45 protein-coding genes and 1 pseudogene (2 of these 46 running past the window's edge) are annotated in these 57,671 nt (G+C 71.1%); 19 read left to right on the top strand and 27 right to left on the bottom strand.

The genetic code is table 11. The annotated features are described in order from the left end of the window. On the top strand, positions 1–104 hold the end of the coding sequence (locus B085_RS49400; protein ID WP_018560380.1) for a hypothetical protein. The gene continues 1,033 nt to the left of window position 1, outside the view; the window shows 104 of its 1,137 coding nt (coding positions 1,034–1,137); its start codon lies off the left edge, out of view; its stop codon occupies positions 102–104. Between the two features lie 81 nt (positions 105–185). Here B085_RS49400 and chvE read toward each other — a convergent pair whose 3' ends face one another. Further along, complete coding sequence (chvE, locus tag B085_RS0120125) at positions 186–1,292, bottom strand: multiple monosaccharide ABC transporter substrate-binding protein (protein ID WP_051102117.1); 1,107 nt, start codon at positions 1,290–1,292, stop codon at positions 186–188. A gap of 272 nt (positions 1,293–1,564) precedes the next feature. Continuing rightward, positions 1,565–1,987, bottom strand: a complete 423-nt coding sequence (gene panD, locus B085_RS0120130) for an aspartate 1-decarboxylase (RefSeq protein ID WP_026251250.1) — start codon at positions 1,985–1,987, stop codon at positions 1,565–1,567. A 913-nt stretch (positions 1,988–2,900) separates the two neighbouring features. On the opposite strand from panD, the gene B085_RS43050 reads away from it, so the two are divergent. After that, positions 2,901–3,407, top strand: coding sequence for a MarR family winged helix-turn-helix transcriptional regulator (locus tag B085_RS43050; RefSeq protein WP_018560384.1), 507 nt, complete (start codon positions 2,901–2,903; stop codon positions 3,405–3,407). Positions 3,408–3,806: 399 nt separating this feature from the next. Here the strand turns inward: B085_RS43050 and B085_RS0120145 are convergent, their stop codons facing one another. Continuing rightward, on the bottom strand, positions 3,807–5,288 hold the full coding sequence (locus B085_RS0120145) for a DHA2 family efflux MFS transporter permease subunit (protein ID WP_018560385.1): 1,482 nt from the start codon (positions 5,286–5,288) through the stop codon (positions 3,807–3,809). A 577-nt stretch (positions 5,289–5,865) separates the two neighbouring features. Next, a complete protein-coding gene (locus tag B085_RS0120150) occupies positions 5,866–6,447 on the bottom strand; it encodes a TetR/AcrR family transcriptional regulator (protein ID WP_018560386.1) in 582 nt (193 codons plus the stop codon). 417 nt (positions 6,448–6,864) lie between these two features. On the opposite strand from B085_RS0120150, the gene B085_RS43055 reads away from it, so the two are divergent. Continuing rightward, positions 6,865–9,096 carry an ATP-binding SpoIIE family protein phosphatase gene (locus B085_RS43055; protein ID WP_018560387.1) on the top strand — a complete coding sequence of 744 codons (2,232 nt, stop codon included), beginning with the start codon at positions 6,865–6,867 and terminating at the stop codon, positions 9,094–9,096. A gap of 114 nt (positions 9,097–9,210) precedes the next feature. Here the strand turns inward: B085_RS43055 and B085_RS0120160 are convergent, their stop codons facing one another. Together B085_RS0120160 and B085_RS0120165 are read right to left on the bottom strand one after the other, a co-directional pair. Continuing rightward, positions 9,211–10,215 (bottom strand): zinc-binding dehydrogenase, encoded by a 1,005-nt coding sequence (locus tag B085_RS0120160; protein WP_018560388.1) that lies wholly within the window; start codon positions 10,213–10,215, stop codon positions 9,211–9,213. A 117-nt stretch (positions 10,216–10,332) separates the two neighbouring features. Continuing rightward, positions 10,333–10,917 carry a TetR/AcrR family transcriptional regulator gene (locus tag B085_RS0120165; RefSeq protein ID WP_037732082.1) on the bottom strand — a complete coding sequence of 195 codons (585 nt, stop codon included), beginning with the start codon at positions 10,915–10,917 and terminating at the stop codon, positions 10,333–10,335. Positions 10,918–11,524: 607 nt separating this feature from the next. Here B085_RS0120165 and B085_RS0120170 point away from each other — a divergent pair. The 7 genes from B085_RS0120170 to B085_RS0120200 all read left to right on the top strand — a co-directional run bounded on the left by B085_RS0120170 (position 11,525) and on the right by B085_RS0120200 (position 18,540). Then, the gene (locus B085_RS0120170) at positions 11,525–12,127 is read left to right on the top strand and encodes a VOC family protein (protein WP_026251251.1); all 603 of its coding nucleotides are present in this window, start codon (positions 11,525–11,527) and stop codon (positions 12,125–12,127) included. Between the two features lie 290 nt (positions 12,128–12,417). After that, positions 12,418–13,548, top strand: coding sequence for an NAD(P)/FAD-dependent oxidoreductase (locus B085_RS43060; protein ID WP_037732070.1), 1,131 nt, complete (start codon positions 12,418–12,420; stop codon positions 13,546–13,548). Between the two features lie 162 nt (positions 13,549–13,710). Further along, positions 13,711–14,175, top strand: a complete 465-nt coding sequence (locus tag B085_RS0120180) for a nuclear transport factor 2 family protein (RefSeq protein WP_018560392.1) — start codon at positions 13,711–13,713, stop codon at positions 14,173–14,175. A gap of 2 nt (positions 14,176–14,177) precedes the next feature. Beyond that, positions 14,178–15,032, top strand: a complete 855-nt coding sequence (locus B085_RS0120185; protein ID WP_026251252.1) for a fumarylacetoacetate hydrolase family protein — start codon at positions 14,178–14,180, stop codon at positions 15,030–15,032. A gap of 104 nt (positions 15,033–15,136) precedes the next feature. After that, positions 15,137–15,895: a CoA transferase subunit A gene (locus B085_RS0120190; RefSeq protein WP_018560394.1), complete on the top strand. Its 759-nt coding sequence runs from the start codon at positions 15,137–15,139 to the stop codon at positions 15,893–15,895. 50 nt (positions 15,896–15,945) lie between these two features. Then, positions 15,946–16,611 (top strand): 3-oxoacid CoA-transferase subunit B, encoded by a 666-nt coding sequence (locus B085_RS0120195; protein ID WP_018560395.1) that lies wholly within the window; start codon positions 15,946–15,948, stop codon positions 16,609–16,611. A 969-nt stretch (positions 16,612–17,580) separates the two neighbouring features. Continuing rightward, positions 17,581–18,540, top strand: a complete 960-nt coding sequence (locus tag B085_RS0120200) for an NADP-dependent oxidoreductase (RefSeq protein ID WP_026251253.1) — start codon at positions 17,581–17,583, stop codon at positions 18,538–18,540. A 149-nt stretch (positions 18,541–18,689) separates the two neighbouring features. Here the strand turns inward: B085_RS0120200 and B085_RS0120205 are convergent, their stop codons facing one another. From B085_RS0120205 to B085_RS0120225, 5 genes are read right to left on the bottom strand one after another with little or no spacing between them, the layout of a single operon-like run. After that, positions 18,690–19,553, bottom strand: a complete 864-nt coding sequence (locus B085_RS0120205; protein ID WP_018560397.1) for an MBL fold metallo-hydrolase — start codon at positions 19,551–19,553, stop codon at positions 18,690–18,692. After that, on the bottom strand, positions 19,550–20,995 hold the full coding sequence (locus B085_RS0120210) for an MFS transporter (protein WP_078619983.1): 1,446 nt from the start codon (positions 20,993–20,995) through the stop codon (positions 19,550–19,552). The genes B085_RS0120205 and B085_RS0120210 overlap by 4 nt, the downstream gene beginning before the upstream one ends. A gap of 7 nt (positions 20,996–21,002) precedes the next feature. Next, positions 21,003–22,130 (bottom strand): zinc-binding dehydrogenase, encoded by a 1,128-nt coding sequence (locus B085_RS0120215; RefSeq protein ID WP_018560399.1) that lies wholly within the window; start codon positions 22,128–22,130, stop codon positions 21,003–21,005. Beyond that, positions 22,127–23,002, bottom strand: a complete 876-nt coding sequence (locus B085_RS0120220; RefSeq protein WP_018560400.1) for an NAD(P)-dependent oxidoreductase — start codon at positions 23,000–23,002, stop codon at positions 22,127–22,129. The genes B085_RS0120215 and B085_RS0120220 overlap by 4 nt, the downstream gene beginning before the upstream one ends. A gap of 52 nt (positions 23,003–23,054) precedes the next feature. Beyond that, a complete protein-coding gene (locus tag B085_RS0120225) occupies positions 23,055–23,978 on the bottom strand; it encodes an SDR family NAD(P)-dependent oxidoreductase (protein WP_018560401.1) in 924 nt (307 codons plus the stop codon). A gap of 132 nt (positions 23,979–24,110) precedes the next feature. On the opposite strand from B085_RS0120225, the gene B085_RS0120230 reads away from it, so the two are divergent. The 6 genes from B085_RS0120230 to B085_RS0120255 all read left to right on the top strand — a co-directional run bounded on the left by B085_RS0120230 (position 24,111) and on the right by B085_RS0120255 (position 32,231). Then, entirely contained in the window at positions 24,111–24,995 is an 885-nt protein-coding gene (locus tag B085_RS0120230; protein WP_018560402.1) for a helix-turn-helix transcriptional regulator, read from the top strand. 260 nt (positions 24,996–25,255) lie between these two features. After that, positions 25,256–27,580, top strand: a complete 2,325-nt coding sequence (locus B085_RS0120235) for an LLM class flavin-dependent oxidoreductase (RefSeq protein WP_018560403.1) — start codon at positions 25,256–25,258, stop codon at positions 27,578–27,580. Between the two features lie 259 nt (positions 27,581–27,839). Continuing rightward, positions 27,840–28,226 (top strand): winged helix-turn-helix transcriptional regulator, encoded by a 387-nt coding sequence (locus B085_RS43065; RefSeq protein ID WP_051102119.1) that lies wholly within the window; start codon positions 27,840–27,842, stop codon positions 28,224–28,226. A 583-nt stretch (positions 28,227–28,809) separates the two neighbouring features. Continuing rightward, a complete protein-coding gene (locus B085_RS43070) occupies positions 28,810–29,421 on the top strand; it encodes a nuclear transport factor 2 family protein (RefSeq protein WP_078619984.1) in 612 nt (203 codons plus the stop codon). 57 nt (positions 29,422–29,478) lie between these two features. Then, entirely contained in the window at positions 29,479–30,579 is a 1,101-nt protein-coding gene (locus tag B085_RS0120250; protein WP_018560406.1) for a Gfo/Idh/MocA family protein, read from the top strand. Between the two features lie 437 nt (positions 30,580–31,016). Further along, positions 31,017–32,231, top strand: a complete 1,215-nt coding sequence (locus B085_RS0120255) for an acyl-CoA dehydrogenase family protein (RefSeq protein WP_018560407.1) — start codon at positions 31,017–31,019, stop codon at positions 32,229–32,231. A gap of 592 nt (positions 32,232–32,823) precedes the next feature. On the opposite strand, the pseudogene B085_RS50875 reads toward B085_RS0120255, so the two are convergent. Both B085_RS50875 and B085_RS43075 read right to left on the bottom strand, forming a co-directional pair. Further along, positions 32,824–32,961, bottom strand: a pseudogene (locus tag B085_RS50875) (ABC transporter ATP-binding protein); the annotation flags it as partial. A gap of 275 nt (positions 32,962–33,236) precedes the next feature. After that, a complete protein-coding gene (locus tag B085_RS43075) occupies positions 33,237–34,178 on the bottom strand; it encodes a ferritin family protein (protein ID WP_234018620.1) in 942 nt (313 codons plus the stop codon). Positions 34,179–34,606: 428 nt separating this feature from the next. On the opposite strand from B085_RS43075, the gene B085_RS0120270 reads away from it, so the two are divergent. Together B085_RS0120270 and B085_RS0120275 are read left to right on the top strand one after the other, a co-directional pair. Then, positions 34,607–36,928 carry a heavy metal translocating P-type ATPase gene (locus tag B085_RS0120270; protein ID WP_018560409.1) on the top strand — a complete coding sequence of 774 codons (2,322 nt, stop codon included), beginning with the start codon at positions 34,607–34,609 and terminating at the stop codon, positions 36,926–36,928. A gap of 215 nt (positions 36,929–37,143) precedes the next feature. Then, entirely contained in the window at positions 37,144–38,949 is a 1,806-nt protein-coding gene (locus B085_RS0120275) for an AMP-dependent synthetase/ligase (protein WP_018560410.1), read from the top strand. Here B085_RS0120275 and B085_RS0120280 read toward each other — a convergent pair. The 13 genes from B085_RS0120280 to betA all read right to left on the bottom strand — a co-directional run bounded on the left by B085_RS0120280 (position 38,928) and on the right by betA (position 56,546). Then, positions 38,928–39,467, bottom strand: a complete 540-nt coding sequence (locus B085_RS0120280; protein ID WP_018560411.1) for an NUDIX domain-containing protein — start codon at positions 39,465–39,467, stop codon at positions 38,928–38,930. The genes B085_RS0120275 and B085_RS0120280 overlap by 22 nt on opposite strands. 17 nt (positions 39,468–39,484) lie before the next feature. Further along, positions 39,485–40,687: a globin domain-containing protein gene (locus tag B085_RS0120285; protein WP_018560412.1), complete on the bottom strand. Its 1,203-nt coding sequence runs from the start codon at positions 40,685–40,687 to the stop codon at positions 39,485–39,487. An 89-nt stretch (positions 40,688–40,776) separates the two neighbouring features. After that, entirely contained in the window at positions 40,777–41,226 is a 450-nt protein-coding gene (locus tag B085_RS0120290; RefSeq protein WP_018560413.1) for an RrF2 family transcriptional regulator, read from the bottom strand. A 62-nt stretch (positions 41,227–41,288) separates the two neighbouring features. After that, entirely contained in the window at positions 41,289–41,882 is a 594-nt protein-coding gene (locus B085_RS0120295) for a sarcosine oxidase subunit gamma (protein ID WP_018560414.1), read from the bottom strand. After that, entirely contained in the window at positions 41,875–45,012 is a 3,138-nt protein-coding gene (locus B085_RS0120300; RefSeq protein ID WP_018560415.1) for a sarcosine oxidase subunit delta, read from the bottom strand. The genes B085_RS0120295 and B085_RS0120300 overlap by 8 nt, the downstream gene beginning before the upstream one ends. Positions 45,013–45,024: 12 nt before the next feature. Beyond that, positions 45,025–46,257, bottom strand: coding sequence for a sarcosine oxidase subunit beta family protein (locus B085_RS0120305; protein ID WP_018560416.1), 1,233 nt, complete (start codon positions 46,255–46,257; stop codon positions 45,025–45,027). Then, positions 46,254–46,388: a hypothetical protein gene (locus B085_RS51475; RefSeq protein ID WP_018560417.1), complete on the bottom strand. Its 135-nt coding sequence runs from the start codon at positions 46,386–46,388 to the stop codon at positions 46,254–46,256. The genes B085_RS0120305 and B085_RS51475 overlap by 4 nt, the downstream gene beginning before the upstream one ends. A 55-nt stretch (positions 46,389–46,443) precedes the next feature. Continuing rightward, the gene (locus tag B085_RS0120315; protein WP_018560418.1) at positions 46,444–48,882 is read right to left on the bottom strand and encodes a GcvT family protein; all 2,439 of its coding nucleotides are present in this window, start codon (positions 48,880–48,882) and stop codon (positions 46,444–46,446) included. Between the two features lie 265 nt (positions 48,883–49,147). Beyond that, complete coding sequence (locus tag B085_RS0120320) at positions 49,148–50,146, bottom strand: ABC transporter substrate-binding protein (protein WP_018560419.1); 999 nt, start codon at positions 50,144–50,146, stop codon at positions 49,148–49,150. A gap of 19 nt (positions 50,147–50,165) precedes the next feature. Further along, positions 50,166–52,151, bottom strand: coding sequence for an ABC transporter permease subunit (locus tag B085_RS0120325; RefSeq protein ID WP_018560420.1), 1,986 nt, complete (start codon positions 52,149–52,151; stop codon positions 50,166–50,168). Beyond that, a complete protein-coding gene (locus B085_RS0120330; protein WP_026251258.1) occupies positions 52,151–53,251 on the bottom strand; it encodes a quaternary amine ABC transporter ATP-binding protein in 1,101 nt (366 codons plus the stop codon). Before B085_RS0120330 ends, B085_RS0120325 begins: the two co-directional genes overlap by 1 nt. Before the next feature lie 20 nt (positions 53,252–53,271). Then, positions 53,272–54,741: an aldehyde dehydrogenase family protein gene (locus tag B085_RS0120335; RefSeq protein ID WP_018560422.1), complete on the bottom strand. Its 1,470-nt coding sequence runs from the start codon at positions 54,739–54,741 to the stop codon at positions 53,272–53,274. Between the two features lie 140 nt (positions 54,742–54,881). Then, the gene (betA, locus tag B085_RS0120340) at positions 54,882–56,546 is read right to left on the bottom strand and encodes a choline dehydrogenase (protein ID WP_018560423.1); all 1,665 of its coding nucleotides are present in this window, start codon (positions 56,544–56,546) and stop codon (positions 54,882–54,884) included. A gap of 209 nt (positions 56,547–56,755) precedes the next feature. Between betA and B085_RS0120345 the strand changes: the two genes are divergently transcribed. Beyond that, positions 56,756–57,553: an IclR family transcriptional regulator gene (locus B085_RS0120345; protein ID WP_026251259.1), complete on the top strand. Its 798-nt coding sequence runs from the start codon at positions 56,756–56,758 to the stop codon at positions 57,551–57,553. Here B085_RS0120345 and B085_RS0120350 read toward each other — a convergent pair. Beyond that, on the bottom strand, positions 57,541–57,671 hold the end of the coding sequence (locus tag B085_RS0120350) for an aromatic ring-hydroxylating oxygenase subunit alpha (RefSeq protein WP_018560425.1). 1,003 nt of this gene lie beyond the right edge of the window; 131 of the gene's 1,134 nt are visible here — the last part of the coding sequence; its start codon lies off the right edge, out of view; its stop codon occupies positions 57,541–57,543. The genes B085_RS0120345 and B085_RS0120350 overlap by 13 nt on opposite strands.

A 57,671-nucleotide genomic window follows, 5' to 3' on the forward strand; every position in this document is an offset into this window, starting at 1 on the left:
GCCACGGCGGCTACGGAAAGGGCTCCGGCTTCACCTACAGCGACAAGTTCGACCGCGGTTACGGAGGTCTGTACGACTACGGTCTGATGAACGTGCTCATCTGACGCGGGGCTGCCGCCGGGTACGACGAGGGCCGGGAGGAACGATGTGTTCCTCCCGGCCCCGCGTACGTGCGGACTCCTGCCTCAGTTGAGGTCGGAGGCCTTGATGTAGCCGCTGTCGACGAGCAGCTTCTTGTAGTTGGACTTGTCGACGCTGACCGGGGCGAGCAGGTAGGCCGGCACGACCTTGTTGCCGTTGTCGTTGCCGGTCTTGTCGTTGATCTCGGGCTGCTTGCCGCTGAGGATGTCCTGAGCCATCTTGACGGCGACCTCGGCGAGCTTGCGGGTGTCCTTGTAGACCGTCATCGACTGTTCGCCGGCGATGATCTCGTTCACCGACTCGGTCTCGGCGTCCTGACCCGTGATGATCGGCATCGGCTTGGCGGTGGTGCCGTAGTCGTCCTTCTTCAGCGCCTTGATGAGACCGCGCGCGATCCCGTCGTTGGGAGCCAGGATGGCGTCAACGGTGGAGCTGCCCTTGTAGAAGTCGTTGAGCCGGGTCGTCATCGTCTCCTGGGCGATGTCCGCCTGCCACTTGAAGGTGGTGACCTGGCTCAGACGGGTCTGCTTGCTCGGGACTTTCAGCTGGCCGTCCTCGATGAACGGGTTCAGCGTGTCCATGGCACCCGAGAAGAAGCCCCGGACGTTGTTGTCGTTGGCGTCGCCGGCGAACAGCTCGATGTTGTAAGGGCCGGCGTTGCCGCCCTTCTTCAGCCCGAGCTTGTCGATGATGTACCGGGCCTGGAGCTCGCCGACCTTGTAGTTGTTGAAGCTCGCGTAGTAGTCGACGTTGCTGGAGCCCAGCAGAAGGCGGTCGTAGGCGATGACCTTGACGCCGGCCCGGGAGGCCTTCTGGAGCGCGTCACCGAGCTCGAAGCCGTCGACCGCGCCGATGATGAGGAGCTTGTCGCCCCGGTCGATCATCGCCTCGACCTGCTCGACCTGCTTCTCGACGCTGTCCTCGGCGTACTGCTTGTCGGTCTTGTACCCCTGCTCCTTGAACAGCTTTTCCATGTTGTTGCCGTCGGCGATCCACCGGGTCTGCTTCGTGGTGGGGAGGGCGATGCCCACTGTGACCTCGCCGCTCTGCCCGCCCGAATCGTTGCCGCAGCCGGTGGCCGCGGCCGTCAGGGAGAGCGTGAGGACCGCCAGGGTCACGGTGCGCAGTCTGGCAGCTCCGCCAGCGTGCATGGGACTCAGTTCCTTTCGGGCCGAACAAAGGTGTGCTCTCATCGCCCACCCCCGAGAGCGACAGTGTCCGGGCCCGTCACGGAGGTCCGTGGCAGCTCAGCGATCCGCCGGAGCCCGGTGAACTGCTGATGCGTCAGGCCCGAGGAGTACTGTGGGGGACCGACGGCAGCACGCCGCGCCCCCGGTCCCGACGAGGTCCGTGATCACCGGACCCCACCTGGACGGATACCTCGAATGGATCCGGACAATAGCACAGCCGCTCGTACGGACGTTCAGCCGACCGGCACTGCGTTCGGGCTCGCCTGGGTGCCGCTTCCCGGGACCGGCTCGGAGGCGTCGTCACCCAGCGCGACGATCCGGTTGCCGGCGTCGACGTGCACCACGCGCGGCCGCAGCGCGCGGGCCTCCGCGTCGTCGACCTGCGCATAGCTGATCAGGATGACCAGGTCGCCGGGGTGCACCAGATGGGCGGCGGCGCCGTTGATGCCGATCACCCCGGAACCGCGGCGGCCCTCGATGACATAGGTCTCCAGGCGGGCGCCGTTGGTGATGTCGACGATGTGGACCAGCTCGCCGGGAAGCAGGTCGGCGGCGTCCATCAGATCGGCGTCCACGGTGACGGAACCGACGTAGTGCAGGTCGGCCTCGGTCACGGTGGCACGGTGGATCTTGGACTTGAACATGGTACGCAACATGGGGACACTCCTACAAATAGGCTCCCTGCCTGCGTTTTTGCAGGTCAAGGGCTGTTTCGACACCCTACAACGAGTCGCATGCCCGGGCAGCTTTCCCCAGGGTTTTCAGAACTCATGCTGACCACTTGCCGACTTGTCCGATGCGTCGTCAGGCAGCAGGGGCATGACTTCGCCCCGCCCCGGAGCCCACCACGACGACAGCACGAGCCTACGCAGCACTGTCCGAACAGCGTCCGTGATCACTGTCACTCGGGCGGCTGGACGGCAATCCGGGAGCTAAGGCGACCGGCCGGGAGTGGGGCCACGCGCCGCCACAGGTCCCTCTACGTGACCTCACGGGGCGAAACACCTATGGATCACGAAGGAATCCGAGCGGCTGACATCGCGGCCGATAGCTGTGAATCGCTGCTCAGCCAAGCCGCGGCGATTCTCACGATCATGACCGTAGCTCGTCCGGTGACTCTTGGCGGTGGCACAGGGCGGGTGCCAACGATGCCTGGAATCCGGCCAGAGCAGGGCGCGAGCGATGCCGCGTTCCGGCTCCGGACAGCCTCAAGGAGCCGCCTTGCCCGCAGAACCGCGTTCGCCCCCACCCAGACTCCGGGACCGCGGCGTCGAACATGTCCCTGTTAATACTTCTGAGGTGGCTGCGATGCGTCAGCTTGGCGATGGAGCCACATGCCACCGGGTTCCGCATGGCCTTCGTCCGGCAGCGCCCGCCCATGTCGCAGGTCGCGTCCGCAACGGACATCCGGGCGTGACCGTCCGGCCGACCGCCGCACCGGAGCGCCAGCCAATATGGAACATATACCTTCTATACTGCAGACGGTAGCATTCGTCTCCGTGAACTAAGGTGGTCGCTGTGACTTCACAGCGCCGCACCAGTGCAGAGGGCCCTGAAAGCGGGCTTGACATGGAGGACAACTTCGGCTTTGCCCTCGGCGTGGTCTTTCGCGCTTACGCCAAGGTCGTCGAGGCGGCCGTCGCCGAGATCCCCGGCGGCCCCCGCGGCTACTTCACGCTCATGGCTGCCATCCAGGGCCACGCCAACAGCCAGCGGGCCCTGGCCAAGCGCCTGGGAATCGACCGCACGATCATGACGTATCTCCTGGACGACCTGGAACGCGCCGACCTGGTGGAACGCAAGCCGGACCCCGCCGACCGCAGGAGTCGGCACATCGTCGCCACCGAGCACGGAAGACAGCGCTGGGAGGAACTCAGCGGCCCGGTCGGCCTGGCCGAGCAGCAACTCCTGGACGTTCTGCCCGAGAAGTCGCGGGCCACCTTCCGCGCCTTGCTGCGCACCCTCGCCCACCACGTAAGCCCGGACGACCCCATGGTGCAGCCCTCTCGGGCGATCGCCTCCCAGAAGCCCGACCGGCCACCCGCTGGTCGCACGGGCCGGCGATCCACCACCTGAGCTCGCAAGGCGATGACTCGCACTGGCGACCGCACGAGTTCGCCAGTTTGGAAGGCGACATCTGCGTGAGTCATCTCCTGGAGCACTCCCTGGAGTGGCGATACCGGGACACGGTCGCCGCCACCTACGGCCCCATACTCCTCACCGAGGGGCCGGCCGTCACGATGGGACGTATGGCGGCTGAGTCACAGGCACCGGTGTGCGGGGCCGCAAACGGAGTCCGGCGCCGACGACATGCCGGAACTGCGCATGCGGCTCGTGGTGGCCGTTCTCGTCCTCTGCTCGCCACGGCCGCCCGGAGCGGCGCCGGGAGGTCGACAGACCGCGCCGGCATTCTCGGCACCGCCGGCCGCAGTACGGCAGGGCCGGGGGCGCGGCACGCCCCCGGCCCTGTTCTCGTCACTGCGCGTGCTGGAGCTCGGTCTCCGCGCTCCTGGCCGCGACCTTCGACTGGCGCTTCGGATTGCCGGCGTTGACGGCGAAGAACGCGACCAGTGCCGCGGCAGCGAGGAACCCGGTGCCCCACCAGTAGGCCGTGGAGTAGCCGTGCACCAGCGACAGGTTGGTGAGGGATGCGGAGCCGTGGTGGGAGGCGACGTATCCGGTGGTGGCGCTCGCGGCGATGGTGTTCAGCAGCGCGGTGCCGATGGAACCGCCCATCTGCTGCGCGGTGCTGGTCATCGCGGAGGCGACTCCGACGTCGCGAGGCTCAACGCCGTGGGCTCCCAGGCTGAACGCGGGCATGAACGCCGTGCCGATTCCGACACCCACCACGATCTCGGCAACCGCGATGAAGCCGAACGAGGAATCGACGTCAAGCAGGGCGAGCAGCAGCACACCGGCGCCGGACACCGCGTAACCGACACCCATCAGCAGCCCGGGCCGAACCCGGTGCGAGAGGCGGGCGCCGATCTGCGTGGAGCCGATGGCCTGCGCCGCGGCCATCGGGATAAAGGCCGCACCGCTCTGCACCGGCGAGTATCCCTTCACCAGCTGGAAGTAGTAGCTGAGGAAGAGGAACATCCCGAACATGGACATGACGGACAAGGCCAGGGAAAGATAGGAGCCCGCGCGGTTGCGTTCCGTGAGGACGCGCAGCGGCAGCAGCGGTGACTTCACCTTGGCCTCCAGCACGACGAAGGCCGCAAGCAGGAGGACGGACAGGGCGAACATGCCGATGGTCACACCGGCGCCCCAGCCGTCGCTCTCCGCTTTGGCGAAGCCGAACACCAGGGCGACGGCACCGCCGCTGGCGAGGATGGCCCCCGGGGCGTCCAGCCGTCCGCGGCCCGCGTGCGCGCCGGCGTCACGGACGACGGCCAGGACGCCGATGATGCCGATGGCAGCGATGGGGAGGTTGATGTAGAACCCCCAGCGCCAGTCGGTGTACTCGGTGAACACTCCGCCGAGCAGCAGGCCGAGGGCGCCGCCCGCGGTGGCGATGGCCCCATAGATGCCGAAAGCCTTGGCGCGCTCCTTGGCGTCGGTGAACGCCAGCGAGATCAGCGCCAGGGCGGCGGGGGCGAGGAGCGCGCCGAAGACGCCCTGGAGGGCGCGGGCAGTCAGGAGCGTGGGCAGGTTCTGCGCCGCGCCGCCTACGCCCGAGGCCAGGGCGAAGCCGACCAGGCCGATCACGAACACCCTCTTGCGGCCCCAGAGGTCGCCCAGGCGCCCGCCCAGAATGAGCAGGCCTCCGAAGGCCAGGCCGTAGGCGGTGATGACCCATTGCCTGCCGCCGTCGGTGAAGTGGAGGTCATGCTGAGCAGACGGCAGAGCGATGTTCATGATCGCCCCGTCGAGAAAGACCATCAGCTGGGCTACGGCGATGAACAGCAGGGCCAACCAGCGCCGGGGGTCGGGATGGTGGACGTCTTGGGACATGACTTGCATTCCTTGAAGGTGTCGGTTGTCGGCCGGGCTTTTTCAGCCGGTCCGCGGTGAATGGCGGTCTGCGACGTGTCGGTGGTGCGGGCGCGCTCGATGGCGTCGATCAGGCGCTGGACATGGCATGACGGCGGGCGCCATGCGGGTTCCGGCGGCCCGGGTCCGGGGCGAGCCGGGAGGACAAGCGGGCGTCGTTGCCGCACAAGGGGTGACGGAGTTCGCCGGGCGCGTCGCGGCCCACGCACGACTCGGATAGCCGGAGGAAGCGGACAACGGTGTCCGCGCCCCACCCTCCGACCGGGAGGCAATTGGCGGCTTGCGTCAAAGGCTCTTCACGGTCCTTGCACGCGGCTGCGGCGGCCCGCGCCGCACCTTGTCGCGACGTGCTGACGCGATCGACGCCCGGCGACGCCGCGATGGCGGGACGCGCGAGACGGGGCTCAGTCCTGATCCCGCCGCCGAACCGGTCATCCCGCCCTCCATTCTAACACGAACGATCGTTAAATTAAGCGGACATGCGAATACCCGGCTGCCGTAGCGGCGACAGGACCGGTCGGAACCCGGCGTCGCGGAGTCAGCGAAGGCAGTTCAGGGCGACCTCCGCGGCCCGCGTCAGCGCGGCCCGGTCCGGATTTATGGCCCCCATGACCCGCAAGCCCTGGAAGGCCATGGCGAGGAAACCTGCGAGGTCTGCGGCGCTCTGACCGGCCGGGATCTCGCCCCGCCCTTGCGCCTCGGCAATGACCTCGAAGAGCGTGAGTTCCAGCAGCTGCGTCGTTGCTCGAAGCCGCTCGGCCACCTGCGCATCGCTGTGCGCACGCTCCATCGCCGCCCCCACAATCAGGCATGACGCCTGGCCGGGACCGCAGGTCACTTCGTCGATCACTGCCACGAAAGCCGCACGGATCGTCTCCCTCGCGTCACCGCCGGCACGCAGCATCTCGATGAACGGCAGCGCGTAGCGCCGCCGGTACAAGTCCAGTGCGGCCAGGTAGAGACCTTCCTTGCTGCCGAAGGCCGCGTAGATCGAACCGCTGCCGATCTCCATGGCGTTCGCCAGGTCACGCACGGAAGTGCCACCGTATCCGGTCCGCCGGAACGCCTGCATCGCCGCGGTGACGGCGGCTTCGGTGTCGAACTCGCGAGTACGTGCCATACACGTGACCGTACCTATTGATGGAACGATCGGCAAATAAATATGGAGGTCTTGCGGCTGGTCGTCGCTGACTGCTCCTGGACGGGTTCGCGGGCACGGGTGGGACGGACATCTGGCCCTGAAGGCACGTCGTGCGACGTCATCCGGCGGTCGCCACCAGCGTGGGGCCGGCGGCTCCTGGGCAGCAGGTCCTCACGGCATGCGCGAAGGCCGGGGGTGATCTCTCGGGCCGCAGATCCCATAGCGCTGTGCGGGTAAGGCCAGCGGCCGGCGCAGGCGGGGAAGGCGCCGATGACCGCTCCGGCTTCAGGGCCGGCAAGTGAGGCACCGCAGACGCGGGTGCTCCTGGCGTCCGCCACCCCACCCGGCCCTTGTCTCGCCTCGCCTCGCCACGCGCTCCATCATGGAAGTCGTACGGTGCTCGATCAACCGACCACGAGGTTGGCGGACCATGCCGTGATTGCAGACATACGCCAGGACCAGCTGTTCGCGGGCGCTCTCGAACGCTCCGTGCGGGAGTTCGGTGCCTTTGTGGCCATCGTTTACGTGGCCCAAAGAGGCGAGCGGGACCTGATCGCTGCGGCCGTGGGCGGGGCGCCTCCCGCGGTATTCACCATGCCGGACCGTATCCACCACGAGAGCACCCACGCCTCGGCCACTGCCTGGCGTACCGGGCGCCCCGTGACTTCGAGCCTGCCCGTAGCGACTCCGGAAGCGGATCCCTCCTCGCAGCTCATCTCCTATCCGTACTCCGTCGTCTCGGTTCCTCTCACGTCCGGGGACGGGGTCTTCGGCGCGTTGACCGCACTGTGGGTCCCGCCCCGGCCTGCCGCGACACCACGCCTACTGGACGGACTTGCCGAAGTGGGTGCGCGACTGGAGGCCGACCTGCGCAGCCTGCCGCCCCGAGAAGAGGCGGCCGCCATCAGACCCTCACCCATGATCGTCCCGGTGCTCGGGAGGACGAGCCCGGCGGCGGGTCGGCACCGATGGGGCTTGCCCGAGCTTGCCGGTTCTTCAGCGCTCTCGCAGATGTACCACTTCCACAAATTGTCGGCTCGGCTCAATCGCGCTTCCGGCACCGAGGGCGTCGTGTGCGCGGCCAGTGAGTTGATCATGCGCCCCTTCGGTGCGCATGCCCTCGTCCTGGTGGTCGGCCAGGCGGGCAGGTTGCGGGTCGTCGGCCACGACGGCAACGCCCGACTGGCACGGAGCATCCACGGCTGCCCGCTCGACCGCAGAGCCCCCACCGCAGATGTACTGCGCGCCAACAAGCCACTCTTCCTCCCGGACCGCGACGCGGTCCTGCGTCTCTACCCCGATACCGAGGTCACCGGCCAGGAGGCCCTGGCGGTCGTGCCCGTCGCCGGCAGCGGCCAGGTCCTCGGCTGCCTCGTACTCGGCTTCGACACGTCCAGGGACTTCCCAGCCGATGAACAGACGCTCCTGCTGATGATGTCCGCCCACCTTGCCGTCGCCATGGAGCGAGAGTCCCTCACCGAAGCCGAGCACACGCTGATTGACGCCTTGCAGCGCAAGCTGCTGCCCCGCACGCTCCCCGAATGGTCGGAGCTCGTCGCGACCGCCCGCTACCAATCGCCCCCAAGCGCATCCGAGATGGGCGGTGACTGGTACGACGTCATCGCGCTTCCGGGCCGGCAAGTCGGCCTCGTCGTAGGAGACGTGGAGGGCCACAGTGCCGACAGTGCCGTCATCATGGGGCAGCTCCGGAGCAGTCTGCACGCGTACGCCGCCGAGGGGCACGACCCGGCCGACGTCCTGGCCAGGTCCAGCACGCTGCTGGCCGAACTGGACACCGAACTCTACGCCACCTGCTGCTTCGTTCGCGTGGACCTGGAGTTCGGCGTCGCCGAAGTCGCCCTGGCCGGACACCCGGCGCCCCTGCTGCGCAGACCGAACGGGACGATCGTCACTGTGGACGCGCCTGCCAATGTCCCGCTGGCGGTCATGCCCGGGGAGCACGCTTATGCCACCGCGGAGACCGCCATCGCACCGGATACGCTGCTGATGCTGTACACCGACGGGCTGGCCCGCGAGCGGCGCGGCGATCCCTCCGTCGATGCCCGTCGACTACTGGAGTCGGTCGAGGGCGTGGAGCGCAGGTCCCTGGACGGGCTCGCGGACATGATCATGCAAGGAGTGGTCGATACGGAGTGCTCCGCACGCCCCTTCGACGACGTCGTCTTGCTGTTGGCCCTTTTCGAGGGCAATCCTTCCACCCCTTTGCCGAGAGTCGACCGCATGTCGATCACCCGGCACGACATCCAGGGCGTCAAAGCCGCGCGGCGCTTCGTCCGGGGCTTCCTGCGTCGCCGCGGGCTCTCCTGCCTCGTCGACGACCTGGAGGTCATCTCCTCGGAAGCCGTCACCAACGCGCTCATCCACGCCGACAGCGAGGTGGAGGTGCGGTTGCGCGAGTATCCCGACAGGGTTCATCTCGAAGTGCGGGACACCGACGCCAAACCCCCCATACCCACCTCCGTCACCAGCTCGCCCGCAACGAACGAGATCGCCGAGCACGGGCGGGGGATGGGCATCGTGGACTGGCTCGCCACCACGTGGGGCAGCTCGCCGAACGGGCGCGGCAAAACGGTCTGGGCGGATGTCGCCAAACAGCAGCGAGAATGACTCCGAGGCCGAACGCCCGCTGCCGAGCGGGCGTTCGTTCAGCCCTCGCCCGCAACCACCGCTGGCCCATGCGCTCCGGTCCGGCCGCCGTGACGGCCGGACCGGAGCGGTGCGTCACTCGGCGACGTCCACGACGACCTTGCCGTCGGCCTCCCCGCGCTCGACCAGCTCGTGCGCCGCGGCGACCGTGGCCAGCGTGAAGTGGCGTGTGTCAACGCGGGGCTCCAACGCGCCCGCCTCGGCGAGGACGGCGGCCTGCCGCATGATCTCGCCGTGGTGCTCGCGCCCGCGGCCGGTGAGCATCGGCAGCAGGGTGAAGACCCCGGAATAGGTGGCCCCGCGGAAGGACAGCGGTGCGATGCTGTGGGTGCCCCAGCCGAGGGCGCTCACCACGTGCCCGGTGTAGGTGCGCACCGCGGTGAAGGAGGCGTCGAGCGTCTCCCCGCCGACGGTGTCGTAGACGACGTCGAAGCCCTCGCCGCCGGTGTGCTCGGCGACGTAGGCGTCGACCGGGGTGGTGGTGCGGTCGATGGGGGTCGCCCCGAGACCGGCGATGGTCTCCAGGCTCCGCGGCGAGCCGGTGGCGAAGACCTCCGCGCCCCGGGCCCGGGCGAGCTGGACGGCCACGTGGCCGATGCCGCCCGCGCCGCCGTGGACGAGCACCTTCTGCCCCTCGTGCACGCCCGCCCGGTCCACCAGGCCCTCCCAGGCGGTGATGAAGACCAGCGGCAGCGCGGCTGCCTGACGCATCGTCAGCGAGGCGGGCTTGCGGGCCAGCAACCGGGCGTCCACGGCCGCGTACTCGGCCAGCGACCCCTGCAGGTCGCCGACCCCGCCGGTCAGGCCGAAGACCTCGTCCCCGGGCGCGAAGCCGGTGACGTCCGCCCCGACCTCCTCGACCACCCCGGCCAGGTCCAGGCCGAGCACAGCGGGCAGCACCTTGCGGGCGTGCGCGGCCTTTCCCGCGCGGATCTTGGCGTCCAGGGGGTTCACCCCGCTGGCCGCGATCCGCACCAGCACCTGGCCCGGACCGGGCGTCGGCTTGGGGATCTCGCTCAGGGTCAAGGGGCCGCCGAACTCTTCGAGCACCACGGCACGCATCGTGGCGCCGACCGGCATACGGGAGGATGTCAAGACAGTTCCTTTCGAACGGACAGGTCTGTTCTTTTTGGAGGATCGACCTCCCCGTCGGCGGCGCGAACGCCGACAACGGAGCGGACGAAGTGGCTGTGCGGATCAGGCGGTGGGCGGGCAGGCCCGCTCGACCACGGCGCGTGCCGCGGCCTTGGCGGCGGCCGGCATCGCGGGATCCTGTTCGAGCTTGCCCGCGGCCAGGGTGCCNTCGACGAGCAGGGTCAGTTGCAGCGCGAGCGCGTCGGGGTCCGCGGCGCCGGCCGCCTGGGCCAGCCCGCGCACCCACACCCGTACGGCCCGCTTGTGCGCCACGGTCACCTCGTGCGGCAGGCTGCCCGGCTCGCTCTCCGCGGCGGCGTTGATGAACGGGCAGCCGTGGAAGCCGTGACGCTCGTACGAGGCCGAGACCGCGTCGAACAGGCCGACCAGCTGCTCGCGAGGATCGTCGCCCGCCGCGAGCGCGGCGGCGCGCAGCCTGCCCCGCCAGGAGTCGTCGACCCTGCGCAGGTACGCGGCGGCCAGCTCGTCCTTGGAGGGGAAGTGCACGTACAGGGTGGACTTGGCCACGCCCGACTCGGCGATGATCCGGTCGACGCCCACACCGCGCAGGCCGTGGGCGGCGAACAGCGCCTCGGCCGTGGTCAGTATGCGCTCGCGCGCCGGGGCGCGCTTCGCCGTCGTGGGCATGGTGTTCACCGTGGTCCTCGCCGGGGCCCGGCGGCCCCCTCACGGCAAAACTAACAGACAGGTCTGTCCGATGTGGTGAGGCCCCGGTCACACCGGGGCTGCCCACCTGTGGCGCGCTCCGCCGCCTCGCGGAGAGCACAAAGCGGCCTCCGCGACGCGATCGTGCCGCACCGCACCCCCGAAGGGCGCCGGCGGACTGCGCGCCTAGAGCGTACAGGCACTTACTTATTCTTAGTGACTAATGTTTCTCTTGGCTGCTGAAGCCGACGGCCTCACCATGGGACGCATGACCGAGCACCCCGGCCCTCACCGACCGGCCGCCCCGTCCGCCGACGCTGACGCAACGGCTGGTCACCGCGGCAGTCCGGATGACGGCGGGGACAGGCCGACGGCGACCACGTCCAGGTCGCGGTGACGGCTCGGACTGCACAAGTCGTCTCACGTGCCTCACGCACTTCTGCCGTGAGGCCCCGCCGGGGTGCCGGTCTTCGCTGACGGGGCCCCACCGTAGCCCTGGCGGCAGTTTCAGCCGGGCGCGGCCGCGCCCCAAGCATGCGGGCAACGCCGGTCCGACCCGATGGCCGTCCCAACACAAGGAGGAAAGACGATGGCGTCTCCTGCCAAGCTCGCCCATGTGGTCCTGCGAACGCAGCACCTCAAGGAAATGCGGGAGTGGTACGTGACCGTGCTCGACGGCAAGGTCATGCACGAGGACCCGGCTTCGGCCTTCATCACCTATGACGACGAGCACCACCGGATCGCGCTGGCCAACATGGGCGACCTGGAGAACCCCGACCAGGCCGAGCCGGTCCGGCCGATCGTGAAGCAGGAGAAGCCCGCCCCCGTCACCGCGGACACCGACATCTTCCAGGCGCTCGCCGGTCCTGCCACGGGGCTGTTCCACATCGCCTTCACCTACGACACGCTCCTGGAACTGCTGGACACCTACGAGCGGCTGGCCGCCGCCGAGATATGGCCGGTTCTGGCGATGAACCACGGTGTGACCACCTCGATGTACTACCGGGACCCCGAGGACAACCTGGTGGAACTGCAGATCGACAACTTCACCACGGCTGAGGAGGCCGAGGACTTCATGCAGGGCGAGGTCTGGCTCCGCCGCCCCGGCGGCGCCCCCATCGACCTCGACGACCTGGTGCAGCGCTTCCGGGCCGGCGAGTCCTTCGAGGACTTGGTCAAGCCGACCTGGTGACCTCCCAAAAGCACCTGCCTCTCGTACTTGTGCGGGATACGAGAGGCAGGTTGCCCGCGGCGACCCTCGCGCGGGCCCTGGCTGGTGCGGCGGACGATCCCGGACGGACAGCCGCCCGCCGCACCAGCCTCCCCTCCCCCGCTGCCGATGTCCCGGCGGGACGTCATGTGCCGACCGTCGCTGCTCATCGAGACGGTCTGAAACGCGACACCACGCATGGGATCCCAGCGGCTCCCGCAGCTGCAGCACACGAACGTGCGGGCGTGACCACCGATTTGGAGAAACAGCACATGTCCCAGGAATCCGACAGCCGTCCCAGTGTCGTGGTGATCGGAGGCGGCTATGCCGGCATCCGTGCAGCCCGGGAGCTGGACGACATCGCCGACGTCGTCCTCGTCGAGCCGCGCGACTCCTTCCGCCACAACATCGGCTCACTGCGCGCGGCGGTGCAGCCGGACTGGGCGCCCAACATCTTCATGTCCTACGAGCGCCTGCTCTCGCGGGGCAGCGTGGTGCACGATCGGGCCGCGCGAGTCGAGCCCGGCCGCGTCGAACTGGTCTCGGGTGAGGTCCTGCGTCCGGACTTCCTGGTGCTGGCGACCGGATCGCGATACCCCTTCCCGGCCAAGGACGGGGAGGAGAGCAGCGACAGGTCCAAGGACAACTACGCCAGGACCGCCAAGGAGTTGGAGCGGGCGGACCACGCGGTGATCCTGGGCGCGGGTGCGGTCGGTATCGAGATGGCCGGTGAGATCCTGGCGCAGTGGCCGGACAAGAAGGTCACCCTCCTCGATCCTTCCTCGGACGTGCTCGGCGGCAACTACCCCGAAAAGCTGCGGACGGCACTGCGGAAGATGATCACCGAGGCCGGAGTGGACCTGCGCCTGGGAGAGGGTTTCACGGAACTGCCCGAGGCGCCGGCTGGGGTGGTGGCGCCGTTCACGGCGCAGACCACCACGGGCCAGACGATCGAGGCCGACCTGTGGCTGCGCTGTTTCGGCGGAGCGGTGCCCTCCGACTATCTCGCCGGGAGCCTGGCAGCGGCCCGAAACGCTTCGGGAACCGTGCGGGTGGGCGACGACATGCGGGTCGAGGATCACGAGACCGTCTACGCGGTGGGCGACATCGCCGATCTCGGCCTGCCGACCGCGTTCCTCGCCGACATCCAGGCGGAGGTGGCCGCGAAGAACATCCGGCGGCACATCGTCGGTGAGAAGGAGGGGCGGGACGCCACGTTCGCGGACCCCTTCCCGCACCTCGTCGTGCCCTTCGGCCCGGGCAAGGGCACGGGCTGGCTGGTCCACCAGGAGGATCTGCTCGACGATGCCTCGGTCGCGCATCTCAAGGGCGACCACCTGCTCGTGGACATGTACACGGACAAGCTCGGCCTGACCGAGGGCGCCTGGACCCTCGGCCACTGATCCTGCCGCAACGGCCACCCATCGGGTGAGCCGGCAGGTGGGTGGCGCCCCACGCGCCGGATCGCGGGCGTGTCGGCCACGCCCGGGGCGTCACCCCCCACCGGGGCCACTGAGAAGGCTCACTCAACGACGCACACCCCCTACCCGAGACGAGGCTCAGTGATGGCTGAACCAACCACCGCCGCGGAGCGGCAGCCTGGTACCGAACCCGACCTTGCCGCCCTGCGGGCCCGGGTGGCGTGCCTGGACGTGATCGACGCGATCTTCCGATGGGTCGACGCCGGTGAGGCCGCGCGCACCGTGGAACTGTTCACCCCGGACGGTGAACTGGTGATGGGTCCGTCGTCCTTCTCGGGAGCCGGGCTGACCGCGGCCATGCGGGCCCGCCAGGAGGAGAGCGCCAAGCGGGGCGTCCACGTCCCGGCCGCCTCGTCGTTCCGGCTGCTGTCGCCCACTGAGGCGGAGGCGCGGACGTACCTGCATCTGTACCGGCAAGCGGACCAGCGGGCGGGCACTGCTCCGTTGCCTCGTGCGGTGACGCTGCTCACGGACCGGTTCGTCAAGGGCGAGAACGGCCGCTGGCTTATCGCCCGGCGGGTCGTGGACATCGTCGCGGGAGGTGAATGACCGTGCGCCTCTACCGCACGACCGCGGGGCTGGCCCGTGGCGAGGGTGATGAACTCGCCCTGCTGGACCTCCCCCACCTCGATGTCGCCGATCTGCTGTCGGAGGGCATCGAACGGGCCCGACGCGCCCGTGTCCGCAGCCGAATACCGATTCATGACGCGGTGCTCCTGTCACCGGTGGCGCTTCCGGGCACGGTGGTGATCGCCGGAGCCAACTACCGCGATCACGTGACGGAGGCCGGCATGCCGACCCCCACCGCCCCGGTGTTCATCACGGTGACGGGCATGAGCGCGACCGGGCCCCACGACCCCATCTTGCTGCCGGCCGAGGCCCCCTCGCAGGTCGACTACGAGGCAGAACTCGCCGTGGTGATCAGCAGGCCGGGGCGGGACATCCCGGTGGGACGGGCGTGGGACCACGTCGCGGGGCTGATCGCGGTCAACGACGTCTCCGCCCGCGACGTGCAACTGGCGGCCATGACGGAAGGCGTCGTCACCGACATCGACGGAGTGCGGAGGGGAAAGTCCTTCCCGCACTTCAAGCCCATGGGTCCGGCACTGGTCACGGTGGACGAGACCGGCACCGACCTGGACCTGGCGATCCGCACATACGTCAACGACGAGGTGCGCCAGGACTCCCGTACCAGCGAGATGATCTTCTCTGTCCCGGAAGTCATCTCGCATGTCTCGGCCACGACGCCCCTGCTGCCCGGCGACGTGGTGCTGACCGGGACACCCGGCGGCGTCGCCCTGGCGACCGGCCATTACCTGCGCTCCGGGGACGTGGTCACCGTGGAGATCGAGGGGCTGGGCCGGCTCCGCAACCCCGTGCGCATGGCTCCCACGGCCCCCCGCTAAGTCGTGTGCCGCCGATCAGGTGCCCGGCGGCACGTGCTCCAGCCGTGTGCCAACACGGCGGTGATCCCACGCGTGCACCCACATCCGAAGTGAAGGAACGTCAGATGGACAAGGTGGTCGGCTCGGCACACGACGCGGTGGCCGACATCCCCCGTGGCGCCAGCCTCGCGGTCGGCGGCTTCGGGCTCTCGGGCATCCCCTCCACCCTCATCTCCGCCCTTGTCGCCGCAGGCACCTCCGGTTTGGCCGTGGTGTCCAACAACTGCGGTGTCGACGACGGCGGCCTGGGGCTCCTGCTGCGGGCAGGTCGCATCGCCCGCATGACCTCGTCGTACGTCGGGGAGAACAAGGAGTTCGCCCGCCAGTACCTGGAAGGCGAGCTCGAGGTGGAGCTGGTGCCCCAGGGAACCCTCGCCGAGCGGCTGCGCGCCGGCGGCACGGGCATCCCGGCCTTCTACACCCCGGCCGGGGCAGGAACCCTCGTGGAAGAGGGCGGCCTGCCCTGGCGTTACGCGCCGGACGGCAGTACGGCGGTCGCCTCCCCACCCAAGGAAGTGCGGAATTTCGGCGGTCGCCGGTACCTGCTGGAAGAGGCCATCACCACCGACTTCGCGCTCGTCCGGGCGGCGGTCGCGGACCGGCACGGCAACCTCGTCTTCCACGCCGCCGCCCGCAACTTCAATCCGCTGTGCGCCATGGCCGGCCGGACGACCGTGGTGGAGGCCGACCGGATCGTCGAGCCCGGTGAGATTCCGCCCGACGCCGTCCACCTGCCGGGCATCTACGTCGACCGCGTGGTGGCCGCCGACGTCGCGGACAAGCGCATCGAGCGCCGCACGGTGCGCGTGCCGAACGACGTCTGACTCGACCCTCGACACCGCACACCCACCACAGACACGACGCAGGAGGAACAGTGACGACCACCGGGACCCACAGCGGTGATCTGCGCGACGCGCTGGCCGCACGCGCGGCCAGGGAACTGACCGATGGCCAGTACGTGAACCTCGGCATCGGCCTGCCCACCCTGATCCCCAATCACCTTCCCCCCGGCGTGCACGTGGTGCTGCACGCCGAGAACGGGATCCTCGGCGTCGGCCCCTACCCGCACGAGGACGAGGTGGACCCGGACCTGATCAATGCCGGGAAGGAAACCGTCACCGTCCTGCCCGGCGCCGCCTACTTCGACTCGGCGGCGTCCTTCGGCATGGTCCGCTCCGGCCGCATCGACACGACGATCCTCGGTGCCATGCAGGTGTCTGCCTCCGGCGACCTGGCCAACTGGACGATTCCCGGGAAAATGGTCAAGGGCATGGGCGGCGCCATGGATCTCGTCCACGGCGCCCGCAGGGTTGTCGTGGTCATGGAACACACTGCCCGCGACGGGTCCCCGAAAATCGTCCGGGAGTGCACCCTGCCGCTCACCGGCCGCGGTGTCGTCGACCGGATCATCACCGAGCTGGCGGTGTTCGACGTGACTGCCGACGGCCTGCATCTGGTGGAACTAGGTCGCGGCGCCACTGTCGACACGGTGCGCGCGGCAACCGAGCCGCCGTTCTCCGTGGCCGACCCGCTGCGGTGACCGACATCAAAGTGCCCGTCAGCTGTCGCAAGTCCACGGCCGGGTAAGTGGCGCAGCTCTCCGGCGCCGCCATGCGGCCGGCGAAGTCGGGATGCGCGGCGTCGTACCGGTGCCCGGAACGGCCATGTCCACACCCTGTCCGAGCGACGGATTCCGGAGGGGACGCTCAAGAATAGGGTGGGTTCGGCGCCGCAAGGCTCCGGGCTGAACGATCACGGACGCCAGGGTGCACAGGCGACTGACGCATGCCGGTCCGTTCGCCGGCGGGTCGCCCTTGACGCAAACACCTGTCGAAAGGTGACTGGTCAGAGCCTCGCCGGGTTCCGGTGGCTCTGCCAGTAAACCTCAAGTGGAACGAAAGGTCAAAAAAGTGTGCCGCCCCCTCTCCGCACATCCGCTCCTTCTCACCCACGGTCCAATCTGTATCGTTCGCTCAAAGACGGGATACACTCCGTTCCATGGGATGCGCGGAGGATTCGACATGGAGGAGTCATACGTGTGGCGATGAACGCCTTCCGAAGACCTGCGCATCGCAGACGGGACGTATACCCGGGGGCACAACCCTCTGCCGCTCATCGAGGCCCTGCGTGGCGGCTCCTCCGGACGGGAGTTGCCCCTGCATGTCTGATTGAGACGGTGGAGGAGATCGTTCGTGTCGCCATGGGCGGATCTGTCTGATCGTCGGCGTCGCGATCGATCCGACCTGGCCTGGCCTGGCCTGGACGAGGCGCCGTCCCGCGGGTACTCGGCCGGCATCCCCCGACCTCGTCGGCCCCGCCAAGGACATCGCCGCGCTCTCCACCCACCTGCGCGGCCTCCGAGCAGGCCCCGCACAGCCCCGGCCTTCGCATACGCCGACACAGGCCACCAGTTGACGGACCTCATCGAAAGCTGACCCGGCCCGATGCCCCGGCTGGACACGCCCCCTCCCTGCCACGCACACGCAACTTCGGCCCATGAAGAGGAATCATGAAAACAGTGGGAGTATCCCGATTCGGAGGGCCGGAAGCCCTGCGCGTCTTTGAGGTGCCCGAGCCTCATGCCGGTCCCGGACAGGTACGCATCCGGGTCCACGCCGCCACGGTGAACCCTGGCGACCGCTACCTGCGCAATGGCGCGCTGGGACCCACGTCCCCCGCACCCCCCTATGTCCCCGGCATGGAAGCAGCCGGGGTACTGGACGAGATCGGCAGCGATGTGGAAACCGATCTGCGTCTCGGGGACCGGGTGATGGCCATGGTCGACCCGAGGGGTCCCCTGGGCGGCGCCTACGCGCAATACGTCGTCCTGCCCGCGGCGCAGGTCGCCCGCGCGCCGCGGGGGACGACCCATGCCGAGGCGGCCACCCTGCCCATGAACGGGCTGACCGCGCGGCTCGCTGTCGACCTGACCGGGCTTTCACGCGGGCAGACGCTCGCGGTCACCGGCGCGGCGGGAGCCGTCGGCGGCTACGTGACCCAGATGGCCAAGGCGGACGGACTCACGGTCGTCGCGGACGCCTCGCAGGCCGACGAGGAACTCGTGCGCTCGTTCGGCGCCGACATCGTCGTACCGCGAGGGGCCGATGTTGCCCAGCACATCCTGCGAGCAGTCCCGGGGGGAGTGGCAGGGCTGATCGACGCGGCGGTCATCGGCTCGGCTGTGGTGGCCCCGGCCGTCCATGACGGCGGCGTCATCGTCACCGTCCTCGGCGAAGGATCCCGCGCCGTCAGCCCCGAGGAGATGCGGCGGCGGTCTCTGCGTATGCACATGGCCTTCGTCCCGGACTACCTGGGCGACCGCAGCCGGCTCGATGACCTGCGTGAACTGACCGAAGCTGGAAGGCTGACCCTACGCGTGGCCAGCACCTTCCCTCCCGAACGGGCCGCCGAGGCCCACCGTCTGATGGAGGCCGGCGGCGTCCGCGGACGCCTCGTCCTGGAGTTCTGAACCGCCTGAGGCGGCCGGCCGCGTCACCGATCTCCGGCCTCTCGCGCCGCGGGACGACCGCCTCAGGGGAACGGACCGCTCGGCGCGACGCGTGGAACGCGGCGCGCCGGGTTTCCGGCCCGCGGGAGCCAGAACCCGCCCGGTGCGGATCAGGTGTCACTTCCCGACCGCCAGGTGCGGGCGGGGAACACGGTTCCGGTGAAGTGAGGGCCGATGGTTGCGGTGCCGGGCCGGGAGAGTTCCCCGACGAGCGCGTGCCGGGAGGCGACCGCGGCCTGGGGGTCGAGGTCGCCGGTCCAGCACATGTCCGGGTGCAGGACCTCGGCCGCCGTGTGCATGGCGTCGCCAACGACGATCGCGCGTTGAGTGCCCTCCCCGGACAGGACGAAGCTCACATGCCCCGGGGTGTGCCCGGGTGTGAGAAGCGCCTCGATTCCCTGGTAGGGCTGGTCGCCGGTGCGAAGGTCGTGGCGGCGTGGGCCGATGACGCCGTACTGCCGCGGGGTCGGTGCGGTCAGGCGTGCCATGTTGGCGGGCCGACCCCAGAAGTCGAATTCGCCGACGCCGACGAAGTACTCGGCATTGGGGAACGTGGGTTCGCTGGAGACGTCGTCGGGGGTGATCCAGCCGACGTGGTCGGCGTGGAGGTGGGACAGCAGGACCGCGTCGATGTCGTCCGGCCGAAGGCCCACTGCCGCGAGACTGTCGAGCAGTTGCCCGCCGGCCATCACGCCCGCGGCCAGGGCGGGGTCCGGGGACGGTATGGGGATGGCACGCGGCCCGATTCCGGTGTCGATGAGTATGCGCGCCACAGGTGTCTCGACGAGGAGGGCGCCGACACTGAGCAGCAGCATGCCGTCCTCGTCGAGCAGCTCGAGCTCGGGATCCCGCGCGAGGTGCGCATGGTCCGGGTATGCCTGCAGAGGATGGGCGCGGATGACGCCGTCGGGAAGGTAGCGGACGTTCAGGTCCCCCAGGCGCATGGCTTCGCCGGGTGCGGGTGTCGCGGTCATGTTCTTTCTCCTGAAGAGGCTTGTACGGGGCGCCGGCGACCGGTCACGCCGCTCACCACGGCGACGAGCAGCCAGATGATCACTCCGGCGAGAGCCGCCACGGCATAGCCGCTGTCATCGGGGTAGGCCGATCCATGCGGTGTGCGGGACTCCAGGACGACGGCGGTCAGCACGCTGCCGAAGCCGTAACCGACGTAGCGGAAGACCTGGTTGAAGCCGAGTGCGCTGCCGCGTTGATCGCTGCCGGTGTTCTCCACGATGAGCCCCGGTGCGGTGGAGAAGACGATGCCGATTCCGATGCCCGCCACGAGCATCGCGGCCACCAGACCCGGCAGGCTGTGCCGCCAGAGGGCGAACAAGGCCATCGCGGCCATCATCACGACACCGGCCAGCGGCAGCGTCCAGCGTGCCGGGAGCCACCTGCCGAGTCGTCGGATGATCCATCCGGCGGCGAGACTTCCCAGCGCCTGCGGAAGCATGAGAAGACCGGCGACCACGGCGGACTTGTCCAGCCCTCCGGTCGTCGACGGTGCCTGAATCATGCGGGTGCTCACGGACAGCAGCAGGTACATGCCGATCCCGGACAGCAGCACGGTGACATGGGCGCTGAGCACCGGACGTACCCGCAGCTGCCGGAGGTCGACCAATGGGTGTGGCGTACGCGTCTCGAACCAGGCCCAGGCCGCGCCTACGAGCAGCGCCGTGACGCCGGCTGTCAGGGTGGCCGGCGACGTCCAGCCCCAGTTCCCGCCTTCGGAGGTGGCCAGGATCAACGCTGTGACCGGTAGGGCGAACAGGACGGCGCCGGGCATGTCGATCGCTGACGCGGGGCGGTCACGGGGGGCGGGGACGACGGCCGGCGCGGCGAGCAGGGCTGCCACGGTCACCGCGGCACCGAACCAGTAGGCGCCGGAAATACCCGCACTCTGGGCGAGAACCCCGGTGAGGGGGTAGCCGAGCCCGACTCCCGCCGCGTTGACGATCGAGAGGATCGCGACGACGCGCTTTCGACGATCGGGGTCGCCGGAGAAGGTGTCGCCGGCGACAGCGATGGTCATCGGTGCCAGGCCCTGCCCGGCTCCTTGCAGGGCTCGGCCGATCAGGAGCACAGGGAAGTTCGAGGTTCCCAGGGCGGCGACGACCGAACCGATCGCCACGAGCGTGAGGGCCGCCAGAACCGCGATGCGCCGGTGACGGGTGTCACCGAGCCTGCCCATCACGGGGGTGATCGCCACCGCGACGAGGACGGTGATGGTGAGGGTCCACTGAGCCGTCGCCAGGGACACCTGCGTGGACTGGGCGATGGCCGGCATGAGCGGGGCGCCCAGGCTGCTGACCAGGGCGCCCACGAGGGTGATCAGAAGAAGACCGGCGACCCGCCACCGGTCCCCCCGCGCAGGGGAGACCGGGGCGGTCTGTCTGAGGGTAGGGATGGGATTCACCGCTGCCTCAGGCCCCGTCGAATGCGATGACGGGCTTGATCTCGCTCCACGTGCGCATCCGCTCGAACGCCGTGTTGATCTCGTCCAGCCGGTACCGGTTCGAGAGCAGGGCGTCCCAGGCGAAGCGGTCCGCGTGGGTGCGGAGGAAGTCCAGGGCCTTCCAGTAGTGGTCGACGCCGGCGGATCGGGACCCGATCAGCGTCGCCTGCTTGTGCATGATCACACTGGGGTTGAACGGCACGTCTCGCTGATGGGCCTGGCCGACGATGAGGTAGCGGCCACCGGGCCGGAGCATGTCGATGCCCTCGGAGAAGGCCGACGGGACGCCGGACATCTCCAGCACGACCTCGGCGCCCCGGCCGTCGGTCAGGTCCTTCACGATCGCTGCGCGCTCCGTGCCGGAGGTGACCTCGGCCACGTCGATACACACGTCGGCGCCCCACTGGGCGGCGACCTCGAGCCGCTCGGCGGGACCGCCGATCACGATGACCCGGCCCGCTCCCTCGGCGACCGCCTTGGCCACGGCGAACAGTCCGACCGGTCCGGCGCCCTGCACCACGACCGTGTCGGTCGCGGCTATCCGGCCCAGCCGTTCGAAGCCGTGCATCACCGTGCGCAGTGAGCACGCCGCGGCTGAGGCCACCGCGTCCGGGACATCGTCCGGGACGCGGACCCTGCCGGCGGTCGGGTACACGTACCCGTATTCGGAGAAGCCGCCGTGCAGGAACGGGTAGGTGTGAGCGCTCTCGGTCATGTAACGGCGCCGGTTCTCGCACAGGCTCGGCTCGCCGTCGATGACGCAGGCGCGGCAGCGGCCGCACATGCCGTGGGTCCAGACGACCCGATCGCCCTCCGCGAGTGGCTGGCCGAGCGAGTCGGTGCGCGGACCGTCGCCGAAGGCCGCGATCCGGCCCACCATCTCATGCCCGAGAATCAGGGGAAGTGCGCCGCCGACATCACCCGCTGCGCCGTCCGCGACATGGATGTCGGTGCCGCACAGTGTCGCGGCGGTCATGCGGACCAGCAGCGCGTCCCGCTCGATGACCGCGGGTATCTCCACGTCCAGTATCTGCAGTGCTTCGCCAGTGGCGGTCAGTGCGGCCGCGCGGCTGGTCGCCGGGATCCTGGCGGTCACTGGTCACCCCCCTGCGCTGTGGCGTCCTTGCGGGTGCGGGCCACCAGGCGGGCCGCTTCGACCAGGCCCGCGGCGCCGGCGAGGCCGCGTTCCAGCACTTCGGAGGGATCACCGCCGCCCGCGCGCACGGCGTCGGCGAAGTGGTGCATGTCCTTGTGCATGAGGGTGTGGACGTGTTCGGCCAGCTCCGGTGTGATGTCGCCGCCGAGGGCGCGGAGCGCGGCGCTGCCGCCGCTGCTGGCGGAGACCACGTCGATGAGGGCCGGAACGTCCAGACCGACCTGGGCGGCCAGGCCGAGGACGTCCTCGGCGTTCTTCATGTTGGTGATGGTCAGCGCGTTGTTGAACAGCTTGGTGAACTGGCCCGCGCCGGCCGGTCCCATCAGCTTGACCGTGTCGCTGAACGTGGCGAACACCGGCAGGGCCGCCTCGAAGGCGTCCCGCGGCCCGCCGGTGAAGGTGGTCAGGGTGCGGGCGCGGGCGCCGGGGCTGCCGCCGCTGACGGGTGCGTCGAGGTAGATCCCTCCGGTCCGGGCGACGTGTTCGGCGATGCGTACGGCCTCGGCGGGGTCGCCGGTGCCGTGGTTGACGATGATCGTTCCGGGAGCGACAGCGGCCAGCAGGCCCTGTCCGTCCAGGACGTCCCACAGGTCGGCGTCGTCGCGCAGGCACAACCCGATCATCCGGACGGACGCCCCGAGGTCGGCCACGGTGTCGTGAACGGTGTGCGGGACCTTCTCCACCGCGGCCAGCGAGGCGGGGCGCCGGGCCCATACGTGCAGTTCAAAGCCGTGCTCGCCGATGGCTTCCGCCATGGGGCCGCCCTGGTCGCCGAGACCGATGAAGCCGATCTTCTCGATGGTCACCTTCATTGCAGAGTTCTTTCGTTGGAGCGGGTGAGACATGGGGTCTGAAGTCGCGCGCTCAGCGGACGATGTCGCTGGCGAACTCCCACAGGCGCTCGGCGTTGGCCGGGTCCAGCGCGTAGCGGGCCACGCCGGGAACGCCGAGCTGCGTGGGGCGGGCGTCGACCACCGGTGCCTGGTTGACATCCTCGAAGTAGCGGCCGCCGACGCCTTCGACCAGGGGTGACGCGGCGAGGAACACGGTGGTCGCGGCGCCCTGCTCGACCGTCTTGCGGTACGGCTCGGGTGTCCGCAGACCGCCGGTGTGGCGCTGCAGGTTGGTCGCGATCGCACCGGGGTGCAGGGCGTTGGCCGTGATGCCCTCACCGGCCCAGCGGCGCTGCGCCTCGACGGCCAGGAGGACCTCCGCGGTCTTGGACTGCCCGTAGGCGGTGAGTGCGTCGTAGGGGCGGAAGCGGAAGTCGATGTCGTCGAAGACGACGGGAGAGAACAGGTGGCCGCCGGAGGACACCGAGACCAGGCGCGCACCGTCGGCGTCGGCGAGCGCACGGTGCAGCCCCAGAGTCAGGGCGAAGTGCCCCAGGTAGTTGGTGGCGAACTGCTGCTCGTGGCCGGCGATGCCGCGCTCGAGCTCCGGCGGCATCATGATCCCGGCGTTGTTGATCAGAACGTGCAGCGGGCCCTGCCAGGCGGCGGTGAACGCGCGGACCGACTCCAGGTCGGACACATCCAGGCGGGCGACGTGGATCGCGTCGTTCCCGGTGGCCTTGCGCAGGTCAGCTGCGGCCTGCTCGCCGGCCTCGGGACGGCGCACGGCGAGTGTGACCTCGGCGCCGGCGGCCGCCAGAGCGCGGGCGGTCTCGACGCCGATGCCCGAGTTGGCCCCCGTGACGACCACCCGCCTGCCGGACAGGTCGACGCCCTCGATCACCTCGGAGGCGGTGCTGTCGCGGTTGAACTCGGTGGTGAAGAGCTGGGACATGTGATGCATTCCTCCTGGTTCGCGGACTGTCCCGCCAGGCTGTACCGAATGACGCCAGGCGGACCAGGACGGGCTGAGACCGGGACCGGCAGGGCCACCCAGGGAACCGGCATGCCTTCGTACGCTGGAAACATGCCAGCCACCGAAGACGCCAACGCACTGGGTCGCTACCTGCGCGCCCGCAGGGAGCTCATCTCACCCGACGAGGCCGGCATTCCCGATCAAGGCAACCGGCGTGTCCCGGGGCTGCGCCGCGAGGAGGTCGCCTTCCTCGCGGGAATCAGCTCCGACTACTACAACCGCCTGGAGCAGGGCCGCGACAAGAATCCCTCCGAGCAGGTCCTGCGCAGCATCGCCCGCGCACTGCGGCTGGACGAGGAGGCCACGGCCTACCTGCTGCAGATCGCCGCACCGAAAAGCCCTCAGCGCAAGCGGCCCCGCAGGCCCGAGAAAGTCAGCGACGGCATTCGCACCCTCATCGAATCCTGGCCGCTCACACCGGCATACGTCCACGGCAAGTACATGGACATACTCGCCGCCAACGAGCTCGCCATCGCGCTCTCGCCCTTCAACGCCCCCGGCCACAACGGCATCCTCGCCGCATTCCTCGAACCCGAGATGCGGGAGCTCCATCAGGACTGGGACGACATGACCGCCCGCGTCGTCCCCTACCTGCGCTCCATCGTCGGCGCCGACATCCACGACCCGCGACTCGTCGAGATCGTCGGCGAGCTCACCCTGAGCAGCGAACGCTTCCGCACCCTCTGGGGCCGCCAGGACGTCAAGCACAAGACCACCGGCACCACCTTGTTCCGCCACCCCCAGGCCGGCCCACTGGAACTGCGCTACGAAAAGCTGCTCATCCCGGGCGCCGGGCAGACGCTGATCACCTACCACGCGGAGCCGGGCAGCGCCTCCGAGGAACGCCTGCGCCTGCTCGCCAGCATCCACGCCCCGGACCGTGCCGGCAGTTCACCGGCCGGCGACCAGCCTGCCCACGGCAACACCGCCTCGTAACCATCGGGTGCAACATCATCGGCCGCACCGTACTGCGCGCGAACGGTGCGGCCGGCGGCGCTCCACGGCCTGACCCATCACCGCGCGCCAGGCGTCCTGCCCCCCGCAGCCGCGGCATGCGGCGACCTTTCGCCGGTGCCCCGCGGTAGTCGTCCGTCTCTTCGCCCAGACGCCAGGAATGTGCAGCTTCATAGATGTGTTGCTTTCGATACCATATATTCGATAGATGAACTGCCTGACAGCCCACCCAGAGGAAGTGCATGCCCGACTACGGCCACGAGCTCTTGCTCGGCACATTCATCACCCCCACCGCACAGGACCCGGCGCGAGCCGTGGCGCTTGCGGAACTCACGGAGGCTGCCCAGCTGGACGTCGCCACGTTCCAGGACCATCCGTACAATGCGGACTTTCTTGACACCTATACGCTGCTGACCTGGGTGGCGGCCAGAACCAGCCGCATCCACGTGTCGGCGAACGTCACGAACCTGCCCCTGCGGCCACCGGCGATGCTCGCCCGGACGGCGGCGAGCATCGACGTCCTGTCCGGGGGCCGGTTCGAACTCGGACTCGGCGCGGGCGCCTTCCCCGACGCCGTTCACGGCATGGGCGGACCCCGTCTGAGCCCTGGGCAGGGCGTCGAGGCGCTCGACGAGGCGATCGACATCCTCCGCGGCGCCTGGGACAGCGGCGAGCGCGGCTCCCTGCGTTTCCAGGGTGAGCACTACACCGTCCCGTCGATGAAGCGGGGGCCGCGCCCCTCTCACGACATCAGCGTGTGGCTGGGCGCCTACAAACCGCGCATGCTGAGCCTGACAGGCCGCAAGGCCAACGGCTGGCTTCCGACACTGGAATACCTCCGGACCCCGGGGATGACGGAGGCGAACAAGATCATCGACGACGCCGCCCACGCGGAGGGCCGCGACCCGAAGGAGATCCGGCGCCTGCTCAACCTCTTCAGCGTGGACTTCACCACCACCCGGCGCGGCCACCTCCAGGGCCCGCCTCGACAGTGGGTCGAAGAACTGCTTCCACTGGTCTTGGAGCAGGGCTTCTCGGCGTTCCTCATCGGCCGCGACGACCCCCGGCTGATCCGGACCTTCGGCGAGGAGGTGGCACCCGCCCTGCGCGAGGCCGTCGCCCGCGAGCGGTCGACCGCCCCCGCCGGCACCGGCACGGTGCCCGACCGAACGGCTGTCGTCCTCGCCGGGCGGCGCGACACCATCGACTACGACGCGGTCCCCGAATCCCTGGCGCAGAAGGTCGTCGAGCCGGGCGACCCGGCCTACGAGGACGTCCGCCACAGCTACATCCACTCCGGATCACCCGCCCTGGTCATCCGGGCCGAGAACGCAGACGACGTCGTCGCCGCCCTCGCCTACGCGCGCGCCCAGAACGTCGCGCTCTCGGTACGCAGCGGCGGCCACGGCATCAGCGGCCGGTCCACCAACGACGGCGGCATCGTCATCGACCTGTCGAAGATGAACTCCGTCGAGGTCCTGGACCGGACCACCGGACGCATCCGCGTCGGCCCCGGCGCACGCTGGGGACATGTCGCCCGCGCGCTCGCACCCCACGGGCTGGCCATGAGCTCCGGCGACTACGGCGACGTCGGTGTCGGCGGCCTCGCCACCGCCGGCGGTCTGGGTTACCTGGCCCGCAAGCACGGCCTGACCATCGACCACGTCACCGCCGCCGAGATCGTCGTCGCCGACGGCCGCAGGCTGCGCGTCGACGCCGAGCACCACCCGGAACTGTTCTGGGCGATCCGGGGCGCGGGCGGCAACTTCGGCATCGTCACCGCCTTCGAACTGCAGGCGTACGAGGTCGAGAACGTCGCCTACGCCACCCTGGTCGTGGACGCCACCGACACGGCCGACTTCCTCCTGGAATGGGGACGGCTGGTCGAAGCCGCCCCGCGGGAGATCACCAGCTTCATATCGCTGTTCCCCGGCCACCGCGGCGGGCCGGTCACCGCACAGATCACCCTGGTCTACGCGGGAGACGACATCGAGGACGCGCAGAACGCCCTGACCCCGTTCATGGGCGCCGGCCCGGTCCTGGACCAGCAGGCGCAGCTCGTCCCGTACCACCTGATCGTCGCCCCGCCCGAGAACCAGCACCGCGGCCAAGGCCTGGGAAACACCCGCAGCGGGCTGCTGGACCACATCACCCCGGAGGCAGCCGCCATCGTCGAGAAGGCGATGAAGTCGGGCGACGTCATGGTCATGCAGTTCCGCTCGATGGGCGGCGCCGTGCACGACATCCCGGAGGACGCCATGGCCTGGTCGCACCGCACCCAGAACTTCTCCGTCATCGCCGCCACCGCCTCCAGCCATGTCAGCCGCATGAACGCCCACTGGGCACGGCTGTACCCGCACCTGAACGGCATGTACCCCAGCTTCGAGACGGACACCGACCCGGCCCGTCTGGCGGACGCCTTCCCAGAGCCCGTCCTCACCCGGCTCCGCGCCCTGAAGGCCGCATGGGATCCGGACAACGTCTTCAATCGCAACTTCGCCATCCCGCCCGCGGCGCCCTCCGACGGCGCCGCCCACGCCGGCGGAGCAGCCCCCGCCCGGCGCTGACCCTCAAGACCTTCCGTGCCGGGCTCCCGCCGGGCCCGCACCGGGCACCGTCGTCCCTCCCGAGAACGAGAAAACGGCGCTCGTCGCCGGCGCGTTGACAACGGCGGCAGCAGAGCGGTGCCACAGCGAGATCCAGATGCGGCAACCGTCGTGCAACGCGCGCCGATCCCGCCGGCCGGTGCCGGGAGGTGTGCCGGCTCTCCGGCCGACCCTCAGTCTCCGTGAACCAGGCAACCGTCCTCGTATTGGAGTTTCAGGAATGCATGCTTCACCATCCGCGCAGTGCACAGAACGCACCATCGACGACAGCGCCTGCCCGAATCTGCTGGGCGCGCTGGAGCTTGTCGGGCGACGTTGGACGGGAGGAATTCTGGCGGCCGCCGCACATGGCGCCCGGCGCCACGGGGAGTTCCGGACGATGGTCGGTGGTATCTCCGACCGCCTGCTGACCCAGCGCCTGAAGGAGTTGGCCGCCGAGGGGCTGATCGAGCGCACGGTGATGCCGACCACGCCCGTGCAGGTCCGCTACCGCTTGACCGCGGACGGCCAGGCACTGCTGAAGGCACTCCAACCCCTGGTCCAGTGGATGGCACGCCGCTCCGTCCCGGTGGGCACGGCGCAACCGCCCGCCCACCACCCGGGCTGACCGCAGGGCGGTGGCGCCACGTGTGCACCGCCGCCACGGAGCCGGGTGAAAACCCGGCGCCCCGTCTTGGACCCGGGGCCCATGCCGTCTCGGTTGAAGTGCCGTCCTCGCACGCCGCACCTGTCTCCCACCCCGAGGCCACGACCCGGCTCATCGATCGTGCGGCTGACCTGCCCTCGGTGGCCGCCCCGAGCCTCGCGCCACCGGCGGCCGTACCCGGCTGCCGATCGGCCTGGCCGCGGGCGCCACAACCCTGGGACGCAGAGGCTGCCCAGGGCGTCGGACCGAATCGAGTCCGCCGGCCGGCCAGGTGGACGGGGGGACTCACTGCGTGAGCGGCGCGTGCGGGCGACGAGCGAGCGATCTTCGCCCCGAACGATCGCTACAAATATTTCTCACATTTGAGGCAGAAAATTCGATTATTTTTTTGACGCATCGTTCCACATAGGGTTCACTGGCTGACGTGGCCGGGTCGCAACCGACCGGCAGCGGCGCATCCCCGGTGAGCGCCACGCCGGTAGCCCCAGGCCCGGAACTCAAGGACCATCGCCCGCGCACCGATGCGGCGCCGAAAGGACACAGCATGAGCAAGCAGGAATCCCGCACGCCTTCCGCATGGCGTTCACGTGTGGTCGGCGCAGCAGCCGTGGCCGCACTGCTGGCCGGCGGGGGCGCGGGCGCGGCCGCCTGGGCCTCCCAGCCCGCGTCCGCCGCGCACCACCCCGCCCAGTCCGCTGCGGCACACAACGCGGCCACAGTGCAGCGGCTCGCCGACATCGAGGACATCCGCCAGCTGAAGGCGCGCTACTTCCGCTACATCGACAGCAAGCAGTGGTCCAAGCTGGCCGCGCTCTTCACCGCCCACCCCACCATCGACGTGGGTGTGAAGTACAACAGCGGCAAGGACCTCGCAAAGAACACGGCAGCGCTGCTGGGTGACGCGCCCACCGCCCACCAGGGCTTCCTGCCCGAGATCCAGGTGCACGGGAACCGTGCCACGGCGATCTGGGCGATGGAGGACTACGTGAGCTTCCCGGCCGGGTCCAGCTACAAGAACGGCTTCCACGGCTACGGCGAGTACCGCGACACGTATCAGCGGATCCACGGCCACTGGTACATCTCCAGCTCCGTGCTGTCCCGGTTCCGGGTGGACACCGTTCCCAACTGGACGCCGTCCGCCGCACCGAAGAAGTAGTACCGACCCCCACCTTCCCCTCGGCCCGCACAGGGCCCGTATGACAGGAGTGACAACATGAGCACCATCGGCGTCGGCATCATCGGCGGCAGCCCGGGCGGCTGGGCCTCCATCAGCCACATCCCCGCCCTCAAGGCCCACCCCGACTTCACACTGCGCGCCGTCAGCACCTCCCGCCGCGAGTCCGCCGAGGCGGCCGTGCGGGAATTCGGCGTCGAGGCGGCCTACGACAACCACGCCGCCCTGCTGGCCCACCCGGGGATCGACATCGTCGTGGTGGCGGTCAAGGTCCCCCACCACCGGGAGCTCATCTCCGCCGCGATCGACGCCGGCAAGACCGTCTACAGCGAATGGCCGCTGGCCCTGAACCTGGCGGAGGCCACCGAACTCACCCAGCGCGCCGACGCCGCCGGGGTGCGCACCGCCATCGGCCTGCAGGGCCGCTACCACCCCGAACTGCGCTACGCGCGCGACCTGGTCCAGGACGGCAGGATCGGCCGGGTCATCGGCACCTCCCTCGTCGCCTCCGGCATGGTGTGGAACGGGCAGACCACCAAGGCCCACACCTACTGGTACGACGAGTCCCAGGGCGCCACCCCCCTGTCCGGCGCCGCCCTGCACGCCATCGACGCACTGAATGTCACCCTCGGGGAATTCGACCACCTGTCGGCCAACCTCGTACACGGCCGCACCGAGGTGACCGTCACCGACGACGGCAACACCGTGTTCCCCGTCACCGCCCCCGACCAGATCTCGGTCATCGGCACCCTCGAGAACGGCGCCGCGGCCTCGGTCTTCTACCGCGGCGGCGCCTCCCGCGGCGACAACTTCCGCTGGGAGATCAACGGCACCGACGGCGACATCGTCCTGACCGCCCCCTGGGGCAACATCCAGGTCACCGACCTCACCCTCGAAGCCGGCTTCGGCGAAGACGCCACCGTGTCCAAGCTCGAGGTGCCCGCCGAGTACTCCGCCGGTATCCCCGACGGCCTCGTCGGCCCCGCCCGGAACGTCGCCGCGCTCTACACCCACCTGGGACGCGACCTGCGCGAAGGCACCCACACAGCCCCCGACTTCACCTACGCCCACTCGCGCCACATGCTGATGGAGGCCATTGGCAACGCTTCCCGCCAGCAGACCGCGCAGACCCTCGACTGACGTCGCGCGCGAGACCGTTTCCCTCCTCGGGCCGCGGGCCCACCATGACCCGAAAATTTAACGAACGCTCGATATAAGATCGATACCCGTGAAGCCGGGCGCCAAGCGTTCGGGCCGAGTTCGCCCGTGCCGGCGCCCGTGCCTCTCGCCGGGCTGACGCACCCTGGCAGCAGCTCAACACGGACTGCCACGGCATGCGAACAACCGGACGTCACCGCGGATGGGACACCTGCCATCCACGGACGACGAAGGTGTCGGCAGCGTTGCCGGCATTGCCGGCTTGACGTCCCGCCCCGCCCGGTCCGGCCGCCTTTCGGGTCAAGGCGCCGGCGGGTCTCGTTCCGGCGCCGGGGCGGCGGGGCGGCACACCTGCTGTCTCCGCCGGCAGCGCCGCGCCTCGGGCAGCACACTCAACGACCACGACGGAGAAGACACATATGCACAGCTCCACATCCCACGGCGTGCCCGGCGGGCCGGTCGAGGCCGGTCCCACGTCCGAGTCGGTCGCGGCGGCGGCCGCGTTGCGGCCGCTGCTGCGGAAACACGCCGCTCGCGGTGACCGGGACCGCGTCGTACCAGCCGAGATCGTCCATGCGCTGTCCGACGCCGGCGTCTTCCGGCTGCTGACACCGAAGCGATACGGCGGTCAGGAGGCGGATCTGCGCACCCTGACCGATGTCTCGGAGGCCCTCGGCGAAGCCGACGGCTCGGCGGCCTGGGTCGGGATGATCATTTCCGTGACGAACTGGCTGGCGTGCCTGTTTCCGGATCAGGCCCAGGAGGAGGTGTTCGGAACCGACCCTGATGCACGGGTGACCGGTGTGGCTGCACCGACGGGCATCGGCGAGCGGGTGGCGGGCGGCTGGCGGGTCAGCGGCCGCTGGTCGTACAACTCCGGCGCGCCGTACGCGACCTGGGCGGCGGTCGGCGCACTCCTGCAGGACGAGGATGGTGCGGTCGCGGACCAGGCCCTGGTGCTGATTCCCGCCTCGGAACTGGTCATCGAGGACACCTGGCACACCGCCGGGATGCGGGGTACCGCCAGCAACACCCTCGTCGCGCGGGATGTGTTCGTCCCCGCGCACCGCGTCCTGTCGGTTCCGGCGGCGGCGGAGGGGGTCTACCCGCGCTCGCCCCGCGAGGAGGAGCTGTACGGCGCTTCGTTCGGCCCGATGCTGCTGCTGTGCCTGCTCGGTCCGTTGCTCGGGCTGGGCAAGGCGGCTCTGGACGTGGTGGTACGTGCAGCGGTGTCCAAGCCGCTGTCGTTCACCGTTCACAACCGGCAGGCGGACTCGGTGGGGATCCAGACGCAGGTGGCCGAGGCCGCGCTGAAGATCGAGACAGCCAGGCTTCTTACCCACCGCGCGACCTCGCAGGTCGACCAGGCGGCCGCCGCCGGTCCTCTGGACTATGCCGCGCGCGCCCACATCAGGGCCGAGGCGGGCTACGCGGCCCGCCAGATCCTCGAGGCCATCGGCATCCTGCTGGACGCGCACGGCGCCTCTGCCTTCGCCGAGGCAAACACCCTGCAGCGCATTTGGCGTGATGCGAACACCGCAGCCCGCCACGCCGGCCTGATCCCTGCCGTCGGCCTGGAGGTCTACGGCAAGACACTGCTGAATGTGAACGAGCGAGTGAGCCTCATGGTCTGACCCGGCAGCCGGATGGGGTCCGCGCCCGGTGGGGCGCTGTCCCCATTCAGACGCGGGGCGGGCCTCACCCGTAGGCGAGGCCGTCCGAACCCGCACACACCGACCACGGCAACACCCTGCTGCGGACCGGCTCCCTCAACGGACGGTGGGGTTCAGTCCCGCGAGGATGATGCCGGCGGCCACCAGCGTCTCGGCGTCGAACGGCATGACCATCAGCACCTTGCCGTCCCCCTCCAGCGTCTTGAACGGCAGGTGTACGCCCGGGGCCGGGTTGTACCGTGGCGGTGCGCCGTCCTCCGGGCGGCGTCGTCACGGTCACCCGGTCACCGGTCACCAGCCGCACGGTCGCGGAGGGGGGCTTCGGCTCGGCGGCGGCCTGCCTCCGGTGGCCACCATCAATCCCGCCGGTATGGCCGCCGTCAGGCGGGTCCAGGTCAGCGGGAAATCACCTTTCGTTGTGGGCCCGCGATCGGATGTGCCGTCGGACGCGGACGCAGCGGCGTCGCCGGTTGAGGATGGCGGCGAAGGTGTGGACGCTGATGCTCGGTCGGGCGCAAGCGGTGCTGTGGCTGTTGTCGGGACCGCGCGTCGCATCCAGGCCCTGCAGGGCTTGGACCTCGACGCACTGGGCAGTGAGGGTGCGGACCAGGCGGTCGCAGGCGATGAGAGCTGCCTGGCCGTAGGCGGGGCGTTCGCGGAGCCGGGTGGCGCGTCGCCGAGCCGGAGCGATACGACCGCGGGCAGCGGTTCACGCCCGTCGTCGGCGGCGAGCGCTCCGGCCGGGGGGCACGCGACGATCAGGGACCCTTGGCGTTTTCGTGGCCACCTACCTGACGGCCCGCTTGACCCGGGCCCGGCTCAACCCGGCTCCGGCAGGGGCCGAAACGGAACCGGGCCGCAGTCCCTGACGGAACGTCTGAACGCCCACTGACGTGCGGAGTGCGGACCGCGGCGACCAACCCGGCCCGGCCCGGAATCGCCTAACTCAGCCGCACTGCGGCACGGTCACCGCAGCGCTTGGCGTGCGGCGACGAAGTCGCGGGCGTGGCCGGCCTCGTCGTCGGCGTCGTTGCGGAACAGGGCGGCTGCTCCGGTGTCGCCGGCGGCCTGTGCCTTCCGCGCGAAGTCCGGGTACATCGTGCGCGATTCGTACTGCTCACCGTTAACGGCCGTGGTGAGGTTGTCGCGCGTGGAGCGGACCAGCCCTGCCAGTGCCGCCTCACCGGTGAAGTGCTCGCGCAGTTCGATGTCTCCTGCGCCGGTGAACAGCCGCGCCAGGGCCTTGTTGCCCCACGCCTGGGCGTGCTTGGCGAACAGGGCGTACTTGGCGTGTGCCAGCGCCTCGCCGTGCATGGCGGTGTCCAGGTTCGCCTTGGTGCGGGCGGCACGGACCTGGGGCATGCCCGCGCGCACGCGCTCCGGATTGACGCCCGGCGGTTTGGGGATGCTGCCCTTGCCCGTCGTCAGCACGCGCAGCGCCGCCTGGAACCGCTGGTGGTGGGCCGCCTCGTCCTTGGCGATCTCCGTGAACAACTCCGCGGCCTTGGTGTCGCCGTCCTCCTTGGCCTGCCGGGCGAAGCCCGGGTACATCACCCGCGACTCGTACGACTCGCCCTCGACCGCGGCGCGGAGATTGGCCGCGTCGCTGCCCACCAGGCCGGTCAGGGTCGCCGCCTCCGTGAAGTGCTCTCCCAGCTCGACAGAGGCCACCCGCTGGAACAGCGTGGCCACGGCGGGCAGCTTCTGGCCTCGCGCCTGCTCGGCGAAGACCGAGTACGAGGCGTTGGCGAACGCCTCGCCCCGCAGGGATTTCTCCAGATCCGCGGAAGTTCCGGCGTGCAGGCCGTGCGGCATACCGCCCGCGGGCGGACGGACGGCGACGGCGGGGGTGCTGAGGCCGACGGCCAGCGCCACTGCTGCCAGGGCGCATATTCGGTGCGGAATCACACTGCCCTCCTCATCTTCGGGAATTGCTGCGGACACCTACGCCATGGCACCAAGGACACCCATGACTGGCCAGGCCGGACCGTCATCCGAGTGAACGGCGGTTACTCGTTGTCACGCTTCGTCTGCTGCTGCATACGCGCGCAGTTGTCCGGGCTGAGGACGCGTGCACCGGACAGTGCCCGCAGCAGCAGCCATCCGACAGCCAGTGGGCGGCCACTGGGCGGCCACTGGGGGCGCCGCGGCCGCCGTACCCTGCGCCGTCCGGACCCTCCGCCTCGTCACCGGCCGGTGACGACGACCAGATGCCACCACCAGCCGTCCGAACCCGGAGCAGAGCCGGACGGCCCCTGTCTCCGGGGCTTGATGCCACGATGGGATGGAGAGACACAGCCCTGACGGTCACCGCGCCGCACAGACCGAGGTGCGCCATGAACCACACCACAGCACGACCACGTCACCTGGCCGCCGCGGTCACCTCCTGGCTCGAACCTGTCCTCCTGGCCGTCACCGCGGCAGCGCTGACGGGTGGCGGCATCGCCTGGCTCGCCGATGCCCGCGGCCTCGCCGACCTGTTCTGGGCTCTGGGCACCGTTGCTGCCGTCGTCCCCGCGATCGGGTGGGTGCTGGCCGCGCTACGGCGTGGACACGCCGGTGTCGACGTGATCGCGGTACTCGCGCTCGGCGGCACCCTGGCTGTGGGCGAATACCTGGCCGGCGCTCTGATCGCGCTCATGCTCGCCACCGGCCGCGCGCTGGAAGCCGCCGCCCAGCGGCGCGCGTCCCACGACCTGCGCGCCCTGCTCGAACACGCCCCGCGCTCGGCACACCGCCGCACCGCCACCGGAGTGGTCACGGTCCCCCTGAGAGAAGTCGCCGCCGGAGACCTGCTTGTCGTCCGCCCCGGGGAGGTCGTGCCCGTCGACGGCCGCGTGGAAAACGCGACCGCCGTCCTCGACGAGGCAGTGCTCACCGGTGAACCCCTCCAGGTCGAGCGAGTCCAGGGCGAAGCGGTGCGCAGCGGCGTGGTCAACGCCGGTGGCGCCTTCGAACTGCGCGCAACCACCACCGAACGCGACAGCACCTACGCCGGAATCGTCCGCATGGCCCAGCAGGCCGGGGCCGAGTCCGCACCGGTCGTACGGCTGGCCGACCGCTACGCGGCCTGGTTCCTGCCCCTGTCCGTCGTCGTGGCGGGGCTGGCCTGGCTGATCAGCGGTTCCGCGGTACGCGCGGTCGCCGTCCTGGTCGTCGCCACCCCGTGCCCCCTGCTGCTGGCCGCCCCGGTCGCCATCGTCTCAGGCCTGTCCCGGGCTTCCCGCCTCGGCGTCGTCATCCGCGACGGCGGCGCACTGGAGAACCTCGGCCACGCCCGCACCCTCCTGCTCGACAAGACCGGCACCCTCACCCGCGGCCGTCCCCGTGTCCTCGACGTCACCGCCGCCCCCGGCCGGAAACCCGCGGAGGTACTACGTCTGGCGGCCTCGGTCGACCAGTACTCGCCCCACGTCCTGGCCCAGGCCATCGTCGACACCGCCCGGCAACGCAAACTGAAGCTGTCCGCTCCGACGGACGTCACCGAAGAACCCGGCAGGGGTGCCACCGGCACCGTGGACGGCCACCGGGTCTCCATCGGCCGCCTCGGCCCCAGAGCCACACGCCCCGCCTGGGCCCGGGCCGCCGACAACCGCGCCCTCCTCGACGGCGCGGCCGTCGCCTGGCTGGCCCTCGACGGACAGCCGGCCGGTGCCATCCTGCTGCGCGACCCCCTGCGTCACGACGCCCCACGCACGCTGCGCCACCTGCGCACGGCAGGCATCGAACGGCTGCTGATGCTCACCGGCGACCGTGCCGCACCCGCCCGTGAAGTAGCCGCCGTCCTCGGCCTCGACGACGTACGCGCTGAACTCAGCCCGACCGACAAGGTCGCCGCCGTCCGCGAAGAGCGCGAGCACGCGGTCACGGTCATGGTCGGCGACGGCGTCAACGACGCCCCCGCCCTCGCCGCTGCCGACGTCGGCGTGGCCATGGGCGCCCGCGGCTCCACCGCCTCCTCCGAAGCCGCCGACATCGTCCTGACCACCGACCGCGTCGACCGCCTCGCCGACGCCGTCAGCATCGCCCAACGTGCCCGCCGTATCGCCGTCCAAAGTGCCCTGGGCGGCATGCTGATGTCCCTGGCCGCAATGGCCGCGGCTGCCGTCGGCCTGCTCCCGCCCGCCGCCGGCGCGCTGCTGCAGGAAGCCATCGACGTCGCCGTCATCCTCAACGCCCTGCGCGCCCTGCGCGTCGACCAGGCCGCACGCCCGGCCCTCTCCCCCGCCGCCGAAGACCTCATCCACCGTTTCGCCGCCGAACACGACGACCTTCAGGACGTCCTCGACGCCGTACGCGACGCCGCCGACCGCCTCTCCGACACCCCGGGCCCCAAGGCGTTCTCGACCGTGGCGGAGATCCACCGGTTGCTCACCGAACGGCTCCTGCCCCACGAATACGCCGAAGAACACCAGCTCTACCCCGCCCTCGCCCCCACCCTCGGCGGCCCGGAAGCCACCGCCACCATGAGCCGCGCCCACACCGAGATCGAACGCCTCTCCCGCCGCATCGCCACCCACCTGCAACTGGCCCACCCTGATGGCAGCCTGGCCCCCGAACAACTCGACGACCTGCGCTCCTGCCTCTACGGCCTCAACACCGTCCTGCGCCTGCACTTCAGCCAGGAAGAAGAGAACTACTTCTCCCTCGCACCCTGAAAGCCGAGACCACCTGCAGCGATCCCTGCCCCCATCCCCCACCACTTCCACCTGCCGGCCCGTGGAGTACTCGGTCATCCCCACGCCCGGAGGCACCCGTTCACGTCAGTCGCTGCCGTTTCCGCCCCACCTCTAGGCAAGTGGCGCAAACGCCGGATATCTTCCCTGCCTGCCGTCTCGCTGCGGCGGGGCACCGGCTCGCGGAAGGGGGCGCCGTGCGCGAGTTCAGCCTTCCGCCCCGGGCGGCGGAGTTGCGGTCGGGGGGACTCGCCGACTCGGTGTACGAGACGGCCGACAGGCGCCCGGAAGCGGCCGTGCTGGCCCGGCGCGACGGGTCCGGGGGCGACCGCTGGCGGGAGGTCGGCGCCGCGGCCTTCCGGGACGAGGTGGCCGAACTGGCCCGGGGCCTGGTGGCGGAGGGCATCCGCTTCGGCGAGCCGGTGGCCGTGATGGCCCGCACCCGGTACGAGTGGACGCTGTTCTCCTACGCACTGTGGTCGGTGGGCGCCCGGATCGTCCCGGTGTACCCGACTTCATCGGCCGAGCAGGTCCGGTGGATCCTGGCCGACTCGGGGGCGGTCGCGATCGTCGTCGAACACGAGGACCACGCCATGACGGTGGGCGCCGTGTGCGACACGCTGCCCGCGCTGCGCCGGATCTGGCAGCTCGACGCGGGGTGCGTACCGTGGCTGGCGGCGCTCGGCCGGCAGGTCCATCCGGTGCTGCTGGACCAGTTGCGCTGGGCGGTCGAGCCGCAGTCGGTGGCGGTGATCGCCTACACCTCGGGCACCACGGGACCGCCCAGGGGCTGTCTGATCACCCACGCCAATCTCGCCGCGGAGTGCGACACCCTGCTGGCCGGGTACGGCTCGATCTTCGCCCCGCCGGGGGTGCGGCCGTCGGTGCTGGCGTTCCTGCCGATGTCGCACATCTACGGGCTGATGGTGACCACCTGCGCGGTGCGCGGGGGCGTGCTGCTCGGCCACCAGCCCGACCTGGCGCCGGGCGAACTCCTCCCGGCGTTCCGCTCCTTCCGGCCGACGGTCCTGCTCGCCGTCCCGTACGTCTACGAGAAGATCATCCAGGGTGCGCGGAACGCCGCCGCCCGCGGCGGCAAGGGCCATGTCTTCGACCGTGCCGCCGATGTGGCGGTGCGCTACGCGGAGGCCGTGGAGCGGCACGCGCTGGGCTCCGGGCCGGGGCCGGGGCCGCTGCTGCGGGCGGCGCACTCGGCGTTCGAGCGGCTGGTCTACGCGCGGATCCGGGAGGTGCTGGGCGGGCGTGTGAACTACACGGTCTCGGGCGGGTCCCCGCTCGGCCGGGAGCTGTCGCTGCTGTTCGCGGGCGCGGGGCTCACCATCCACGACGGGTACGGGCTCACCGAGACCACGGCCGCGGTGACCGCTCAGCCGCTGGGGAAGGTGCGCTTCGGCACGGTGGGCCGTCCGCTGCCGGGCAGCGCGGTGCGGATCGCGCCGGACGGCGAGGTGCTGGTGCGGGGGGCGACGGTCTTCGCGGGCTACCACGCCGACCCGGTCGCGAACAACGAGGTGTGGCGCCGCGGCGGCTGGATGGCGACCGGCGACATGGGCTCGCTCGACCCGGACGGCTACCTGACGATCACCGGGCGCAAGAAGGACATCATCATCACCAGCGGCGGCAAGAGTGTGGCGCCGCTGGTGCTGGAGGAGCGGCTGCGGGCGCATCCGCTGGTCTCGCAGTGCATCGTGGTGGGCGACAACAGGCCCTTCGTCGCGGCGCTGATCACGCTGGACCGGGAGGCGGTCCTGCTGCGGACCGCGATGGCCGAACCCGACGTGCACGCCGAGGTGCAGCGGGCGGTGTCGATGGCCAACGCGGCGGTGTCGCGCGCCGAGTCGATCCGGGCGTTCCGCATCCTGCCGCACGAGTTCTCGGTGGAGAACGGAATGCTGACGCCCTCCCTCAAGCTCCGCAGGAACACCATCGTCACCGAGTACGCGGCGCAGATCGAGTCGATCTACGCCTCTCCGGCCTCCTGACCGTCTCCGGCCGCGCCGCCCCCGTCGAGCAGCAGGCGCAGCCGGTCCAGGAACGTCCGCTGTGCGGAGAGGATCTTCCCCTGCGCGGCCGGGCCGAGCGGGAACCACGCGGCGCGGTCCACCTCGGGGAACTCACGGACCCGGCCGGAGCCCCGGGGCCACTCCATCGAGAAGGTGCCGGGCACCACGAGGCCGGTGTCGAGGTCGCCCTCCAGCGCCCAGACGGTCACGACCTTCCCGCCCGGCTGGCGGTTGTCGCCGAGCGGCAGCAACTCGCCCGCGGGCACCGGCAGGCCCAGTTCCTCCAGGAACTCACGCCGTGCGGCCGTCTCGGCGGTCTCACCGGGCTCGTACTCGCCCTTGGGGATGGTCCACGCGCCGGCGTCCTTGGACGACCAGAACGGGCCGCCCATGTGGGCCAGCAGCACCTCGGGCGCGTCGCCCGAGGTGCCGCGGAAGAGCAGGATCCCCGCGCTGCGCTTGACCGCCCTATCCGCCTTGTCCGCCTTGTCCGTCACCCGACCAGTGTGGCCGGTCAGTCGCGGGCGAGCCACAGGTCGGGGCCGAAGACCTCGTAGTGCACGGCCGAGGCGGGCACACCGCGCTCCAGCAGCTGGGTGCGGACGGCGCGCATGAAGGGCAGCGGGCCGCACAGGTAGGCCCGCAGGCCGTCGGGCAGCTCGACGCCGGACAGGTCGACCCGGCCGGCGCGGTCGCCGGGAGCGGCGCCGGTGCCCGGGTCCTCGTACCAGAAGTGGGTGCTTCCGCCGGGGAGCTTCTCGGCCAGGGCGCGGTGGTCGGCGGCGTGGGCGTGGTGTTCCGGTGTGCGGTCGCCGTGGACGACGGTCACGGGCGCGGCGTAGCCGTCGCCGGCGAGCCGGTGCAGCATGGCGAGCATCGGGGTGCAGCCGATACCGGCCGAGGCGAGCAGCAGGGGTCCGCCGTCGTCGGCGAGGACGATGTCGCCGTAGGGGGCCGACAGCTCGACGCGGGCGCCCTCGCCCACGTGGTCGTGGAGGTGGGCCGAGACCTCTCCGTCCGGGTCGCCGGCGAGACCGCGCTCGCGCTTGACGGTGATCTGCCGGGTGGTGTCGCCGGGGGCTCCGGAGAGGCTGTACTGCCGGATCTGCCGGGCGCCGTCGGGGAGTTCGACGCGCACCGAGACGTACTGGCCGGGGCCGAAGTCGGGCAGCGGCAGGCCGTCCGCGGGGCGGAGCCGGAAGGAGACGACGTCCTCGGCCTCCCGCACCTTCCCGGCGACCTCCCAGGGGCGCCAGGCGTCCCCGGCCAGGACGCCGCGCTCGGCGTACAGCCGCTGCTCGATGGCGATGAGGGCGTTCGCCATCAGCCAGTAGACCTCGTCCCAGGCGGCGGCGACCTCCTCGGTGACGGCGTCGCCCAGCACTTCGGCGATGGCGGCGAAGAGGTGCTTCTGCACGATGTGGTACTGGCCGGGGCTGATGCCGAGGGAGCCGTGTTTGTGGGCGATGCGGGAGAGCATCGCGTCGGGCCGCTGCCCGGGCTGTTCGACCAGCACGGTGGCGAAGTGGGCGATGGCTCCGGCGAGGGCCTCGCGCTGGGTGCCGGCCGCCTGGTTGCCGCGGTTGAACAGGTCCCGCAGCAGCTCGGGGTGGGCGTCGAAGAGCCGGTCGTAGAAGAGCGCGGTGATCTCGGAGATCGCGCCGCCGACGGCGGGCAGGGTGGCGCGGACGGTCGCTGCGGACTTCTCGCTGAGCATGGACGTGCTCCCTAATTTGGTATCTGTAATTCGTATTAAAGGACGTGCGGAGGCCGCCCTCGGTAGGCGGTCGGTGCGGGGTGGCCGGATCAGTCCCGCGGCCCGGGCGGGCCGGAGCCGACCAGCCCCACCAGGACGGGCCCGGTGGGTGCGGCGGTCAGGTCGGCGACCGTCAGCGGGTCCAGGGAGGCGTAGAAGGCCTCCTGCGCCCGGCGCAGCGCGCCGCGCAGCCGGCAGGCACCGGCGAGCGGGCAGGGCGTCTCGCCCTCGCAGTCGACGACGTCGCCGACCCCCTCCAGCTCCCGCACCAGCCGGCCGACCGAGGCTGTCCGTCCGGCGGGGGTGAGTTCGAGGCCGCCGCCGCGGCCGCGGCGGGTCTCGACGACTCCCAGGTGCTGCAGCCGGGCCACGACCTTGGCGAGGTGCGAGTACGGGACCCGCATCGCCTCGGCCACGTCCCGGGCGGTGGACGGCTCGTCCTTGACGGCCAGGGCCATCACCGCGCGGAGCGCGAGGTCGGTGGACTTCGTCAGGCGCATGCCCCGAGGCTAGATAATGCGAATGGCAGATTCAAGTTAAGAGGGGGTGTGTGCGGCCCACGTCACACGTACTCCGTGGCGGCGTCCAGGAGCCAGTCCGCGAGGTAGCCGGCGAAGGAGGAGTGGACCAGCACCCAGAAGCCCGCCCTCGTCTCCTGCCTGGCCACCAGCACCACCTGGGCGCGGGCCAGGGCGGTCCGCGCGCAGGCGCCGGGGCCGAACACCTCCGGGTGCAGGTCGAGCGAGCAGCCGTGCGCCAGCAGGTCGCGGGCGCGGGGTCCGGAGACCAGCAGGATGGTGCGCTGGGCGGAGACGTCGGTGACCGAGACGTGCGCCTCGCCCGCGGCCTTGCGCAGACGGGCCTCCAGGTCCCCCTGGGCGCCGGGCGGCCCCACCACGAGCCACTGGTCGGGACCGAGCCACAGGACGGCCAGGTCACCGGTGCGGACGGAGGTGCACGGCTCCAGGGGAAGCGGCGCGCCCAGGGCGAGCCCGGCGGCCTCGGCGGCCGGGCCGCCCGGGTCCAGGCGCAGGTCGATCTGCGCGAGGAAGGGCAGTTCGGCCAGGCGCAGTGCGCCTCCCGAGGCCCGGGTCACGGCGGTGAGGCGGCGGGCAGCGGCCGACAGCGGACTGAGGCGGGTGTCGGTGTCAGCCATCGCGGCGGGCCCCCTCGGGGTCGTAGAGGACGGGGGAGGCGACGGTCACGGGCACCAGGCGTCCGCCGACGGGCGCGTAGAGCCTCTCCCCCACCCGCTCGCGGCCCCCCTTGACCAGGGCGAGCGCGAAGGTGCGGCCGAGGGCGGCGCTGCGGTAGCTGGAGCTGACGTGGCCGAGCGCCGTGACGGGGGGCCGGGGCGGCAGCGGGTCCGCGACGAGGTGGGTGCCCTCGGGAAGCAGCAGCCCCGGGTCCTCGGGCAGCAGCCCGACCAGGTGCTTGCGATCGGGGCGGGCGGTGTCGGCGCGGGTGTGCGACCGCTTGCCGACGAAGTCGCGCTTCTTCTTCGACACGACCCAGCCCATCCCGAGGTCCTGCGGCGTGACCGTGCCGTCGGTGTCCTGGCCGACGATCGGATAGCCCTTCTCGGCGCGCAGCACGTGCATGGTCTCGGTGCCGTACGGGGTGGCGCCGGCGGCCCGCACCGCCTCCCAGAGGGCGGTCGCCCGCCACGGCAGGACGTTGATCTCGTAGGCCAGCTCCCCGGAGAAGCTGATCCGGCACACCCGGGCCGGCACCCCCGCCACCGTCGCGTCGCGCCAGGCCATGAAGGGGAACTCGGCCCTGCCCACGGCGAGTCCGGGGGCGAGCGCGCCCAGCACCTCGCGGGAGCGCGGGCCCACGAGGGCGACGGTGGCCCACTGCTCGGTCACCGAGGTGCAGTGGACGCGCAGTTGCGGCCACTCGGTCTGCAGCCACTCCTCCATCCAGTCCAGGACGGCCGCGGCGTTGCCCGTGGTCGTCGTGGCCAGGAAGCGGTCCTCCGCGAGGCGGATCACGGTGCCGTCGTCGAAGACCATGCCGTCCTGGCGGCACATGACGCCGTAGCGGATCATGCCCGGGCGCAGGGTGGACATCACATTGGTGTAGAGCCGGTCGAGGAACTCCGCGGCGTCCGGGCCCTGCACGTCGATCTTCCCGAGGGTCGAGGCGTCCATGAAGGCGACGTCCTCACGGGCGGCCCGGCACTCGCGCAGGACGGCGGCCGCCATGTCCTCGCCCGCGCGCGGGTAGTGACGGGGGCGCTTCCACTGGCCCACGTCCTCGAAGACCGCGCCGTCGGCGACGTGAAGGCCGTGCAGCGCCGTCACCCGGACCGGGTCGTGGAGCGCGCCCCGGTCGCGGCCCGCGAGCGCGGCGAAGGACACGGGCGCGTACGGGGGGCGGTACGTCGTGGTGCCGAGCGCGGACACCTCCACGCCGAGCAGCCCCGCGACGACGCCCGAGGCCAGGACGCCCGAGGTCTTGCCCTGGTCGTTCGCCGTGCCGGCGGTGGTGTAGCGCTTGGTGTGCTCGACCGAACGCATCCCGGCCGCCGTGGCGCGCCGCAGGTCGGCCACGGTGACGTCCCGCTGCAGGTCCACGAAGCGCGGGCCGGGGGCGGTCACGGGGACGTCGAAGAGGGTGAGCGGCGGGCGGCCGGGCCCCGGTTCCGGCGGCGGGAGGAGGGGCCGGACCGGCGTGAAGCCCTCGGCGGCGAGCGCCCGTGCGGCGGCGGCCACGCCCTCCGCGGGGGTGGCGGCGAACTCCACGGCCTGGTGCGTCGATCCGGGCACCGGGACGAAGGCGCCGCGGGCCTCGTCGTAGCGCACGGCGCCGCCCGCCTGGCCGAAGAGGTGGCCGACGGGGTTCCAGCCGCCCGAGACCAGCAGCAGGTCGGCCTCGATCCGCCGGTCGCCGAGCAGCACGGCCGTCAGCCGGTCCGTCCCCTCGGTGCCGGTGACGTACACGCCGTCGCGGGCGTCGGCGACCGCCGCGATCTCCACGCCGGCGGCCGCCAGGTCGCGGACGACGGCGCCGGTGCTGTCGTTGGTGGTGAACACCACGGCCCTGCGGCCGGGGACGACGCCGTACCGGCGCACGTAGGCGCGGGCCGCGCCGGCCAGCATGACGCCGGGGCGGTCGTTGTCCGGGAAGGCCAGGGAACGCTCGTGCGCGCCGGTGGCCAGCACGACCCGGCGGGCGCGGACGCGGTGGACGCGTTCGCGGGAGACATGGGCGGGGGCGGCGGCGCCGAGGTGGTGGGTGCGGCGCTCCAGGGCGAGGACGTGGTTGTCGTCGTAGTGGCCGAAAACCGTCGTACGGCGCAGGAGGCGGATCCCGTTCTCCTCGGCGAGGAGGGCCTCGGTCGCGGCGACCCAGTCCAGGTGCCGTCCGCTGCCGAGGAGGCTGCCGCCCGGTTCGGGCTGCTCGTCGGCGAGGATCACCCGCGCGCCGCTGCCGGCGGCCGTGGCGGCGGCCGCCAGCCCGGTGGGGCCCGCGCCGACGACGAGCAGGTCGCAGTGGGCGTGGACGGCGTCGTAGCGGGCCGGGTCGGGACCGGTGGCGAGCCTGCCCTGACCGGGAAGGCCGGTGGCGACGAGTCCGTCGTAGAGCTCCACGGTCGTCGCGGGCATCATCGGTTCCGGGAAGGGGGCCTCGATCTGCACCACGGCGTTGGGCTCCTCGACGCCGGCCGAGAAGACGCCGCGCGGGCGCCCCAGCCTGATGCCGGTACCGGTGGCGATGACGCCGTTGGCGAGCAGCGCGGAGGCGAGGGTGTCACCGCGGTAGCCGGTGTACGCCGTGCCGTCGAAGGTGAACGTCACAGGCGTGGCGCGGTCGATGCGCCCGCCCTCGGCGAGCCGGAAGGGCTGTGCCGGGTCGCGCGCGGGACGAAGGGCGGGGACCGGGGCGGGGGGCCAGGACGGGCCGGGGCGGGGCGCCTCGCCGGCGGAGGCGCCGGCGGAGGCGCCGGCGGGCGCGGGGGTGGACACGCGGGCGGGCGCGGGGGTGGACACGCGGGCGGGCGCGGGGGTGGACACGCGGGCGGGCGCGGGGGCCGAGGCGCCGGTGACGAAGCGGTTCGTCGCGGTGTCGCGCACCGCGTCGAACCAGCGGCGGCAGCCCGCGGCGTGCATCCAGCGCTCGGCGAAGGGACCTTTGGGGTTGTCGCGGAAGAAGAGGTGGCGGGCCCACTCCTCGTCCGTCAGGGCCGCCGGGTCCCGCGGGTAGGCGAGGTGCGCCTGACCGCCGTAGTGGAACTCGGCCTCGTCGCGGGGCCCGCACCAGGGGCAGGGGATGAGCAGCATCGATCGGGCTCCTCAGTGGGCGACCGCGGCCGCGCCGTGCTCGTCGACGAGCGCGCCGGTGGTAAATCGTTCGAGTGAGAAGGGCGCGGCCAGGGCGTGCGGGGTGTCGTGGGCGATGGTGTGCGCGTAGACCTGGCCCACACCGGGCGTGGCCTTGAAACCGCCCGTACCCCAGCCGCAGTTGAGGTAGAGGCCGCTTACCGGGGTGAGTCCGACGATCGGTGACGCGTCCGGGCTGACGTCGACGATGCCGCCCCAGGTGCGCAGCAGGTGGGCGCGGGCGAAGACCGGGAAGAGTTCCAGCGCGGCGGCCATCTGCCGCTCGATGACGTGGAACGCGCCGCGCTGGGTGTAGGAGTTGTAGGCGTCGATCCCCGCGCCCATGACGAGTTCGCCCTTGTGGGCCTGGCTGACGTACACGTGCACCGCGTTGGACATGACGACCGTGGGGTGCACGGGCTCCAGCAGCTCGCTCACCAGCGCCTGCAGCGGGTGGCTCTGCAGGGGCAGGTCGAATCCGGCCATGCGCGCCAGCACCGAGGAGTGGCCGGCGGCGCAGAGTGCCACCTTGCCCGCGGCGATGGGCCCGAGGTTGGTGCGTACGCCGGTGACCCTGCCGTCGCTGACGTCGATGCCGGTCACCTCGCAGTTCTGGACGAGGTCGATCCCGGCGGCGTCGGCCGAGCGGGCCAGGCCCCAGGCGACGTGGTCGTGCTTGGCGATGCCGGCGCGCGGCTGGTGGGTCGCGCCGAGCACCGGGTACCGCACGTCCGGAGAGGTGTCGACGATCGGGCAGACCTCCTTGACCTGCGCGGGGTCGAGCCATTCGGCGTCGACCCCGTTGAGCCGGTTGGCCTCCACCCGGCGGACGCCCTCCCGCACGTCCTGGAGGCTGTGGGCGAGGTTGAGGACTCCGCGCTGGGAGAAGAGGATCGGGTAGTCCAGCTCCTCCTCAAGCCCCTCCCACAGCTTCAGGGCGTGCTCGTAGATTCCGGCGCTCTCGTCCCAGAGGTAGTTGGAGCGGATGATCGTGGTGTTGCGGGCCATGTTGCCGCCCGCGAGCCACCCTTTCTCCAGCACGGCCACGTCGGTGATGCCGTGGTCGCGCGCCAGGTAGTGCGCGGTGGCCAGGCCGTGCCCGCCGGCTCCGACGACCACGACGTCGTAGCCGCGCTTGGGCTCGGGCGTGCGCCAGAGGAAGTCCGGGTGCTCGGGGAGCTCGGCCCCCGGGGTGCGGGGGGTCATCGGGCGACGTCTCCGTCCTGCGGCAGGTGCGGGTAGAGCGGGTGCGCGGCGGCCCGGGCCTCGGTGCGGGCGCGCAGCGCGGCGTGCAGCTCGGGGTCGAGCGCAGACAGGGGGGCGGTGAGCGGGTTCATGCGCGGGGATTCCTCTCAGCGGCGCCGTCGGAGGTCTCGTGCCGTCCGCGCGGTGTCAGCCGCGGAGGCGGGACATGGCCGGGTCGAACAGCGGCTCCGCGGCGACGCGCGCCGCCACGCGCCGGTCGAAGTACCCGATGTCGAGGGCGCGCCCGGGCTCGGAGAGCTCCGCCGGCAGCCACGCGTAGGCGATGCCCTTGCCGATCGTGTAGCCGTAGGCGGCGCTGGTCACATAGCCGACCGGCCGGTCGCCGTCGTACACCGGCTCCTTGCCCATCACCACGTCGCCCGGGTCGTCGACGGTCAGGCAGGTGAGCCTGCGCCGCACCCGCTCCCGGCGCCGGGCGAGCGCGGTCTTGCCGGTGAAGTCGTCCTTGTCCTCCTTGACGGCGAAGGCGAGGCCGGCCTCGTACGGGTCGTGCTCGAAGGTCATGTCGGTGCCGAAGGAGCGGTATCCCTTCTCCAGGCGCAGGCTGTTGAAGGCCCCGCGCCCGGCAGGGACGCCGCCCAGCGGCCGGGCGGCGGCCAGCAGGGTGTCCCAGAGCTTCAGGCCGAGGTCCGCCGTGGTGTAGAGCTCCCAGCCGAGCTCGCCGACGTACGACAGGCGCATCGCCGTGACGGGGACGGCCCCGATGTGCGCCCGCTTGGCGCGGAAGTACTTCAGGCCCTGGTCGGAGAAGTCGGTGTCGGCGAGCGGCTGCAGGACCTCGCGGGCGAGCGGCCCCCACAGGCCGACGCAGCAGGTGCCCGCGGTGATGTCGCGGACCGCGACGGTGCCGTCGGCGGGCAGGCGCCGGGTGAGCAGGTCCAGGTCGAGGTTGCCGTTGACGCCGACCTGGAAGAGGTCGCGGCCGAGGCGGGCCACCGTGATGTCGCTGCGGATGCCGCCGTCGTGGTCCAGGAGCAGGGTGTACGTCACCGAGCCCACCGACTTGTCGACATTGCCGGTGGTGAGCCGCTGCAGGAAGGCGGCCGCGCCGCGTCCGGTGACCTCCAGGCGCTTGAGCGCGGTCATGTCGTACAGGGCGACGGTCTCCCGGGTCGCCAGCGCCTCGGCGCCGACGACCGGCGACCAGTAGCGGGCCGCCCAGTCGTTCGGCGCGGGGATCGAACGCCCCTCCAGCAGCGGGGCGTTGGACTCGTACCACTGCGGCCGCTCCCAGCCGTTCGCCTCCAGGAAGAACGCCCCGAGCTCCTCCTGGCGGGGGTGGAAGGCACTGGTGCGGATCGGGCGCGGGGCCCCGGCGGGCTGGAGCGGGTGGATGATGTCGTAGACCTCGGCGAAGTTGCGGCAGCCGCGGGCGAGCACGTAGTCGGGTGCGAGCTGGTGCGGCTCAAAGCGGTTGACGTCGCACTCGTGGAGGTCGAAGGACGAGCAGTGGCCGTCCACCAGCCACTCGGCCATCGCCCGGCCGACGCCCGCCGAGTGGGTGACCCAGACGGCCTCGGCGACCCAGAACCCCTTCACCCGCGGGGACTCCCCGAGCAGCGGCATGCCGTCGGTGGTGAAGGAGAACAGGCCGTTGATGCCCTCCTCGACCTTGGCGTCACGGGTGGCGGGCAGCAGGGACCGGGTCTCGGTCCAGGCGTCGGCGAAGTCGCCCTCGGTGAACGCCAGGACGGACGGCATCCCGTCGGTCTCGTCGAACGCGGCGATGTCGTCGGCGACGGGCATGGGGCGGTGGCCGTAGGAACCGATGCCGATCCGGTCGTGGTGGTCGCGGTAGTAGAGGTCGGCGTCCTGGTGGCGCAGGATCGGGCGGACGGCCTCGGCGGTCTGGCCCGCGAGGGCGGGGACGGGGCCGGTCCAGGCGAGCTGGTGGGCGAGCGGGGTGAGCGGCAGTTCCATGCCGGCCATCCGGGCGACCCGGGGGCCCCAGATCCCGGCGCAGCAGACGACGACGTCGGCCGCGAGCTCGCCGCCGCGGTCGGTGACCACTCCGGTGACACGGCCGTCGTCCTGGGTGACGGCGAGGACTTCGTGGCGTTCGAGGAAGCGGACGCCGCGCTCGGCGGCGCGCCGGGTCTGCGCCTCGACGGCGAGGACCGCCTTGGCGAGGCCGTCGGTGGGGACGAAGAGTCCGCCGAGGACGCGCGCGCGGTCCAGCAGGGGGTGGAGCGCGACGCACTCCTCGGGTCCGACGATCCGGGCCTCGACACCCCACGACGTCACCCAGCCGTGCCGGCGGTGCAGTTCGGCCAGGCGCTCGGGGGTGGTGGCCACCTCCAGGCCGCCGACCTGGAGGAAGCAGGACTGTCCGCCGACGTCGAGGGAGCTGAGCTTCTCGACGGTGTAGCGGGCGAGTTCGGTCATGGTCTTGGAGGGGTTGGTCTGGAAGACCAGGCCCGGCGCGTGGGACGAGGAGCCTCCGGTGGCGGGGAGCGGCCCCTGGTCGACGACCGTGACGTCGGTCCAGCCGGCGGCGGACAGTTCGTCGGCCAGCGCCGCCCCCACGACGCCCGCTCCGATGATGACCACGCGGGGTCCCGTCATCGCCAAACCTCCCAGTTGCTTTCAGCGCAACATGATTCAGGTTGCGCAACTCAATGTGCCGGGCGTCGGAGAGGGTGTCAAGAGGCCCGCCGGAGGCGGGAGAAGGACCTCCGAGGACCCCAGCGAAGGCCCGGAACGGGCGGCGGCGGGCGGGGAACGACGGTGCCCGGCGGGCTGTCGGAACAGCCCGCCGGGCACGGGGACGGGGTGGAGCGGGGCGCCCTGGGGGCGGGGTGGCAGGAGCCGGGCGGCAGGGGCGGGGGGACTACTCGACCCAGGCGTCGACCTTGCCGGGGTTCGCCTTCACCCATTTCTCGGCGGCGGCCTCCGGCGTCATCTTGTCCACGGCGATGTACTTGGCGACGAGGTTCTGGTCGTCGTTCGTCCAGTTGAAGTTCTTCACCAGGTCGTAGGCCGGACTGCCGGAGTCGGCGAACCTCTTGCTGACGATCTTGTCCAGGTCGTAGACGGGGTAGTCGCAGGCGACCTTCTCCGCGTCCGCGTCGCAGCCCGCCTTGTACGGCGGCAGTTCGACCTTGTCCAGGGGCACCTCCGACAGGAACCACTGCGGCTCGTAGAAGTAGCCGAGCAGCCACTGCTTCTTGGCCTCGGCCTGGCGGAAGGCCTGGATGAGCGCCGTCTCGCTGCCCGCGTACACGACCTTGAAGTCCAGTTCGAGGTTCTTCACCAGGGCGGCGTCGTTGGTGACGTACGACGGGTCGCCGTCCAGGAGCTGTCCCTTGCCGCCGGACTCCGAGGTGCGGAACTTGTCGGCGTACTTGTCGAGGTTCTCCCACTTCGTGATGTCCGGGTACTTCTTCGCCAGCCACGGCGGCACGTACCAGCCGATCACGCCCTTGTTGCCGGTCGAACCGGCCTCGACCGCGGTCTTCTGCTCCTCGATGTACTTCTTCTTCAGGTCGTCGTGGCCCCAGTTCTCCACGATGGCGTCGACCTCGCCGGTGCCGAAGCCCTGCCAGGCGATCTCCTCCTTGAGGTCCTTCTTCTTGACCGTGCAGCCCAGCTTCTCCTCGGCGACGTACGCCACGACCGCCGCGTCCGCCTCGTAGCCGACCCACGGGTTGACCGCCAGGTTGAACGTGCCGCATTTGCCGGAGGAGCCGCCGGATCCGCCGGAACCGGCGTCCGAGTCACCGACCTTGGCGCCGCCGCAGCCGGTCAGGACGAGCCCGAGCACCACGGCTCCGGCCGCCCCGGCACGCCATCGCACGGTCCGGCCGGCCGCCGTCGGGTGTGTTGCCATGTGTCTTCCGCCTCCTGCTCTAGCGCCTGCCGGGCACCCTGGTGGTGCGCCCGGCCGCGGCCTGGGTGATCCGGTCGAACATCACGCCGAGCAAGACGATGGCGAGTCCCGCCGCCAGCCCCTTGCCGTACAGCTCGCCCTGCGAGAAGCCGGCCACGACGTCGTAGCCGAGGGCGCCCGCGCCGACCAGGCCGCCCACCACGACCATCGACAGCACGTAGATCAGGCCCTGGTTGGTCGCGAGCACCAGGGCGCCGCGCGACATCGGCAGCTGGACCTTGGTGACGAGCTGCCAGGTGCCGGACCCGGCCGCCGTCGCCGCCTCCACGGTCGTGGCCGGCACTCCCCGTACGCCGTCGGCGACGATCTTCATCGTCACGGGCGCGGCATAGACGACGGCCGCGACGATCGCGGTGAAGCGGCTCGCACCGAACAGCGCGAGGAACGGTACGAGGTAGACGAAGGGCGGCATGACCTGCGCCGCGTCCAGGCCGGGCCGGACGATCCGGTCGGCGAGCGCGCTGCGGCCCATCCACACGCCCACCGTCACCCCGAGCAGCATCACGAGCAGGGTCGCCACGGCGGTCGACGCGAGCGTGGTCATCGCGTCCTGCCACAGTCCGGTGCCCACCAGCAGCCCCACGCACACCGCCGCGGTGGCGCCGGCGCCGATACCGCCGAGGACCGCGCCCAGGGCCACCAGCACGAGGCCGGTCAGCCACCACGGGGAGTCGGTGAGCAGGGTCTGGAAGGGGTTGAGCAGGGTGGTGGTGAGTACGTCGCGGACGCCGTTCGTGAGGCCGGACAGGTGGTCCTGGGCCCAGGTGGTGACGGTGTCGGCGGCGCTCGCCAGAGAGCGTCCCGCTCCGCCCCCGCCGGGGAACTCCGCGGCCCAGACGTAGGTGTGGGACAGCCAGACCGCGACCGCCGCGGCGACCGCGCCCGCACCGAGCAGCGGTCGGCGCCACCGCCGCCGGCCGCCGGGGTGCCGCGTCCGCTCGGACCTGACGGCGGCCGCGGTGGTGACCCGGTCCAGGACGATGGCCATGACGACGATGGCGAGGCCGGCGTTGAAGGCGGTGCCCACGTCGAGCGACTGCAGTGCCTGGACGACGGTCTTGCCGAGCCCGGGGGCGTCGATGAGGGCCGCGATGGTCACCATGGACAGGGCCGCCATGATGGTCTGGTTGACGCCCATCACCACGGTGCGCCGGGACATCGGCAGCAGCACCTTGGTGAGGGTCTGCGTCCGCGTCGAACCCAGCGACTCCGCCGCCTCCACGGTGGTCGCCGGGACCGAGCGGATCGCGTGCGCGGTGATGCGGACGGCCGGCGGCGCCGCGTAGACCAGCGTGGCGATGGTGGCGGAGGCGGGCCCGATGAGGAAGAAGAGGGTGAGCGGGGCCAGGTAGACGAAGGTCGGCATCGTCTGCATGAAGTCGAGCACGGGTGTCACGACGCGGTTGACCCGCGACGACATCCCGGCCCACACCCCCAGCGGGATGCCGACCAGCAGCGCCACCAGCACCGCCGACAGGGTCAGCGCCAGGGTGTCCATGCTCTCCTGCCACAGGCCCTGCAGCCCGAAGAGGGTGAAGCCCGCCACGGCCGGCAGCGCCACCCGCCAGTTGCCCAGCGCCCAGGAGACGTAGCCGGCGACGGCGACGACGCCGAGCCAGCCGATCCGCGGCACCGGGCGGCCGTCCGGCGGCTGCGAGACCAGCGTCTGGACGAAGGTCACCAGGGTGTCGATGACCAGCCGGATCTCGTTGAAGAAGTAGAGGAACAGCGGGTTGCTGTTGCGGTCCGCGCCGATGGTGTCGTTGACGTCGTTGAACCAGCGGTGCAGCGGGGTCAGGTCGGCGGCCGCGAGGGCGAGCGTCTGCCGGCCGCGCAGCAGCGCGAAGAGCACCAGCCACAGCACGACGATGCCCGCCACCACGGCCCGGCGGCGCAGCCGCAGCGGTACGGGCCGTTCCCGCGTCCCGGAGGCGGCGACCGCCATCACGCGCCGCCGTCCGCGCCCGCGACGACGGCGAGGATCTCCTCGTCGCCGACGACGCCGAGCAGCCGGCCCTCCTCGACGACCCTGACCGGCTTCTCGGCGGCGAGCACGGCCCGCGTCGCATCGCGCACCACGACGCCGGGGCCGAGTTCGGGGCCGTCGAGGGCGTCGTCGGGCCGGGGATCGCGCATGATCCAGCGGAGCGTCAGCACATCGGCCCGCGGCACGTCCTTGACGAACTCGCGCACGTAGTCGTCGGCGGGGGCGCCGACCAGTTCGTCGCCCGTGCCGCACTGCACCGTCCTGCCGTCGCGCATGATCAGGATGCGGTCGCCGAGCTTGAGGGCCTCGGACAGGTCGTGGGTGATGAAGACCATCGTCTTGCCGACCTCGCGGTGGAGGCGGACGACCTCGTTCTGCATGTCGCGGCGGATCAGCGGGTCGAGCGCGGAGAACGGCTCGTCGAAGAAGAGGATGCCGGGGTCGCCGGCCAGTGCCCGGGCGAGGCCGACGCGCTGCTGCATGCCGCCGGAGAGCTGGTCGGGGTAGGAGTTCTCGTAGCCCGCCAGGCCCACCAGTTCGACGACCTCCATGGCCCGTTTGACGCGCTCGGCCCGGCCCGTGCCGCGGATCTCCAGGCCGTACGCGACGTTGTCGACGACCCGGCGGTGCGGCAGCAGGCCGAAGTGCTGGAAGACCATGGAGAATCTGTTGCGGCGCAGTTCGCGCAGCCGTTTCGCGTCGGCGGCGCGGATGTCCTCGCCCTCCAGGACGACCTCGCCCGCGGTGGGTTCGACGAGCCGGGTCAGACAGCGCACCAGGGTCGACTTGCCGGAGCCGGACAGTCCCATCACGACGAAGACCTCGCCGGGCGCGACGTCGAAGCGGACGTCGCGCACGGCCGCGGTGCAGCCGGTGCGTTCCATCAACTCCCGGCGGCCGAGCCCGCGAAGCTCCGGCGACTGCGGCACCTTGTCGGCCTTCGGCCCGAACACCTTCCACAGCCCGCGCACGGAGATGACCGCGTCCCGGTCCCGGCCCTGGTCCTCGTCGTGCGACGCGCCGCGCCGCTGCGGCACATCGGTCGGTGCTGGGGTCACGGTGGGCCTCTCTTCGGCGTTCAGCCGCGGAACCAGTGCTGCGGCGTGGGTCGGATGTTCTGCCAGATGTGCTTGGGCTCGCGGTACTCGTCCAGGCCGGTCGGTCCCAGTTCCCGGCCCACGCCCGAGTGCCCGAAGCCACCCCATTCCGCCTGCGGCACATAGGGGTGGTAGTCGTTGATCCACACGGTGCCGTGGCGCAGCCGGCGGGCGACCCGCTGCGCGCGGCCGGCGTCCCGCGTCCACACCGCGCCGGCGAGGCCGTACTCGGTGTCGTTGGCGATGCGGACGGCGTCGTCCTCGTCGGTGAACCGCTCGACCGTCAGCACGGGCCCGAAGGACTCCTCGTGGACGACACGCATGCCCTGGTCGCAGTCGTCGAGCACGGTCGGCGGATAGTAGAAGCCCCCCTGGAGGGCCGGGTCCGCGGGGCGGGCGCCGCCGCAGCGCAGCACGGCGCCCTCGGCGATCCCGGCGGCGACGTACGCCTCGACCTTGTCGCGGTGCGCGGCGGAGATCAGCGGGCCGGTCTCGGCCGCGGGGTCGAAAGGGCCGCCGAGGCGAATGCCCGAGGCGCGCCGTACGACCTCGTCGACGAAGGCGTCGTGCACGGTGTCCTGCACGATCAGCCGCGCCCCGGCGGAGCAGACCTGCCCGGAGTGCAGGAAGACGGCCGTGAGGGCGAAGTCCACGGCCGTCTCGAAGTCGGCGTCGGCGAAGACCACGTTGGGGTTCTTCCCGCCGAGTTCGAGGGCGACCCTCTTCACCGTCGCGGCGGCCGCGGCCATCACGCGTCTGCCGGTCCCCAGGCCGCCGGTGAAGGAGACCATGTCGACGCCGGGGTGCTCGGCCAGCGGCGCGCCGGCCTCGGGCCCCGCGCCGAGGACGAGGTTCCCGGCGCCCGGCGGGAGTCCGGCCTCCTCCAGGGCCCGCATCAGCAGCACGGAGGTGGAGGGGGTCAGCTCGCTGGGCTTGAGCACGAAGGTGTTGCCCGCGACGAGTGCGGGGGCGATCTTCCAGGAGGCCTGCAGCAGCGGGTAGTTCCAGGGGGTGATCAGGGCGCAGACGCCGACCGGCTCGTACTCGACGCGGCTGACGGCGTCGTCGCGGCCGGTGTCGACGACCCGTCCGGCGGAGGTGCCCGCGATGCCGCCGTAGTGGCGCAGGCAGGCGACGACGTCGGCGACGTCGTACTCGCTCTCCACGAGCCGTTTGCCGGTGTCGAGGGATTCGGCGCGGGCGAAGTCCTTGGCGTCCCGTTCGACGATGCCGGCGGCGCGGAGCAGGAGGGCGCCGCGTTCGCGCTCCGGGGTGCGCGGCCAGGGCCCGTGGTCGAAGGCGGCGCGGGCGGCGGCGACCGCGTCCTGGGCATCGGCACGCGTCGCCTCGGAGACCGTCGCGACGTGGGCTCCGTCGGCGGGGCAGAGGATCTCCCGGCGGCCTCCGGCCGCCGCTTCACGCCACTCTCCGTCCAGGTACAGGTCTGCCACGCGCGGAGTCCTCGCTTCGTTGCACATAGCGCATCGAATTGCTTGTGGTGGAACACCCTGTCCGACCGGTCACCGGCCGTCAAGGGGTCGCACGGTGTGTACGGCACATCGTGACCGTGCGAACGGAACTCCGCCCGGGATCAGTTGGCGGCGGCGTCGCGATGCCGGTAGTACTGCGCCTTCGAGGGCGGCAGGGGCTCACGGCCGAGGATCAGGTCGGCCGCCCTCTCGGCGATCATCATCACGGGCGCGTAGATGTTGCCGTTGGTCACATACGGCATCACGGACGCGTCGACCACCCGGAGCCCCTCCACTCCGTGCACCCGCAGGCTCGACGGGTCGACCACGGCCATCTCGTCGGTGCCCATCCGGCAGGTGCAGGACGGGTGGAGGGCGGTCTCGCCCTCCTTGGCGACCCAGGCGAGGATCTCCTCGTCGGTCTCGACTCCGGGGCCGGGCGAGACCTCGCCGCCGTTGAAGGGGGCCAGGGCGGGCCGGCCGAGGATGTCGCGGGCGACGCGTACCGCCTCGACCCACTCGCGGCGGTCCTGCTCGGTGGAGAGGTAGTTGAAGCGCAGGGCGGGCTTCTCGCGCGGGTCGGTGCTCCGGATCTTCACCGTGCCGCGGGCGTCGGAGTACATCGGCCCCACGTGCACCTGGTAGCCGTGGCCGCCGGCCGGGGCGGAGCCGTCGTAGCGCACCGCGATGGGCAGGAAGTGGAACATCAGGTTGGGGTACTCCACGTCCTCGTTGCTGCGCGCGAAGCCCCCGGCCTCGAAGTGGTTGGTGGCGGCGGGGCCCTTGCGGAAGAGCCACTGCAGGCCGATGAACGGGTAGCGCCACTTGGCCAGGTAGGGCTGCATGGAGACCGGCTGCGTGCAGGCGTACTGGACGTACACCTCCAGGTGGTCCTGGAGGTTCTCGCCGACGCCGGGCAGGTCGTGGACGACGTCGACGCCGAGTGCGGACAGCTCCCGCGCGTCGCCGACGCCCGACAGCTGCAGCAGCTGGGGCGAGTTGATGGCGCCGCCGCAGAGCACGACCTCGCGGGCGCGCACCTGCTCGCGGGCGCCCTTGCGGCGTTCGTACTCCACGCCGACGGCCCGCTTGCCTTCGAACAGGACCCGGGTGACCAGGGCCCGGGTCCGCACCGTCAGGTTGGGGCGGCCGCGCACGGGGTCCAGGTAGGCCCGGGCGGCGGAGAGCCGGCGGCCGCGGTGGACGTTGCGGTCGAAGGGCGCGAAGCCCTCCTGGCGGTAGCCGTTGACGTCGTCGGTGAGCGGGTGGCCCGCCTCCTGGACGGCCTTCAGGAAGGCGGGGAAGAGCGGGCTGGAAGCGGGCCCGCGCTCCAGGACGAGCGGGCCGTCGTGGCCCCGGAACTCGTCGTCGGCGTCGGCGGCGAGGCAGTTCTCCATGCGCTGGAAGTACGGCAGGCAGTGGGCGTAGTCCCAGTGCTCCATGCCGGGGACCTTCGCCCAGCGCTCGTAGTCCATGGGGTTGCCGCGCTGGAAGATCATGCCGTTGATGCTGCTGGAGCCGCCGAGCACCTTGCCCCGGGCGTGGTGGATCCGCCGTCCGCCCATGTGGGGTTCGGGCTCGGACTCGTAGCCCCAGTCGTAGAAGCGGCTGCCGATGGGGAAGGTGAGCGCGGCGGGCATGTGGATGAAGACGTCCCACGGGTAGTCCGGGCGGCCCGCCTCCACCACCAGGACACGGTTGTCCGGATCGGCGGACAGCCGGTTCGCGAGGGCGCAGCCGGCGGAGCCCCCGCCGACGATGACGAAGTCGTACTGCACGGGAGCCATGTCAGCCTCGTCTCACTCGTCTCGCTTGTCTCGCTCGCCTCAAACGCGCGGCCGACAGGCCGACTGGCGCAGCATGCTAGTACGGTGCCGCTATGCGCACCAGGTTGCGAACGGCGCAACTTGGCGTGCGGGTCTGCGCATTGACCTCTTCCCCGGCCGCCGCGCGGGCAGACCGCCATGCCGTTGTTTACCGCGCGTATAGTTTCGCTGTGAGCAACTTCAGTGCAGATACCGAGACAAGCGGTTCACAGCCGGGCGGTGTCCAGTCCGTGGACCGGGCCATCAGCGTGCTGGAGATCCTGGCGCAGCGCGGCGAGGCCGGCGTGAGCGAGGTAGCCGCCGAGATCGAGGTCCACAAGTCGACGGCGTTCCGGCTGCTCGGCGCGCTGGAGGCACGCGGGCTGGTGGAGCAGGCGGGCGAGCGCGGCAAGTACCGTCTCGGCTTCGGCATCGTACGGCTGGCCGGCGCGGTGACCGGCCGGATCGACATCACGCAGCAGAGCCGGCCGGTGTGCGAGCGGCTCGCCGAGGAGATCGGCGAGACCGTCAACATCGCGGTGATGGAGAAGCACTTCGCGATCAACCTCTACCAGGTGCGCGGACCGGCGGCGGTGACCGCGCACAACTGGGTCGGCCAGCTCACCCCGCTGCACGCGACCTCCAGCGGCAAGATCCTGCTCGCCCACCTGCCGGCGGGGCAGCGCGCGGAACTCCTCACGGACGCGGGCCTGGAGAAGCTGACCCCGCACACCCTCACCTCGCGGACGAAGCTGGAGAAGAACCTCGCCGGGGCCCGGGAGCGCGGGTACGCCTGGACGCTGGAGGAACTGGAGATCGGCCTGCACGCGATGGCCGCCCCCGTCCGTTCGCGCGACGGCGAGGTCATCGCCGCCGTGAGCGCCTCCGGCCCCTCGTACCGCTTCACCCAGGAGCGCATGCACGAGCTCGCGCCGCTGCTGGTCGCCGGGGCGGCCGAGATCAGCCACCGCATGGGCTACCTGGGCTGAGCGGTGCCGAGGCGCTCGTGCACCCAGTCGTGGAAGCCGGCGATGTGGTGCTCACTGGGGACCAGGACCCCGCCCTTCGCGTAGATCCGGGAGCCCATGGCGGGCTGGCAGCGCTCGC

The organism is Streptomyces sp. BoleA5 (genome assembly GCF_000373665.1).
Classification (GTDB): Bacteria; Actinomycetota; Actinomycetes; order Streptomycetales; family Streptomycetaceae; genus Actinacidiphila.

Bases quoted from the DNA above. Each gene is read 5' to 3' on its own strand.
- B085_RS0120145 (WP_018560385.1), bottom strand. From the start codon at position 5,288: ATGTCCCAAGACGTCCACCATCCCGACCCCCGGCGCTGGTTGGCCCTG.
- B085_RS0120225 (WP_018560401.1), bottom strand. From the start codon at position 23,978: ATGTCCCAGCTCTTCACCACCGAGTTCAACCGCGACAGCACCGCCTCC.
- betA (WP_018560423.1), bottom strand. From the start codon at position 56,546: ATGGCTCCCGTGCAGTACGACTTCGTCATCGTCGGCGGGGGCTCCGCC.
- B085_RS0120150 (WP_018560386.1), bottom strand. From the start codon at position 6,447: ATGGCACGTACTCGCGAGTTCGACACCGAAGCCGCCGTCACCGCGGCG.
- B085_RS0120315 (WP_018560418.1), bottom strand. From the start codon at position 48,882: ATGACGGGACCCCGCGTGGTCATCATCGGAGCGGGCGTCGTGGGGGCG.
- B085_RS0120190 (WP_018560394.1), top strand. From the start codon at position 15,137: ATGGACAAGGTGGTCGGCTCGGCACACGACGCGGTGGCCGACATCCCC.
- B085_RS0120220 (WP_018560400.1), bottom strand. From the start codon at position 23,002: ATGAAGGTGACCATCGAGAAGATCGGCTTCATCGGTCTCGGCGACCAG.
- B085_RS0120205 (WP_018560397.1), bottom strand. From the start codon at position 19,553: ATGACCGCGACACCCGCACCCGGCGAAGCCATGCGCCTGGGGGACCTG.
- B085_RS0120320 (WP_018560419.1), bottom strand. From the start codon at position 50,146: ATGGCAACACACCCGACGGCGGCCGGCCGGACCGTGCGATGGCGTGCC.
- B085_RS43065 (WP_051102119.1), top strand. From the start codon at position 27,840: ATGCATGCTTCACCATCCGCGCAGTGCACAGAACGCACCATCGACGAC.
- B085_RS51475 (WP_018560417.1), bottom strand. From the start codon at position 46,388: ATGAACCCGCTCACCGCCCCCCTGTCTGCGCTCGACCCCGAGCTGCAC.
- B085_RS0120230 (WP_018560402.1), top strand. From the start codon at position 24,111: ATGCCAGCCACCGAAGACGCCAACGCACTGGGTCGCTACCTGCGCGCC.
- B085_RS0120255 (WP_018560407.1), top strand. From the start codon at position 31,017: ATGCACAGCTCCACATCCCACGGCGTGCCCGGCGGGCCGGTCGAGGCC.
- B085_RS0120285 (WP_018560412.1), bottom strand. From the start codon at position 40,687: ATGCTCAGCGAGAAGTCCGCAGCGACCGTCCGCGCCACCCTGCCCGCC.
- B085_RS0120235 (WP_018560403.1), top strand. From the start codon at position 25,256: ATGCCCGACTACGGCCACGAGCTCTTGCTCGGCACATTCATCACCCCC.
- B085_RS0120305 (WP_018560416.1), bottom strand. From the start codon at position 46,257: ATGACCCCCCGCACCCCGGGGGCCGAGCTCCCCGAGCACCCGGACTTC.
- B085_RS0120325 (WP_018560420.1), bottom strand. From the start codon at position 52,151: ATGGCGGTCGCCGCCTCCGGGACGCGGGAACGGCCCGTACCGCTGCGG.
- B085_RS43070 (WP_078619984.1), top strand. From the start codon at position 28,810: ATGAGCAAGCAGGAATCCCGCACGCCTTCCGCATGGCGTTCACGTGTG.
- B085_RS0120200 (WP_026251253.1), top strand. From the start codon at position 17,581: ATGAAAACAGTGGGAGTATCCCGATTCGGAGGGCCGGAAGCCCTGCGC.
- B085_RS0120295 (WP_018560414.1), bottom strand. From the start codon at position 41,882: ATGGCTGACACCGACACCCGCCTCAGTCCGCTGTCGGCCGCTGCCCGC.
- B085_RS0120270 (WP_018560409.1), top strand. From the start codon at position 34,607: ATGAACCACACCACAGCACGACCACGTCACCTGGCCGCCGCGGTCACC.
- B085_RS0120180 (WP_018560392.1), top strand. From the start codon at position 13,711: ATGGCTGAACCAACCACCGCCGCGGAGCGGCAGCCTGGTACCGAACCC.
- B085_RS0120250 (WP_018560406.1), top strand. From the start codon at position 29,479: ATGAGCACCATCGGCGTCGGCATCATCGGCGGCAGCCCGGGCGGCTGG.
- panD (WP_026251250.1), bottom strand. From the start codon at position 1,987: ATGTTGCGTACCATGTTCAAGTCCAAGATCCACCGTGCCACCGTGACC.
- B085_RS0120170 (WP_026251251.1), top strand. From the start codon at position 11,525: ATGGCGTCTCCTGCCAAGCTCGCCCATGTGGTCCTGCGAACGCAGCAC.
- B085_RS0120160 (WP_018560388.1), bottom strand. From the start codon at position 10,215: ATGCCGGTCGGCGCCACGATGCGTGCCGTGGTGCTCGAAGAGTTCGGC.
- B085_RS43060 (WP_037732070.1), top strand. From the start codon at position 12,418: ATGTCCCAGGAATCCGACAGCCGTCCCAGTGTCGTGGTGATCGGAGGC.
- B085_RS43050 (WP_018560384.1), top strand. From the start codon at position 2,901: ATGGAGGACAACTTCGGCTTTGCCCTCGGCGTGGTCTTTCGCGCTTAC.
- B085_RS0120290 (WP_018560413.1), bottom strand. From the start codon at position 41,226: ATGCGCCTGACGAAGTCCACCGACCTCGCGCTCCGCGCGGTGATGGCC.
- B085_RS0120300 (WP_018560415.1), bottom strand. From the start codon at position 45,012: ATGCTGCTCATCCCCTGCCCCTGGTGCGGGCCCCGCGACGAGGCCGAG.
- chvE (WP_051102117.1), bottom strand. From the start codon at position 1,292: ATGCACGCTGGCGGAGCTGCCAGACTGCGCACCGTGACCCTGGCGGTC.